The sequence below is a fragment of the Bacteroides sp. UBA939 genome, from assembly GCF_002293435.1.
In the GTDB taxonomy this organism is placed as follows: domain Bacteria; phylum Bacteroidota; class Bacteroidia; order Bacteroidales; family Bacteroidaceae; genus Bacteroides.
Genome location: NZ_DBDF01000161.1, coordinates 19,465 through 61,113, shown reverse-complemented (window position 1 = coordinate 61,113; position 41,649 = coordinate 19,465). Strand labels below are relative to the sequence as shown.

The window sequence follows — 41,649 nt, the reverse complement described above, 5'->3', positions numbered from 1 at the left end:
ATTATTTACCGAAGTATTGATATTTAATATCTATAGTTTTTTAATGTTATGTGTTACACACATTTTTAATTAATAGGTGGTAGGTACCCCCTACCTATTAATTAAAATGTGTGTGTAACAAGGCCTCAAGAAAAAATAGAGAATTACGCGCCTGATCGAGCGCGCACGTGCGTACATTATTATGGGAAATATTGAAAAAGACGGAGAAATATCAGGTAGAACCTTTTGCACTTCAAGAAAATACTTCTATCTTTGCGCCCGATTTATGAGCTAATATAATGTCTCACTCAATTAATTAAAAAAACAACTTATTTGATGGAAGATTTGAAAAATGTAGCTCCTGTTGAAGACTTCAATTGGGATGCCTATGAAAATGGTGAAAGCTTCGCCGGCGCCAGCCAAGAAGAGATGGAAAAAGCATACGACAGTACGCTTAACAAGGTTAACGACCGTGAGGTAGTTGACGGAACTGTAATCGCAATGAACAAACGCGAAGTCGTTGTGAACATTGGTTACAAATCAGACGGTATCATTCCTTTGAATGAATTCCGCTACAACCCTGATTTAAAAGTAGGTGATACCGTAGAAGTGTACATCGAAAATCAGGAAGACAAAAAAGGACAGTTGGTTCTGTCTCACAGAAAAGCACGTGCTACCCGCTCTTGGGATCGCGTTAACGCTGCTCTGGAAAATGAAGAAATTATCAAGGGTTACATCAAGTGCCGCACGAAGGGTGGTATGATTGTCGACGTATTCGGTATCGAAGCATTCTTGCCGGGTTCTCAGATCGACGTGAAACCTATCCGCGACTACGATGTATTCGTTGGCAAAACGATGGAATTCAAGGTTGTTAAAATCAATCAGGAATTCAAAAACGTTGTTGTTTCCCACAAAGCTCTTATCGAAGCCGAACTGGAACAACAGAAGAAAGAAATCATCGGTAAACTCGAAAAAGGACAAGTTCTTGAGGGTACCGTTAAGAATATCACCTCTTACGGTGTATTTATCGACCTGGGTGGCGTAGATGGTTTGATCCATATTACCGACCTGTCCTGGGGACGTGTTAGCGATCCGAAAGAAGTGGTTGAACTCGACCAGAAACTCAACGTTGTTATCCTTGATTTCGACGATGAAAAGAAACGCATCGCTCTTGGTCTGAAACAACTCACTCCGCATCCTTGGGATGCTCTTGATGCAGAGTTGAAAGTAGGTGACAAGGTGAAAGGTAAAGTAGTGGTTATGGCTGACTACGGTGCATTCATCGAAATCGCTCCGGGTGTTGAAGGTTTGATTCACGTGTCTGAAATGTCTTGGTCACAACACTTGCGTTCTGCACAGGACTTCATGAAGGTGGGTGACGAAGTAGAAGCCGTAATTCTGACTTTGGATCGCGAAGAACGTAAGATGTCTTTGGGTATCAAACAGTTGAAACAAGATCCGTGGGAAACTATCGAAGACAAGTATCCTATCGGTTCCAAGCATACTGCAAAAGTTCGTAACTTCACTAACTTCGGTGTATTTGTTGAAATCGAAGAAGGTGTTGACGGCTTGATCCATATCTCTGACCTGTCTTGGACTAAGAAAGTTAAACATCCGTCTGAGTTCACTCATATTGGTGCCGACATTGAAGTTCAGGTTCTGGAAATTGATAAGGAAAACCGTCGCTTGAGCCTTGGCCACAAGCAACTCGAAGAAAACCCCTGGGATGTATTCGAAACTGTATTCACCGTAGGTTCCGTACACGAAGGTACTATTATCGAAATGTTGGATAAGGGCGCCGTTGTTTCTTTGCCTTATGGCGTAGAAGGTTTCGCTACTCCGAAACATCTTGTTAAAGAAGATGGTTCTCAGGCTCAGATGGACGAAAAACTTTCATTCAAAGTTATTGAGTTCAACAAAGACGCTAAGCGCATCATCCTTTCTCACAGCCGTATCTTCGAAGATGCTGCTAAGGCAGAAGAAAGAGCTGAAAAGAAAGCGGCTGCTAAGAAAACAAACAATACCAAAAGAGAAGAGGCCCCGGCTATTCAAAACCAGACTGCCTCTACTACTCTGGGCGACATTGATGCTTTGGCTGCTTTGAAAGAGCAAATGGAAGCTGGAAAGAAGTAATAACTTCTATATATAATAAGGTAAGGGTGCTTGTTTTTCACAGGCACCCTTTCTTTTTCGTGATTTTTATGTAAGTTTGCAGGCGTTATGGAGAAATTTGAATTACATATTCTTGGCTGCGGTTCCGCGCTGCCTACTACCCGTCACTTTGCTTCTTCGCAGGTGGTGAATGTACGCGATAAACTCTATATGATAGATTGCGGGGAAGGGGCGCAGTTGCAGTTTCGTAAATCCAGGCTAAAGTTCTCACGGCTGAATCATATTTTTATTTCTCATTTGCATGGAGACCACTGTTTTGGTTTGTTAGGATTGATATCTACGCTTAATTTGTTAGGAAGAACAGCACAGTTGCATATTCATTCACCCAAGGGGTTGGAAGATTTGCTGGCTCCGATGCTGGACTTTTTTTGCCGGCAAATGACCTATAAGGTTCTTTTTCATGAGTTCGAAACGAATACTCCCGTAATCGTATATGAAGACCGTTCTTTGACGGTGACTACCATACCGTTGCGCCACCGTATTCCGTGCTGTGGCTTTTTGTTCGCAGAGAAACAATGCCCCAACCATATAATCCGGGAAATGGTTGATTTCTACAAAGTGCCGGTGTACGAACTGAATAAGATTAAGAACGGACTGGATTATACCACACCCGAAGGGGAAGTGATTCCTAATTCTTTGCTCACACGGCCGTCTGCATTACCTCGTCGTTATGCCTATTGTTCGGATACTATCTGTACGCCCGGGATAATAGAACAGATCAGGGGGGTCGATTTATTGTTTCATGAGGCCACCTTTGCAGATGCGAATTTGCCTCGCGCCAGGGAAACATATCATACCACAGCCACTCAAGCCGGAGAAATAGCTAAGGCGGCCGAAGTGAAGAAGTTGCTTATCGGGCATTTCTCAGCCCGGTATGAAGATGAGAATATTTTGCTTGAAGAAGCCTCAATTGTTTTCCCGGAGACTGTTCTGGCGAGCGAAACGCTATGTTTGAATGTTTAGTCTACTCTAACCTACATTATTCATGAGGCAAATAATCATCATTTAACTGTCAGATTTTTGTTTAATCGAATTGAATGCCGTATATTTGTACGGAATAATCTGAAAACAGAGGCTTATAGATGAGAAAGTTACTCCATTGTTTCTTTTTTATGTTGACTTTTTCGGCACAGTCCATGTTATGGGCGCAAGACGGCCGGAAGCAAGAAACGGTGCAAAAAGAGCAGCCGCAATCTACAATTGTGCTGACTGTTTCGGCAGATAATCTGGTACGTGTACAAAATGCCGAGCCTGGTTCTCAGATGGAAGTCTACAATATTGTAGGTGTAAAACTCACTACTATACGCATTAATTCTACAGACGAAACGGTGCAGGTCAATCTGTCCAAAGGTTATTATATCTTCAAAATAGGAAATGTAGTGCGGAAAGTAGTTATCAAATAAACGAGCGGAATAGATGAATCCTTCCTATAATGAACTCGAAGTGCTGCGACTTCTACAAGATGAAAGTACACAAAAGAGGGGGTTTGAGATGATTGTGGCGCAATATAGCGAACAATTATACTGGCAAATCCGCCGCATGGTGCTTTCGCATGAAGATACCAATGATTTGCTTCAGAATACTTTCATTAAGGCATGGATGAATATTGACTATTTCCGGGGAGACGCAAAACTTTCTACATGGCTCTATCGCATTGCACTGAACGAATGTCTGACTTTCCTTAATAAACAACGCGCCGTAACTACTGTTTCTATTGATGATGAAGATGCCTCCGCACTTCAACAGTTGGAAAGCGATCCGTACTTCTCGGGTCATCAGGCACAGATGGCTTTGCAAAAGGCATTACATACTTTACCGGAAAAACAGCGTATGGTATTCAACTTAAAGTACTATCAAGAAATGAAGTATGAAGACATGTCCGAGGTGTTCGGGACCTCTGTCGGCGCTTTGAAAGCCTCTTATCATCATGCCGTAAAGAAGATCGAGAAGTTTTTAGAAAGAGAGATTTAAACCTTTATAAAAGAATATAGTCTAAACTGACAGAGAAGAATAAAGCTTATGAAAGAAGAAGATAACATCTTGAAGAAGATAGGGAAAGAAAATGTTTTCCATGTTCCTGAAGGATACTTTGAAAATCTTACTTCAGAGGTGATGAGCCGGCTTCCGGAAAAAGAGAAACCTGCATTTAAGAGAGAACCTACGAAGTGGGAGAGGATTAAGCCCTGGTTGTATATGACTGCTATGTTTGTCGGAGCGGCATTGATAATTCGTGTTGCTTCTACCGACCGGACACCTGCCACCGCTACCGATCAAATAGTAATGGACGAAAGTGAAACGGAAGTTGTCTCTGATGAATATATTAGTACTGTGCTGGATAATTCTATGCTGGCTGATTATTCGTTGTATGTCTATCTCACGGATAGCGATATGGAATAATGTAGGAACAACGTAACTTGTATTGAGAAGAAAAATGAAAAAGCTGATTGTTTTATTTGTTACAATGTGTAATTTTGTGCCCTTATTGTGGGCGACGGAAGGACCTAACCAGCATTTATCCCCAGATGAATTCCGTACGAAACAGAAAGCGTATATCACAGAGAAAGCGGGGCTGAACAAGGAAGAAGCTGCCAAGTTCTTTCCTGTTTATTTTGAACTGCAAGACCGTAAAAAGGAATTGAATGATGAGGTATGGAATTTGCTTCGCAAAGGAAAGGATGAAAAAACCACCGAAGCGCAGTACGATGAAATAATGGGAAGCGTATTTGATATTCGTATTTCCATCAATCGTCTGGAAAAAACTTATTATGAGAAGTTTAAAAAGATACTTTCCGTTAAGAAAATCTATATGATACAGCGGGTGGAGATGCGTTTTAATCGCGAACTGTTGAAGGGTATGCAAAGGAAAAACGAACCTCCCCGAAATCACGAAGGAAAAAAGAAATAGGAATTGTAAATTGGATATATAGTTGAACCTTATGAATAATCGCAGGAAGAAGTTATCGCTTCCTCCGGAAATTATTCATAAGGTTTTTTGTTTTTCCTATTTCCCTTTGTTTTTGGCTTCATTCCAGATAACATCCATTTCTTCCAAAGTCATCTCGTGTAAATTCTTCCCTTCTTTAATGGTATGCGCTTCCAGGTAATTGAAACGCCGGATAAACTTTTGGTTGGTACGTTCCAATGCATTGTCGGGATTAATTTTGTAGAGCCGGGCGGCATTGATGAGGCTGAACAGGACATCGCCGAATTCGGCTTCCGCTTTATCCTTATTCATATTGGCGATTTCTGTCTGGAATTCCCGGATTTCCTCTTTCACTTTGTCCCAAACTTGTTCGCGTTCTTCCCAGTCAAAACCAACATTACGGGCTTTATCCTGAATGCGGTATGCCTTAATCAGTGAAGGTAAAGCAGCTGGTACGCCACTTAGAACGCTTTTGTTGCCATCTTTTTCCTTTAGTTTCAGTTGTTCCCAGTTTTCGGAAACCTGTCCGGCGGTATCAGCCTTTACATCACCAAATACATGCGGATGGCGGAAAATTAATTTTTCACAAAGATGGTCGCACACATCCTTCATGTCGAAATCACCTTTCTCGGAACCTATTTTGGCGTAGAAAGCCACATGGAGCAATACATCACCCAATTCTTTACAGATATCGTTTTTGTCATCGCGTACCAAAGCATCACAAAGTTCATAAGTCTCTTCAATAGTATTGGGGCGCAAGCTTTCATTTGTCTGTTTGCGATCCCAGGGACATTTCTCGCGGAGTTCGTCGAGTATGTCAAGGAAGCGTCCAAAGGCTTCCATCTGTTCTTTTCTTGTATGTGACATTTCTTTATTTTATTATTGATTATTGGTGAGTTATTTCTTCTTTCCGGTGCAATATGTGTGATAAGAAATAAGTAATCCTACTACTTCAGAATAGTTCTTACGGCCACTTTGTATCTTGTTTCCTTTCAAGTACAAGTCATATATCCAATCTTGTATATTTCCGGCAAGAGGGCTATATTTCTTCATCCAGTATTCACGGTTCTTTTGAGCAAGTTCTATGATTTCAGGACGTATCCTGTTGAAAAGTTCCTTGTATTCTTCTTCCCCCATCAGTTGGCGGGCATTGCCCAGTACATGACCTAATACGGAGAAATATCCGCAGAAACGGATGTCTTGTGATTGTGAGCGGGTACAAACCTGGTAGGCGTAGAAGTTAGCTTCAGCTTCGCCGGAGATACCCAGCAGGTGTGCCAGTTCGTGGGCGTATGTAGCAGGATATTGTGAAGGAAGTAAATCTCCGTTCAAGGTAAATTCGCAGAAGAAAGGTCCCATACTTCCGGTGACTCCGACTGCGGAGATTAGCGGCGTGAAGAGCATTGTTTTCACCCGAGGGGATTTGTGGAAAGGATGATGTACGCCCAATGTATCACTGATTTGGTGGTATCCGCTAACGATTTCCCGGCAAATGAGGTCTTTGTTGACGGAAGTGACATCCATATATGAGGCATTCAGCTTTTCAACATAATCATCTACGAACTCTTGGAAGTTTTCCGGAGTGTATGCGGTATAGGGAATATTTGTGCGTTGGTAGAAGTTGGGCTGAGAGTAATTCAGTCCCCATGCAAGGTAGAACCAGGCGTATATCCATAGCAGATATTCTACATCATTCAGCAAAATGCGTTTCCATTTCTTCTTTTGAAAACAACGGGCATAAACAGGGTAGAGAAGTACGCCTGCAATACTGAGGGCTATGAATAAATCTCCGATAGCGAAGGGTATTAACCGCGAGAAAAAGGACAGGCAGTAGGCAATGACCGGATATATATGGTCGGCATATACTTTTCCCATAACCGGAATGAGTTGTGTGGTCCAAATAGTCAATAACAGCACGCACAGTGTTATGTAGCGCATCCTTTGCTTGTATTCCATTCTTAAATCATAATTTGAAAGGCAAAAATATGCATTTATTAAATGTTACGTAGGAAAATAGCTCTATATTTGCAAAAAAACTACTAATTAACATTTTAGAAACAATATTAAACATCGTGGTTATGATTGAACAGAATGACATTGAACGCTATTGTCGTAATTGTATTTCACGCGACTTTGTGAACGGAAGAGGATTAGTTTGTAAACGTACTGGATCTGCCCCTGCTTTTCAGGGTGAATGCGAGAGTTATCAGAAAGATGAAGAATTAGAAAAAATGGCTCCTACTCCGAATCCGGAGGATTATTCAGGATACGTGGACAGAGAACAACTTTTGGCTAAAGAAAACTTACCGAAAGCAGTATTGTTGGGAGCATTGGCGTGTATTGTGGGAGCGGTAGCCTGGGCTTTGATATCTATTTCTACCGGATATCAGATAGGCTATATGGCCATTGGTGTTGGTTTCCTGGTAGGAATAGCGATGCGCCAGGGAAAAGGAATACGTCCTATATTCGGTATCATTGGCGCTGCTTTGGCTCTACTGAGCTGTATTATGGGTGATTTCTTCTCAATCATAGGCTGGGCAGCGGATGAAAATGAAATATCTTTTATGGAAGCTCTTCTACATGCCGATTATGGTGTAATAAAGTCCTTGATGGTGGAGAATATGGCTTCTATGACAATCGTATTCTATGGAATAGCTCTTTATGAGGGTTATAAATTGTCGTTCTCAGCACAGAAAGCACCGGAGGGTGGCAACATTTGATTTTAATTTAGTAATTTTGCGCCCATTATTCGCAATACACTAATATATACAGATTTAAAGATATGGAATTAGCAACTAAGTACAACCCTGCTGATGTAGAGGGAAAGTGGTATCAATACTGGTTGAACCACAAATTATTCAGTTCAAAACCCGATGGTCGTGAGCCTTATACCGTCGTCATCCCTCCCCCTAACGTCACTGGTGTGTTGCACATGGGACACATGCTTAATAATACCATTCAAGATATTCTGGTACGCCGTGCCCGCATGGAAGGTAAGAATGCCTGCTGGGTACCGGGTACTGACCATGCCTCTATTGCAACTGAAGCTAAAGTAGTAAATAAACTTGCCGCACAAGGTATTAAGAAGACGGATCTTACCCGTGATGAGTTCCTGAAGCATGCTTGGGAATGGACAGACGAACATGGTGGTATAATCCTGAAACAACTCCGAAAACTTGGCGCTTCTTGTGATTGGAGCCGTACAGCTTTTACTATGGATGAAAAACGTAGTGAAAGCGTGCTCAAGGTCTTTGTAGATTTATACAACAAAGGATTGATTTACCGTGGTGTACGTATGGTAAACTGGGATCCGAAAGCCTTGACTGCACTTTCTGATGAAGAAGTAATCTATAAAGAAGAGCATGGCAAGCTGTATTACCTGCGTTATAAAGTAGAAGGTGACCCGGAAGGGCGCTATGCAGTAGTGGCTACTACCCGTCCGGAAACGATTATGGGTGATACGGCCATGTGTATCAATCCCAATGACCCTAAGAATGAATGGCTGAAAGGCAAGAAAGTAATTATTCCATTGGTGAATCGCGCTGTTCCGGTTATTGAAGACGACTATGTGGACATTGAATTTGGTACAGGTTGCCTGAAAGTAACTCCTGCCCATGATGCAAACGACTATATGTTGGGTGAGAAATATAACTTGCCAAGCATTGATATCTTTAATGATAACGGTACGTTGAGTGAAGCTGCCTGCCTTTACATCGGCATGGATCGTTTTGATGTGCGCAAGCAGATTGAGAAAGACCTTGAGGCAGCAGGTCTGTTGGAGAAGGTGGAAGCCTATACTAATAAGGTGGGTTACTCGGAACGTACCAATGTGGTTATCGAACCGAAACTTTCCATGCAGTGGTTCCTGAAGATGCAGCATTTTGCAGACATGGCATTGCCGCCCGTAATGAATGATGATTTGAAATTCTATCCTCCCAAGTATAAGAATACATATCGCCATTGGATGGAGAACATCAAAGACTGGTGTATCAGCCGTCAGTTGTGGTGGGGACACCGCATTCCGGCATATTTCCTTCCGGAAGGAGGCTACGTGGTAGCTGCAACGGAAGAAGAAGCCCTAAGTCTGGCGAAAGAAAAAACGGGTAATCCTGCTTTGGCGGTGGCAGACCTTCGCCAAGATGAAGATTGTCTGGATACTTGGTTCTCTTCCTGGCTATGGCCTATCTCTTTATTTGATGGAATCAATAATCCGGGTAATGAGGACATCAAATACTACTATCCGACAAGTGATTTGGTGACAGGTCCGGATATTATTTTCTTCTGGGTAGCCCGCATGATTATGGCAGGATATGAGTATGAAGGAGAGATGCCTTTTAAGAATGTGTACTTTACGGGTATTGTTCGTGATAAGCTGGGACGTAAGATGTCCAAGTCACTCGGCAACTCTCCCGATCCGTTGGAACTGATAGAAAAATATGGCGCCGACGGTGTACGCATGGGTATGATGTTGGCGGCTCCCGCCGGAAATGATATCTTGTTCGATGATGCTCTTTGCGAACAGGGACGCAACTTCTGCAACAAGATATGGAATGCTTTCCGCCTGGTAAACGGCTGGACGATTGATGATAGCCAACCTGTTTCCGAAGCGGCAAATTGGGCAATTTCCTGGTTTGAATCCAAACAGAATGAAGTTGCTGCCGAAGTAGCCGACCTGTTCAGTAAGTATCGTTTGAGCGAAGCTCTTATGGCTGTTTATAAACTGTTCTGGGACGAATTTTCTTCATGGTATCTTGAAATTATAAAGCCGGTTTACGGACAAGGCATAAATCGTACGGTTCATAATGCTACAATTTGTTATTTCGATAATTTGCTTCGCCTGCTTCATCCGTTCATGCCGTTCATTACTGAAGAACTTTGGCAACAGATGTACGAGCGCGAGGAAGGTGAAAGTATTATGGTGTGTCCATTATCTATGGATACTTATGTAGATGGTGATACGGTTCAGCGGTTTGAGGTCGTGAAAGAGGTTATCAGTAACGTTCGTTCTATTCGTCTGCAGAAGAACATAGCTCAAAAAGAGGCGTTGGAATTACAAGTTGTAGGTGACAATCCGGTTGCTGCAATTAATTCGGTTATTGAGAAGATGTGTAATCTCACGGCAATTGAGGTCGTGGATGTAAAAGCGGAAGGTGCCGCTTCATTTATGGTAGGAACAACTGAATATGCAATACCTTTGGGTAATATGATTGATGTGGAAGCCGAAATCGCCCGTATGGAAGCCGATCTGAAGCATAAGGAAGGTTTCCTGCAAGGTGTAATGAAGAAACTGGGCAACGAAAAGTTTGTAAATAATGCGCCTGCCGCTGTTCTTGAATTGGAGCGTAAAAAACAGGCGGATGCGGAAAGCATTATCAATTCTTTGAAAGAAAGTATTGCTGTGTTGAAAAAGGCGTAGCTTGAGACTTAGAAGTTTTAAGCCTACTATCTTTCATCCGCAGATAACACAGGATTACGCGGATTTATTTAAAACCTAATCTGTGTTATCTGTGTCGTCTGCGGATGAAAATATCTTTTTGATAGTGACTTTACTTTTGACACGGCCTCTTGAACTCCCGTGTATGTTTGACATACCCTCTTTTTATATAACACAAAAAAAGTAATACTATGAAGACGTTACGAATTACCTTATTTATGTTACTGGGATTGGTGTCTACGCAGCTCTATGCCGTTGAACTAAATTCCATTTACTCCCAAAAGCCTGATGATCAGGAGGCTTTTTACTTCACGGCTGAGAATTATCCGATAAAGGCTGATGGGAAAGTAGATGTATCTGATGCATTGCAAGCAGCCATTAACCAAGTTAAGAAAGAAAGAAATTTCGGTATCCTTTTCATTCCGGAAGGGAAATACAAAATCAGCAAAACAATTTATATTCCTGCCGCAATTCGTTTGATAGGTTATGGGAAGAATCGTCCTGAATTTATTCTGGCTAAGAACTCTCCGGGCTTTCAGGAAGAAGTTGTTGCAGACAAAGGCAAAGCCAAATACATGTTTTGGTTCACCGGCGCTTTGGTTGAAGAAGGACAATCTCCCCGTGATGCCAGCGCAAGTACTTTCTACAGTGCAATGTCCAATATCAATCTTCGCATAGAAGATGGTAACCCCCATGCAGTGGCGCTTCGTACCCATTATGCGCAACATTCTTTCATTAGTTATGTGGCAATACATATCGGAAAAGGCAAAGCCGGTATGTTTGATATCGGAAATGAAATGGAGAATGTGGCTTTTTATGGAGGAGACTATGGTATTTACACAACAAAATCTTCTCCGGGATGGCCTGTTATGATGGTTGATTCCTACTTTGAAGGTCAGCGTATTGCTGCCCTCCGCTGTCAAGAGTCAGGTTTGGCTATGGTGAATCTGCATGCCAGGAATGTTCCGGTGGTGTTTGATATAGATCCTAATTATTGCGATAAACTTTTCCTGGAGAATAGCTACTTTGAGAACATCAGTGGTCCGGCTGTAGTCATTACTAATGAGAATAATAGTAATAATCAAATCACTTTCCGCAATGTATATTGTAAGAATGTCCCAACGTTGGCTAAATATACCCGGAGCAATACCGAAACAAAGGTCGCGCATAAAATATATAATGTAAAGTCATACGATCACGGGCTTCAGATGGACAACCTTCTGGATACGCCGCAATATCAGACTTTGTTGGACGTTGAACCGGTACAGAAAATGCCGGTAGCCCAATTTATGGATATTCCCGCATTACCGGCAATGGCTACATGGGTAAACCTTCGCGAACTGGGAGCAAAAGGAGATGGCGAGACAGATGATACGAAAGCCATTCAGGAAGCTATGGATAAATATGATAATATCTATGTTCCCCAAGGCTGGTATCTGATATCGGAAACATTGAAGATGAAGCCGAATACAAAGTTGATAGGCTTACATCCGTTTGGCACCCAATTCCGTTTGGCGGAGAGTACTCCGGCTTTCAGTGGTTTCGGAGGCCCGAAAGCTATGCTGGAGTCATCAGTCGGAGGTGCAAATATGTTGGTGGGTATCGGTGTTAATACCGGTGGCATCAATTACCGTGCGGTAGGAGTGAAGTGGATGGCAAGCGCTGAATCTTATATCAACGATGTGAAGTTTGTAGGCGGACATGGTGGCTTGAGGAAACCAAAACCAGGTGATAATGAGAGTGGCGGAGGATCCTGGAACCGGTCTCCCCGTATTAGTTCTCCCGATAATCCTGTCTATGATTTAGGAATGGACCAGGCATGGGATAACCAGTATTGGAGTCTATGGGTAACGAATAATGGCGGTGGAACCTTCAAAGACATCTGGACTGCGAGTACGTATGCGACCAATGGCTTTTATGCAAACAACACAAATACCCCCAGTCGTGTTTATGCCATGTCTATCGAACATCATGTGCGGAATGAAGTCCGTTTCAGTAAAGTGTCCAACTGGAAAGTCTATTGTATGCAGACAGAGGAAGAGAGTCGTGAAAGCTCTGACTGCCAGCCGATAGAGATGGATGATTGCAAGGATATGACGTTTGCCAACCTGTATATGTTCCGCGTGATTCGTGTCAATACACCCTACCACAGTTCTGTCCGTATCCGTAATTGCGAGAATGTGGCCTTCTTGAATTTGCATAACTACTCTCAGATAAAGTACACGAATAACATTGCAGTCTTTGACGTTAATAAGGATATCAACATACGCCCTTGGGAACTTTCGCGTTTGATTGTAACAGGAAAAGAGCCTCATCAGCAACCACTGACCAATGATATGAATAAGGTCAACCAATTGGCATCCGATTTTGAATTTATAGAAGGTATCACCCGTGACAGTAAGGGTAATATCTATTTCTGCGAACATAGGATGCGCCGCATCTACAAATGGTCGGTCGAAACGAATAGTTTGTCGCTGGTTGCCGATTTCCCGTGGAAGCCTTCCAATCTGGCTTTTGATTCGCAAGATAACTTGCTGGTGTTGTTTCGTTACGATGTACAAGCCGGCTATCTGGTTGACGGTAAACCGGAACGGATGCCTGTGATGCCTGACACAAGAGGAACCTCATTCAGTGGTTATGGGAATTCGGCTTATACCATGAGGGTATATTCTATGGATCCGGATAATCCCGAAGAAACGATTCGCCTGTTACCGCGTGTCCCTATGGGAGAGGTAAAGAATGTTTATAAGGCTTTGTACCCTTCCAATCGTTGGAGAGATTTCCATGATTTCAATGAAGTATCGGTTTATGTTCCCGAAATGTGTTTCCTGGCGCCGGATGGGAAGACTATTATTCCTCATTACTTTGATTTATCCCGTAGTTCTTCTTTATTGGAAGCATACCCCGGAAAACTGTTCTATACATCTGATGAGTATGATCGCAGGATGGTGAAGATGGATGTAGCTGCCGATGGCACTCTCTCTAATTTGCAATATTTTGTAGAACAAGGGGAGTTTGGTTCTGCTGTAGATCGGGATGGAAATTTGTATATAACCGACGGAGAGATTTATATCTTTGATAAGGACGGAAATAAGAAAGGAATGATAACAGTTCCTGAGCGGCCTTCTACTTTGCAGTTTGGAGGTAAAGATAGAAACACCCTCTTCATAACAGGACGTTCTAAATTCTTTGGTGTGCGTATCAAGTAGTAAAGGAGATAAATTTAATCATGATAACGCTGATTGGAAACATAATAGGTCGGCGTTATCATGTATCTGCAAAATGAAAAGAAAAGTGGGATATCTTATTTTTCCAATAGTTCTTTCAGGAAAGTATCCAGTTCTTCATCCAACCCTTTCAATAATTCATCGTTTACGAGCAGGGTGTCGTCGTCCATCAGCATGAGTTCGGTGACTGTCTCTTTTTCATCGTCTACCAATACAAATGAATAAGGTTTCAGGATAGTCAGTTTGTCAAAAGTACCACGACTTTTCATTGTGTTAAGCAGGGAAGAGAGGATACGTTCCACACTGTCATAGAAATCATCCCCTTCATAAGTCATCCACTCTTCGATGGTGATATTCGCTAACTCTTCATCTTCATCATCAAAAACAAACAGCTCACCGGAATTTTGGTTGGCTTGCAGATGAATGTCGGTTACAACAGTTTGTTCACAACCGCAAGTGAACTTACCGATTGCCTGTTTTATGGTTGTTTCTAATAGTGATAATGATGCTTGACTCAATTTCATGATAAATATCCTTTCTTAATCAATGTTCAAAGGTATAAAAAAAATAATAACCTTCGCATTATTAGACTAAAAATCATTCTTAAATCGCTGCATTTGTACGTCCAATCGTATCAATCCGGCTTTTCGTTCCTGTAATTCGTTCAAATACCGGGTAACAACAAGGTAGTTGGGCACCTCGCTGATGTCTACAGTATTCTGTTTCTTCTTATTGTCTACTTTATCTATATCGTATGCTATCTCTTGCGCTTTTAATGCCCATTCTTCCGCAGTATTGATGCTGTCTTTCATTTCGTATCCTAATGCCACGTTATAGGCGGCATGCATCTTTATCTTTCCTTTCTTCTTTTTCTCATACGTTTGCTTCCAGAGTTCGATTGCCCTATCCCAATTCTCTTCATGAACAAAAACGGCGGCGTCGCGCATATTTACTGAACCGCCTGTGAACAGGTATCTGTCAACAGTCTTCCATTGGGGTAAGAGATGCTTGACAGGGATAGTACCTGCAAATTCGGATGCCTCTTCCAGCATCTTTTTGTCATCAATAAGCTGTGAACTTGTATAGGACATGCTTTGGCCGAACCTTTCCCAAAATATACTGTCATTAGCGTTGATGGTTACCATCGGTCCATTTCGTTTGGGCAGATATATTTTAAAAGTAGGGTAAATTTTCGCATCTAAGGTTGCTTCGTAAACGCCCCATTGAGGCTGATATTCTATTTTGCGGAGAGAACGTATCTGTATGTTTTCCAGGGCGATCAGAAAGTCTACATCCAAACTTTCGGTAAGTTCTTCTACTTCTTCTTTACTAAGTGTGCTTTCGCGTAGGATAATATCATTAGCCCGTAGGGCGGAGTCGCAAATGGCAACTAAATCAAAATAGTTTTCCTGAGCAATTGCCTCTGCCAATGATTCAACGACAATTTGAGGATTACCATTATAATATTTTGTCTGGCGGGTTATTTCCGCCTTGTCTTTTTCCTTAGGCTCATCGACAATCAGTTGATTGTCCGGAATAGAAGGCATATTATTTACTACAGCTACCCGTTTGAGGGTAGAAGGAAAACTGATTTCTGCCGGAACCATATAGTCAATGGATAGTTGCTCTACGCTTTGGCAACCGCCAAACAACAAGATGCAACAGAATAACAGGAAATTCCAGTGTTTAGTCATAAGCTTTCTCCTTATTTAAAGGTCACATGAATCTTTTTGTATAGGTTTGGTTATTATGCGGAAGTTATATTCAATACTCTTTGGCGGAATATATTAAATTCCGCCAAAGAGTCTATTATCAAATGTTCTTTCCGTGACAGTTCTTGTACTTCTTACCACTTCCGCAAGGGCATGGGTCATTACGTCCTACTGTTTTTTCAGAACGAATCGGCTCACGTTTTACTGCTTCGCGTGTGTCTTGCTGGGCAGCAGCCTGCTGATTCGGGTCATTCAGTTCATTCAGATCTTGCTTCTGTTCACGATATTTGCTCATATCCTGCTTCTTTTCAGGAGCAGCCCGACGTATATCTTGAGGTTCTTGCACAGGAATTTGTCCGCGCATCAGGATAGATATTGTCTGATTATTGATTTTATCCACCATACTGTCGAATAGATTTACCGACTCCAGTTTATAAATCAACAACGGATCTTTCTGTTCGTAACTTGCATTCTGTACCGAATGTTTCAGTTCGTCCAGTTCACGGAGGTTCTCTTTCCACGATTCGTCGATGACGTGCAATAGGATAGACTTCTCGAAAGCCTTCACTACTTCTTTACACTCACTTTCGTAGGCGGCTTTCAGGCTGCAAGAGATATTGTACATACGCTTGCCGTCCGTGATAGGAATAAGAATGTTTTCGTACATGTGTCCTTGCGTTTCGTACACCTGTTTGATAACCGGATATGCAACTTGCGCCAAGCGCTCTGTCTTGCGTTTGAATTGTTCCATAGCTACACTGAAGGCTTCTTCCGCAAGTTTCTCTTTCTTTTCATTACGGAATTGTTCTTCCGAGAAAGGAATCTCCATGGCAAGGGTTTGTAAGAAACTCATTTTGCAATCTTCGTAGTCAGGAGCTTCGATAGCGACTGCACAACGATCCCAAATCATATTAACAATGTCCATTCCGATACGTTCGCCCATCAAGGCATGACGGCGCTTGGTATAGACAACTGTGCGTTGTTTGTTCATCACATCGTCATATTCCAGCAAGCGCTTACGAATACCGAAGTTATTCTCTTCCACCTTCTTCTGTGCACGTTCAATAGAGTTTGAAATCATTTTATGCTCAATCATTTCACCTTCCTTGAAACCGAGGCGGTCCATTACGCTCACTATACGGTCGGAGGAGAACAGGCGCATCAAGTCGTCTTCCAGAGATACGAAGAATACGGAAGAACCCGGGTCGCCTTGACGGCCGGAACGTCCGCGTAACTGGCGGTCTACACGTCGTGACTCATGGCGTTCGGTACCGATGATTGCCAAACCGCCTGCGGCTTTTACTTCCGGGCTTAGTTTGATGTCCGTACCACGGCCTGCCATGTTGGTAGCAATGGTTACCGTACCGCTCATACCTGCTGTGGCTACGATATCAGCTTCTTTCTGGTGTAGTTTGGCATTCAATACATTGTGTGCGATTTTACGCATGGCAAGCATTTTGCTCAGCATCTCGGAAATTTCTACAGATGTAGTACCTACCAGTACAGGACGTCCGGCTTTTACTAATTGTTCGATTTCCTCGATAACAGCTTTATACTTTTCGCGTTTGGTCTTGTAAACGCGGTCGTTCATATCCTTGCGTGCAATGGGGCGGTTGGTTGGAATAACTACAACGTCCAATTTGTAAATGTCCCATAATTCACCTGCTTCCGTTTCCGCCGTACCGGTCATACCGGAGAGTTTGTGATACATACGGAAGTAATTCTGCAAAGTGATAGTTGCGAATGTCTGTGTGGCTGCTTCCACTTTCACACGTTCCTTGGCTTCAATGGCTTGGTGCAAACCATCGGAATAGCGGCGGCCTTCCATGATACGTCCGGTCTGTTCGTCCACAATCTTCACCTGTCCTTCGATAACAACGTATTCATCATCTTTCTCGAACATGGTATATGCTTTCAGCAATTGGTTAATGGTGTGTACGCGTTCGGACTTGATGGCATAATTGGTCATTAACTCATCTTTCTTTTCCAGACGCTGTTCGTCGGTCAGGTCAGTCTCATTTTCCAATTCGGAAAGTTGGGCGGCAATATCAGGTAGTACGAATAGAGTGGAATCTTCCGAGTTGCCGGTAATCAAATCCACACCTTTATCTGTCAGGTCTACACTGTTCAGTTTTTCATCAATTACGAAGTACAGCGGATCGGTTGCTTCGTGCATGCGCTTGTTGTTCTGCTCCATGTAGATTTCCTCTGTCTTCAGCATACCGGCTTTGATGCCCTGTTCGCTGAGATATTTAATCAGAGGCTTATTTTTCGGTAGTGCTTTGTGGCTACGGAATAAGGCAAGGAAACCTTCTTCCTGGTCTTTCTTATCGTCAGAGGCAATGAGCCGTTTGGCATCGGCAAGATATTGGGTAGCCAGTTTTTTCTGTACTTCCACGAGGCGTTCCACCAACGGACGGAGTTGCTCAAACAATTGATCTTCACCTTTAGGTACCGGACCGGAGATGATTAATGGTGTACGGGCATCGTCAATCAATACGGAGTCAACCTCATCGACAATTGCGTAATTATGCCGGCGTTGTACAAGGTCTTTCGGACTGATCGCCATATTGTCACGCAGGTAGTCGAAACCGAATTCATTGTTGGTGCCGAACGTGATGTCTGCCAGATATGCCTTGCGGCGTGCATCGGAGTTGGGTTGGTGTTTGTCTATGCAATCCACGCTTAGGCCGTGGAACATATAAAGCGGTCCCATCCATTCGGAGTCACGTTTTGACAGGTAGTCGTTCACGGTAACCACATGTACACCGTTTCCGGTTAAAGCGTTAAGGAATACCGGCAAGGTGGCTACCAATGTTTTACCTTCACCGGTTGCCATTTCGGCAATCTTACCTTTATGCAATACTACACCGCCAAACAACTGTACATCATAGTGTATCATGTTCCAGGTTATTTCGTTGCCGCCCGCTACCCAGTGGTTCTGATAGATTGCCTTGTCGTCTTCAATGCGTACAAAGTCTTTTGTAGCAGCCAGGTGGCGGTCAAAGTCAGTTGCCGTTACTACGATTTCTTCATTTTCGGAGAAACGTTTGGCAGTTTCCTTCACAATGGAGAATGCTACAGGCAGAATTTCATTGAGGACTTTTTCGTAGATTTCCAGTATATCCTTTTCTATTTTGTCTATCTGTACGAAAACCTCTTCGCGATGTTCCAGTTCGATGCTTTCAATACCCGCTTTCAATTCTTCCACTTTTATGCGTTCTTCTGTGGTGGAATTGCAGATATATGCTTTCAGCTCTTCAGTCTTGGCGCGTAGGGCGTCATTGTCAAGTTCGGCAATTTCCGGATAAACAGCTTTTATTTTATTTACCCACGGCTGAATCTCTTTCATATCCCGTGTCGATTTATTGCCGAAAATCGAGCTTATAAGTTCATTAAATCCCATTTTATATTTATTTTTATTATTATTTACTGGTTTGATTCAAGTAGACTTTGTGTCCCGGATACAAAGTTACATTAAAAAAATATAGAAGTAGCCGTGCAGGCATTGGGGGCGCGGATGCGCATCACGCTTGTTAGCGTAGGCGCTATACGGGTAATATTGACAGGAGTCCGAATGACTTCGGGCTTTACTTCTCCACCTAAAAGAATAAGCGGGGCGGGGATGTTTGCATGACGCACTACACGGTGGTCGGTAGTATTTTCATTAACAATAGTCCATCCGGGAAGTATGTCAATCAGTAAGTCGCCGGAATGTTTTCGGTGGAAAGCGTTGCGAACCAATTCAATTTGGGGCGACCAAGGACCTTGCAACAAGCGATGAGCGGAATATGCCTCATTTACACCGCTGAATTGTATCAGGAAATCGGCGGATTTGTCTTGTATCTCTGCCAAGTCCAATTGTTTGTTCTCTATCAGCTTATGATTCAGATAGATTTGCCGGTTATAATATGCTTCTACATATTGTCCTTCGCCATAAGTAGCCATAAGGTACATATTGAGCAAGGTAGAGCAACGGTTCGGGTGGAACTCACCGCCCGGAATGCGGTACAGTCCGAGGTCGGGAGCTTCGGAATCTGCGTAACCGGTAGAAGTAATGCAGAAAAGTACATTATGCAGGCCGATTTTATGGTCGATAAGGTCGAGCAGGGAAGCAATGCTGCGGTCAAGGCGCACGTATGTATCCTGCATCTCCATAGCACATTCCTGCGTACTCTTGTGGTTGTAGTTTCCGGCATAATAGGTTAATGCCAGTATGTCGGGTACATTATCTTTGCCGATGGTGCTTTTGCCTAAAAGTTCCTCTGTCAGCAGGTTTACCTCATCATTGATAAATGGGCTGGCTATCAGGCGGCGGAACTTGTTGAGGCGTTCACTGTCAAACTTGTATTTAAAAGGCTGATCTCGCCATTCCGGCAGAAAAGTATAACTCGTAATGGGGTGTATCGGCTCCCACACCATATCGCGAATGCGATAATCGGGAGACCGGCTGTCGTTATATTGGTTTACCCACCACGGAAATTCGCTGTAATAAGTAGTGCTACACCATTTTCCGGTACTTTCGTTTAACCAGAAAGCGCCGTTTCCCGAATGTCCGGCGGCGAGGATGGCGGCATCGCGTGTAGGGGCGATGGCATATACTAATCCTTTGTTCCGGGTGGTGATTTTAAGTTCGTCGGTTATGGTTGAGGTGAGCAGTTGGGAGGGAGAAGAACTTTCATCGGTGTAATTGCCCATGAAAGCGGAATCGTCTACGCAATTCACCGACCGTAAGGTGCTTACATCCATCCAATGCCGGGCGATGATGCCGTTCATGGAGGGTGTTGTACCGGTGTAAATAGCGGCGATGGCAGAGGCACGATCTATGTCGTTGAAAGGAAATTCCGTTTGGCAGAATACCTTTCCTTCGCGCATCAGTCTTTTGAATCCTTTTTCTCCATAAAGGGAAGAAAATGCTTCCATATAGTCCGTACGCAGTTGGTCAATCGTGAGCGTTACCACCAGTTTAGGGGTGGCAGGCAGTGATTGCGCTTGCAGACCGGTAAAAGTCAGTGCGAGTATGGAAGTTATCAGTCCCTTTTTCATTTATCTCTTTTTGGGGTCAACCCTCTTTTTGTATGTCAGAATGAGGTTGCTTGCTGAACGTATCAACAAACAGAGTGCCAAAGGTAATACAGCTAAGTCGAATCTTTGTGGTATTATCGCCCAAAGCAGTATAAAAAGTGTTAAAACAATGCAGTTTAATATCATGTATTTGCTTTTTCGCTGTTTCCTTACCTTGTTTATCATCCACGGAAGGCAAAATAAGTGTAAAGGATGGAATACGAAAAGTAAATAGTTGGAACTTACAGCCGGATGTTGGGAGAAAACGGCAAGAAAGGCAAGAATACACCCGGCTACTCCTGCGGCAAAAAACAGGAACAAATCTATTCCCCATAAACTTTTCCGGTGTTTGATGCCATAAATCGTTGCGGCAACTACTACCATAAAAAGAAGCAAGGCGGCTTGCATGGGGGTAATGCCTTCTGAAGTTGCGTTTTCTGCACGGAATTCTACGTTTACTATTTTTTCCTCGTCCCGTACAAGAGGCCTTCTATTTCCCTCATTGTCTATTATTTCTGCTTTATCAAAGAAATCCTTTACATAGAAAGGAGCAAACATCATCTGTCTGCGGTTTATGGGGCGGTCTGCCTCGCTACCTATGCAGAGGTCAATACCAAAGCGCGACCAAGGATGACCTTTCGTGTATTGATGGATGATGTCCCTGAAACTTATTCCCATATTGGAGTCTGTCATATTGTCCGCATATTGCAAAGTGCCGTTTATAGCGTTCTCTATCTGGTCGCGCGGACGGGTTGCGCAGTTGTCATAAAAGAAATTGTAACGGTATATACGATTTTCCGGCTGATAATTTTCCTCCAGCAGACTGACAAGCCGTTCCTTTTCCCCGGGATTGAGATTGAGGTTTTGTTGCCATACGTCACGTCCGTAGTAGGCATATTCGGAAGAGAAGCGTTCGTAGCTGTTAACTCCCAGTTGGTAATCCGTTTCACCCAAAGCAAAACGCAGGATAAAGTTGGGAGTATTAAAACTGAATATTCCATAATTGAATACTGCATCAATGCCTCTTTCCGGATTTTCATAGCGGATGGCAGTGTGTCCGAAGAGGGAATATATTTCTTCTCCGGAATCACACGTCAGCAGGCTGATGCGGATGGAGTCATTGGGTTGCGCCTTCAGAGCAGAGGCGCAAAATACACCTATTATTAATAAAAGGATGATTCGTTTCATTTCGGTGCAAAGATAATGTTTACTAATCAGAATTACCCCAATTCTGTTGAATAAATTAGGCTGCATTGTTGATGCTGTAGTAGTAAGTAGTAAGTAGCAAGTAGCAAGTAGTTAAAGCTACTTAAGATATAAGCAAGACTACTAACTACTAACTACTAACTACTAACTACTAACTACTAACTACTAACTACTTACTACTTACTACTTATTCTTTGCTCCCCGACATAATCCCCGCATCAGAATCATCATTGTTAAGGCGTTTATTTCCTGCTTTAAACTGTCGGCCAAAGTTTATATTGGCTGAGAATGTAAGAATGAAAGCCCCTCTCATATTGTCGGTATAAACATGTGATGTACTTGGTAGTAATTGGGATTTATTAATAATAACCTTCTGATCGTAATATTTTGAAAAAGGAGTGAATGTTCTTAGGCCTACACTCCATTTTGGAGTGGTGTATTTCGCACCCAAAGTATGAAATTTCTCTCCCAAGATTTGTGTTTCAGCTTGAAAATCATTCCATCTGGTATATCCATCAAGCCCAACCGACCATCTCTTGTATATTCCATATATTAGTGATGCGTTAACTTCGCATCATTAGTTATTAACTTGTTTATATATAGCATTTTACAATAGATCTTTGTTTTTTTGATTTGATTTGAGTGCTTAATTTTGCTGCTTAATAATGCTGCAAGATTATGAATAAAGGTAAGTTTGTCTTTGCTCAGGTTATAGGTTATCTTCCCAAGTATGAGTTTAGTAAGATTATCGAGAAGTATAAGGGCGATTATCGCTACCGTCACTTAACGAGTTATAACCATCTGCTTCATCTTGTCTTCGGGCAGTTAACAGCCTGCAATTCTCTTCGGGATATATGCCTTTGCCTTAGTGCTCATGAGAAAAGCCTCTACCATCTTGGCTTCGGTCAAACCGTAAATGAGTCTTCACTTTCAAGAGCAGGAGAAAGACGGGATTATCGTATCTTTGAAGAATTGGGGCATCTTCTGATTAGTATTGTCAGATCTAAATACGCCAGAGAGCATATTCCCGGTGTCTGGCTACCCGATTGGGATATATTTGCATTGGACTCTACAACGATATCTTGTAGCATCAAACTGATGTCCTGGGCATATGGCAAATATGAACGGGGAGCTGTGAAGATGCACACTCTTCTTGATTTGCGAGGTAGCATTCCGGCCTTCATTCACGTAACTCACGGCAAGTGGCATGACAGCAATGTCTTGGATATTATAGAAATCATTCCTTGGGCTATATATGCAATGGATAAAGCATATGTGGATTTTGAAGCTCTCTATCGTATTCATAAGAACAATGCTTACTTCATTACGAGAGCCAAAAGGAACATGAAGTACGAGGTTGTCGATACCAACTACAACATTGATGAGATGACCGGACTCCGAAGTGACCATACCATCAAGCTAATGGGATATCACCCCAAGAAGTATTACCCGGAAGCTTTCAGGTTGGTGAAGTTCTATGACTCCGAAAAAGAGGAAGAACTTGAGTTCATCACAAACCATTTCGAGATAAGCGCCCTGGAAGTTGCCAATATCTACAGGAATAGATGGCAAATAGAGACCTTTTTCAAATGGATAAAGGGGAATCTGACCATCAAAACCTTGTGGGGACATTCAGAGAATGCGGTTAAGACACACTTGTGGGCGGCTATCTGTACTTATCTTCTCGTAGCAAGAATTAAGGTGTCATGCAACACTTCATATTCAATATCGGAAGTAGCAATATTGTTAGGTGTTTCCGCTCTTGAGAAGATTAATATCCGAGAGTTATTAGAAAAGCCTACCAGAGAATCACTCAATCAAAACCAAAATTTCAAAGAACTAAATTTATTTGATATTTAACGCATCAGTAATAAATAGTATTCTATAAGTAAGTGAAATGATGATTGCACCAAAGATAATCTTTATTTTTAATATTATAAGTACTAATTTTGTTATTTTGGGTATTATATCTAATAATTTGCATTTGTCTGAAGTGGTGTTTTTAGCATAAATCGTTATTAATCAACTCATTCCGAATCTATTTAGCAATTCAGGAATAAGTAGATTTAATAATTAAATAATAAAAATTATACTATTAAATATTAAATATACCGAAGCTTTGCAGGGGTTTAAAGAAAATAAATACATATTTGTACAGCACTATATCAGGGTCAGAAAGAATTCCCACATCTCTTTTGCTTTATATGCTGATTGTGGCTAAAAGCATTGAAACATATTGTATTAATTATATAAATATCCAAATTACCATGAAAAAGAATGCATTTATTTTATTTGTAATAATTGGAATGTTAGGTTCCGGTTGTAAAGGAAAGCAAGCAGTATCCGAGTCTGAAAAGATACTTACGGGTGCAGAACAACTTGATGTCTACCTGCCTATGTTGAAAGGCAAAAAAGTAGGATTGATGGCTAATCAGACAACTATTGCCGGCGATAAACATTTGGTTGATATTCTATTGGAAAATGGTGTTGATTTAAAGTTTGCGTTTATACCTGAACATGGCTTTCGAGGAACCATTGAACGGGGAGAAGATGTGAATAATGATGTTGATGCGCAAACCGGTTTACCTTTATATTCCCTTTATGGAGAGAATCACCAGGCAGACTCTTTGGTTAGTTCGGTTGATATTATGATTTTTGATATACAGGATGTTGGAGCTCGTTTCTATACTTATGTTGTCGGAATGCATAATGTAATGCAATTATGCGCCGACAATAATCGTCCGGTAATGGTACTTGACCGTCCAAATCCTAATGGAGAACAAGTCGATGGTCCTGTACGCAAAGATGATAAGTTCAAATCAAACATCAGTTACCACAAAGTGGCCATGATACACGGACTAACCATAGGTGAACTGGCTCAGATGATCAATGGAGAAGGTTGGCTCAAAGATGGGAAAAAGAGTGAACTGACTGTCATTCCATTGAAAAACTATACTCATAAGTCAAGATACGAGCTGCCCGTAATACCATCGCCGAGTTTACCTAATCATTTGTCGGTACGTTTATTCCCATTACTTTGTCTTTTCGAAGGTACGGATTGCAGTATAGGTAGAGGTACGGATTTCCCTTTCCAGGTGATTGGTTATTCTGACCCATCATTTGGTGATTTTACATTTACTCCGGGATCAAAGGAAGGTATGGCGCTTCATGTAGAACAACAAGGTAAGTTGTGCTATGGTGTAGACTTGCGTAGCCTCGATGCCGATAGCATAAAATTCACATTAAAATACGTATTGGATTTCTATAAGAAAAGCCCGGATAAGTTCTTCGCCCGTCCCGAATTCTTTGATAAGCTGGCAGGAACCGATAAGCTGAGAAAACAAATGTTGGAAGGCTGGACTGAAGAACAAATACGTGACAGCTGGAAGGAGGAATTGGCGGAATACAAAGCTATGCGTAAAAAGTATTTGCTATACGAAGATTTCGAATAAAATCAATCTTCAAACGGATAACAGTTCGCTAAACTTTTAATTGTGACCTGTTGCCGATTCTGTTTTCGCAATTTATAGAAAATATATTCGATTATAAAGGACGCGAAGAAAGACATGTCTCAAAGAGAATGCTTTCGACCGCGTCCTTTTTGTATCAACAAGCCACATTCAACTTTCTTTATGCTAATGACGAGTTTTGATGGAAAAAAGTTGTATCTTTGTGCCCGAAAATGAATCTACATTCAGTGAATCTGGTTATTGATATAGGAAATACAGTGGCAAAAATAGCTGTCTTTGATGGTGTATCACTGTTAGAAGTGGCGTATGACTCTAATGAAAACTTGGACCATTTGCCCGGTATTTATCATAAATATCATTTTGAGAAAGCAATCGTTGCTACTGTAATCGACTTGAAAGAGCAAGTGGTGGAGCAGTTGGCTTCACTTTCCATACCTGTACTTTGGCTGAATGAGACAACCCCCCTGCCGGTAGCGAACCTCTATGAAACTCCCGAAACATTGGGATACGACCGCATGGCGGCTGTAGTGGGCGCTAACGAGCAATTTCCCGGGAAAGACATTCTGGTGATAGATGCCGGCACTTGCATCACGTATGAATTTGTGGACGCTGACGGGCGTTATCATGGCGGGAATATATCTCCCGGCATGCAAATGCGTTTTCGGGCGCTTCACCAATTTACCAGTCGCTTGCCTATGGTGCAGCGTGAAGGTCGTGAACTTCCGATGGGAAAAGATACTGAAACTGCTATTCGTGCAGGAGTTTTGAATGGTCTGGAATATGAAATTTTGGGCTACATAACGGCTTTGAAACATAAATATCCTGAACTTTTGGTTTTTTTAACGGGCGGGGATGATTTTTCTTTTGCTACAAACTTAAAAAGTATCATCTTTGCAGATAGATTTTTAGTATTGAAAGGATTAAACCGAATTTTAAACTATAATAATGACAAGATATAGACAAACACTTTTAGTGCTCTTGCTCACGATAATATCTGGAGTGACAGTTGCTCAGAATAATACTAATTCCCCTTATACAAGATACGGGTATGGACAGTTGGCAGACCAGGGATCGGGTAATAGTAAGGCGATGGGCGGTATTGCTTATGGTTTGCGTGACAGATCTCATACTAATTTTGCAAATCCTGCTGCTTATACTGCCGTTGATTCGTTAACCTTTATGTTTGACGGCGGTATTTCCTTGCAAAACACGAACTTTAGTGATGGTATTGTAAAACGGAATGCCAAGAATTCCAGTTTTGACTATATCACGATGTTGTTCCGCCTGTCCAAACGAGGTGCTATGAGTATCGGAATGTTGCCCTATTCCAATGTGGGATACAGTATGGAAAGTTACAATGAAAATGAAGAATTTTCCGGAAGTTCATATTCTACAAAATATTCGGGTGAGGGTGGATTACATCAACTTTATGTAGGTGCAGGTTTTAAAATATTAGAAAATCTTTCTGTTGGTGCGAATATTTCGTATCTTTGGGGAGATATATCACATTCCAGAAATATAAGTTTTCCCCTTGATGGAACTAAATATGGTTCAATAAAACAGGAAAGTATGTCTGTACAGAGTTACAAGCTTGATTTTGGTGCGCAATATACGCAGCAATTCGGAAAGAAGCATTCCGCCACATTAGGTGTTGTTTTCTCACCGGGGCATAACTTGAGTAATGAATCTACTGTGACGAATATGATGGGAAATCCATCTAATGGATATACGACAAACTCAAAAGATACGACGTTAACTTTAGGAACTCCTATAACGCTGGGGGCGGGCGTGACTTATACATATAATAACCGTCTGACTGTGGGTATGGATGTTATGTTCCAAAAGTGGGGTGATGTAACGTTTATGAATGACCCGGATGCTTTCTGTAACCGTACTAAGATTTCTGTCGGTGCAGAATATATTCCGAATGAAATGGGAAGAAGTTATTTCTCACATATTAAATATCGTTTGGGAGCTTATTATTCCAAACCTTACTATAAGGTAAGGGGCATGAGCGCAGCAAATGAATACGGGCTTACGGCTGGTTTTGCTTTACCTCTTCCGCGGAATCGTTCTGTGATAAGTCTGTCTGCGCAGTATGTGGGAATGCAAGGTGCGGAAAGTGGCTTTGTGAACGAGAATACCTTGCGTGTTTGTATTGGTGTGACGTTCAATGAACGCTGGTTCTGGAAGCGTAAAGTAGAGTAAATGAAAAAACAAATGTAATATAACAACTAAAAATTGATATACAATGAAAATTAAAAAGCTTGTAGCTGTCTTACTCCTTTCGGGTGGAGTGGCCGGTGCTTTTGCACAGAACGAAGATTGTAACAAGAACAGTAGCCTTTCCAACTCAAGTGTGAAGGCCGGAGATTTTAAAAGTGCGTATGAACCTTGGAAACAAGTGATGGCGGACTGCCCTACCCTAAGATATTATACATTTTCTGATGGTATCAAGATTTTGCGCTCATTCTTGGGGGAAATAAAAGACCGTAACTCTGCGGACTATAAAAAGTACTTTGATGAATTGATGGAAGTGTATGATCTGAGAGGCAAATATATTCCGGAATTTGCAGCCAAAGGCATGAAAGTTCCGTCTGTTGCTTCTTCATTGGGTACTAAAGTCATTGACTACATTACTTATGCTCCCAAGCTGGATGTTAATCAGGCATACACATGGTTTAAAGAATCTGTTGATGCTGAAAAGGCTAGTTCGGACGGTGCGGTTTTGCATTATTTTCTGGATATGTCTTTGAATAAATTGAAGATTGATGCTAATCACAAAGAACAATTCATTCAGGATTATCTGACTGTTTCCGAATATGCGGACGAAGCAGTTGCAGCAGAGGAAAATGCTGCCAAGAAAGCCAATTTGCAGCAAATAAAAGCCAATCTTGAGGCTATGTTTATTAATAGTGGTACTGCTGACTGTGAGTCTTTGCAGAATATTTATGGCCCTAAGATTGAAGCGAGCCAATCGGATTCTACTTATTTGAAGAAAGCTATTTCCGTTCTGAAAATGATGAGGTGTACAGAAAGCGAAGCATATTTCCAAGCTTCTTACTACATGTACAAGATAAATCCTACTGCTGATGCAGCTACCGGATGCGGATATATGTCATATAAGAAAGGTGATTATGAGGCAGCTATCAAATACTTTGACGAAGGTTTGAATCTGGAAACGGATGCAGAGAAAAAAGCGCCGTTGGCTTATACTGTGGCTGCTATTTTGTTAGATGCAAAGAAATTATCACAAGCCAGAAGTTATGTGCAGAAAGCAATCAGTTATAAAGAAGATTATGGTAATGCATATATTCTGCTTGCACAGATTTATGCTTCCAGCCCGAACTGGAGTGATGAATCCGCTTTGAATAAGTGTACATATTTTGTCGTAATTGATAAGTTGCAGCGTGCTAAGGCTATTGACTCGTCTGTTACTGATAAGGCAAACGAATTGATTTCAACTTATGCCCGTTATACCCCGAAAGCTGAAGATCTTTTTATGTTAGGCTATAAAGCTGGTGACCGTATCACTGTCGGTGGTTGGATTGGCGAAAGCACAACGATTCGATAATAACAGTATGTTGTTACAACAACGAAGTAACATTCTCTGTCATAGGATTATGAGCATAACCATTGTCTTCGGGGCAATGGTTATGCTTCTTTTATTTTCCGCCTGCTCCGGACGAGGCAAGGAGATGGGAGCAGCTATAACTGAACGCGACTCCCTGCCTGTGATGGATACAGAAGGGGTGAGGACTCTTATTTCCGATTCCGGCATTACCCGGTATCGTATCAATACGGAAGAATGGTTGGTTTTTGACCGTAAGTCACCTTCCTATTGGGCGTTTGAAAAAGGTATTTATCTGGAAAAGTTTGATTCGGTCTTTAATGTTGAGGCCAGTATCAAGTCGGATACAGCCTATTATTATGATAAAGAGCGCTTGTGGAAGTTGATAGGTAATGTAGATATTGAGAACCTGAAAGGAGAGAAGTTCAATACCGAGTTGTTGTATTGGGATCAAAATAAGCATAGGGTTTACTCCGATCAACGGGTTCGCATAGAACAGCCTGATCAGGTTATTTACGCCCGTGGTTTTGAGTCTGATGAGCAACTGAATAAATATCGTTTTTTTAAGACAGAAGGAGTATTTTATGTGGAAGATGGAGAAGCGCCTGGCGATAGCTTAAGAACCGATAGCGTTAAAACCGATACTATTAAACCAGAATGATGGATACCTATATTTATTTATTGATAACTATAGCTTTTTCCGCCTTTTTTTCAGGCATGGAGATTGCTTTTGTTTCCGTGGATAAATTGCGTTTTGAGATGGAACGCAAAGTGGGATTCAGTTCACGGATCCTCTCTTATTTCTTCCGCAACTCCAATAATTTTATCTCTACCATGTTGGTAGGTAATAATATTGCGCTGGTGATTTATGGTATCCTGATGGCGCAGGTTATTAATACTCATTTATTGGGAGGGTTGATTTCCAATGATTTTGTGGAACTTTTGTTGCAGACGATAATCTCCACTCTTATCATTCTGCTTACGGGTGAATTCCTTCCTAAAACCTTATTCAAAATTAATCCTAATCTTGTATTGAAGGTTTGCGCTTTTCCGCTTTTAATATGCTATATCGTGCTTTTTCCAATATCATGGCTGGCGTCTGGGTTATCTTATCTTTTCCTGCGCGTGTTTGGTATGAAGATAACTAAAGAAGCGTCAGAGAAGGCTTTCGGGAAAGTCGATTTGGATTATTTCGTTCAATCCGGTATTGATAGTGCGAGAGATGAAGAAGAGTTGGATACGGAAGTGAAGATATTCCAGAATGCACTTGACTTTTCGAGCATAAAAATACGTGATTGCATTGTTCCCCGGACAGAAGTGGTAGCGGTTGATTTGGATACGTCTTTGGAAGAATTGAAAAGTCTTTTTGTAGAATCGGGTATTTCCAAGATTATTGTCTATGACGGAAATATAGATAATGTAGTTGGCTATATTCATTCATCTGAGATGTTTCGTAATCCTGCCGATTGGCGTAACAACGTGAAAGAAGTACCTATTGTGCCCGAAACAATGGCGGCGCATAAATTGATGAAGCTATTTATGCAGCAAAAGAAAACGATTGCCGTGGTGGTAGATGAATTTGGCGGTACGTCGGGCATTGTTTCCCTGGAGGACTTGGTTGAAGAAATATTTGGGGATATTGAAGATGAACATGATAATACTTCGTATGTCTGCAAGCAAATAAACGAGCATGAGTATGTGCTGTCTGCTCGCCTGGAAATAGAGAAAGTAAACGAAACATTTAATCTTGATTTGCCGGAATCGGATGAATATCTGACGGTAGGAGGATTGATCCTGAATCGTTATCAGAGCTTTCCCAAGTTGCATGAGGTAGTGGCTATTGATAACTTTAAGTTCAAAATTATTAAGGTTACGGCTACAAAAATAGAGTTGGTACGCCTTAAAGTCATTGAATAATGGAGTGATGGCGTAAATTTTTAAAGAATAAATAGATGCGTATTAGCATTTTTTGTATCTTCGTGCGCTAAAATAAAAGTTTATAGTAAAATAATAATAAACAAATAAATCATATTAACTAAAATGGCAACATTACAAAGCATTCGGTCTAAAGGACCTTTATTGGTGATTGTTATTGGTTTGGCGCTGTTTGCTTTCATTGCAGGAGATGCGTGGAAAGTAATTCAGCCACATCAGTCACAAGATGTAGGAGAAGTGGATGGAGAGGCGCTTTCTGCTCCGGAATATCAAAGTTTGGTAGAAGAGTACACGGAAGTTGTGAAATTATCCGGCAATACAAATGCGCTCTCCGATGAACAAGCCAACCAGATCAAAGATGAGGTATGGAGAAATTACGTTAACAATAAACTGATTGAAAATGAAGCGAAAAAGCTGGGCTTAACAGTGACAAAGGCGGAACTCCAATCGATTATTGATGCAGGTGTACATCCTATGCTGCAACAAACACCGTTCTATAACCCTCAGACCGGCGCTTTCGACAAAGATATGTTGAAGAAGTTTTTGGTAGACTATTCTAAAATGGATCAGTCACAAATGCCGGCACAGTACGTAGAACAGTCGCGAGCTATGTATAAATTCTGGTCTTTCATTGAAAAGCAACTTGTACAGACCCGTTTGGCTGAAAAGTACCAGGCTTTGGTAACTAAATCCCTGTTCTCTAATCCGGTAGAAGCCCAGGACGCTTTTAATGCCAGAGTTGACCAATTCGACTTGCTGTTGGCTGCTATTCCTTTTTCTTCTGTTGCGGACTCTACCGTAACAATTACAGAGGGCGACTTGAAAGATGCTTATAATAAGAAGAAAGAGCAATTCAGACAATATGCAGAAACCCGTAACATTAAGTTCATTGATGTGCAGGTAACCGCAAGCCCTGAAGACAGAGAGGCTATCCAGAAAGAAGTAGATGAATATACGGAACAACTTGCAAGTACTCCGGGTGATTACACTACTTTTATTCGTGCTACAGGTTCTGAGGTGCCTTATGTAGATTTGTATTATACTTCTACATCGTTGCCTACAGATGTTACTGCGCGTTTGGACTCTGTTTCGGTAGGTGGTGTTTATGGCCCATACTATAATGCATCCGACAATACTATTAACTCATTCAAAAAACTGGCTGCTGCTTCGATGGCGGATTCTATCGAATACCGTCAGATACAAGTGATGGCAGAAGATGCTGCTAAGACAAAAACATTGGCGGACAGTATTTATAATGCAATCAAGGGTGGCGCAAATTTTGCGGATGTTGCTAAGAAATATGGTCAGACAGGTGAATCTACATGGATTTCTTCTGCTAATTATGAAGGCGCACAGTTGGATGGCGATAATCTGAAGTATGTGAATACCATTGCAACTCTTGGTCAGAACGAATTGGCTAATCTGAATTTGGTACAGGCAAATGTGATTCTGCAGGTAACAAACAAGAAAGCGGTTAAAGACAAATATAAAGTAGCTATTATCAAACGTCCGGTAGACTTCAGTAAAGAAACATACAGCAAAGCATATAATGACTTCAGTCAGTTTATTGCTGCTAACCCCACTTTGGATAAGTTGATGGCTAATGCGGAAGATGCAGGTTACAAATTGTTGGATAGAAATGATTTGTATAGTTCTGAACATGCTATTGGCGGTATCAGAGGTTCTAAAGAAGCTCTGAGATGGGCTTTCTCTGCAAAAGTTGGTGAAGTTTCCGGCTTGTATGAATGTGGTGAAAGTGACCGTATGCTGGTTGTTAGTGTTTCCGGCATTATTCCGGAAGGGTATCGTCCGTTGGCTTTGGTAAGAGACCAATTGAGAATTGAATTGCTCCGTGATAAGAAAGCAGAGAAGATTATGGCTGACGTAAAGGCTGCCGGCATATCTTCGTTCGAACAATATAAAGGTTTGGCGGATGCTGTCAGCGATTCTGTAAAACATGTTACTTTTGCTGCTCCTGCTTATGTTCCGGTGTTGCGTACCAGTGAACCGTTGGTAGGCGCTTATGCATCTATTGCCGAGTTGAATCAATTGAGCGCCCCTATTAAAGGAAATGGCGGGGTGTTTGTGCTTCAACCGTATGCAAAGGAGAAGCTGAACGAAACTTATAATCAGGAAGGAGAGGAAGCAACGGCGCAGAACATGCATGCTCGTGTAGCAAGTCAGTTCCTTAATGATTTGTATTTGAAGGCTGATGTAAAAGATAGCCGTTACTTATTCTTCTAAAAAAGATAGTTTATTTTTAGATATAAAGCCGTCTGATGTCTTGTCAGGCGGCTTTTCTTTATATGTATATTTCTTTTCTGTGTCAGTGATTGCTTTATGCAACTTTATTCCTACCTTTGCAAAGATAAACCGGAAGATTAATAGATAATTATGCCGAAACAAACCCTATTAGGATTAACGCTCGTTGAACTGCAGGAGGTGGTGAAGAGACTGGGAATGCCCGGTTTTACTGCCAAACAGATTGCTTCATGGTTGTACGACAAGAAAGTAAACTCTATTGATGACATGACGAACTTGTCATTGAAACACCGGGATATATTGAAAGATATCTACGAAGTGGGCATTGCTGCACCTGTGGATGTGATGCGATCAGTAGATGGTACTGTGAAGTATTTATATAAGGTAGGTGAGGGGCGCTTTATAGAAGCGGTTTATATTCCGGAAGAAGACCGTGCTACACTTTGCGTATCTTCGCAAGTGGGCTGCAAAATGAACTGCAAGTTTTGTATGACCGGTAAACAAGGATTTGCCTCCAATCTTACTGCCAACCAAATTATCAATCAAATAAGTTCTCTTCCGGAGCGGGATAAGCTGACGAACATTGTAATGATGGGTATGGGAGAACCCTTAGATAATCTTGATGAAGTACTGAAAGCCTTAGATATCATGACTTCTTCCTACGGATATGGCTGGAGTCCTAAACGAATAACCCTCTCTACCGTAGGGTTACGCAAGGGATTGCAGTATTTTATTGAGGAATCCGAATGTCATTTGGCAATAAGCCTGCATTCACCGGTACCTTTGCAACGTCGTGAATTGATGCCTGCGGAAAAAGCTTTCTCCATAACAGAAATGGTAGATATACTTAAAAAATATGATTTTAGTAAACAGCGTAGGTTATCTTTTGAATATATTGTCTTTAAGGGGGTAAATGATTCGTTGTTGTATGCTAAAGAATTGTTGAAACTTCTACGGGGGTTGGATTGCCGTATCAATCTGATTCGTTTTCATACTATACCGGGAGTAGACTTGGCAGGCGCCGATATGGATACGATGGTGGCATTTCGTGATTATCTGACTTCTCACGGTCTGTTTACTACCATACGTTCTTCCCGTGGCGAAGATATATTCGCAGCTTGTGGTATGCTTTCCACTGCCAAGCAAGAAGAAAATAAACTCAAAGAAAGCTGATTAAGACTTTAAAAAAGGAAATTTAAACAGGCTCTTAATATAAATTATTATAATTGACGCGGATGATATATGCATTCTTTGTAGTTTTGTAAAAACATTAATTGATAAGTATATGAAAAAGCACCTGTTTTATTTGAGCTTAGCTCTTGTTACAATGGCCTTCTCCGCATGTAGTGGCGGTAAAAAAGGCGTGTTCGGTGCGACCTCCAGCGGTCGTGCTTATGAAATTCTGGTAGTGGTTGAGCCTGCTATGTGGGAACGTCCGTCCGGCAGAGCCCTTTTTGATGTACTTGATTCGGACGTACCGGGGCTTCCCCAGTCTGAGCGTTCGTTTCGTATGATGTACACTTCTCCTTCCAATTATGATTCTACATTGAAGTTAATACGTAATATCATTATTGCTGATGTGCAGAATATTTATACCCAGCCTAAGTTTAAGTATGCAAGGGATGTATATGCTTCTCCGCAAACCATTCTGACTATCCAGGCTCCAGACGAGGCTTCTTTTGAGAAATTTGTGACGGAAAATAGCCAGGTCATTATAGATTTCTTCACTCGTGCGGAGATGAACCGGCAGATTGCATTACTGGAGAACAAGCATAATGACTATGTTGCAACGACAGTGAAAAGCATGTTTGACTGTGATGTGTGGGTGTCGGCCGAACTGTCTGCTTCCAAGCAAGGTAAAGATTTCTTCTGGGCAGGGACAAATGCTGCTACCGGTGACCAGAACTTTGTTATTTATTCCTTTCCTTATAGAGACAAGAATACGTTTACCAAAGAATACTTTGTGCAGAAGCGCGACTCTTTCATGAAAGCTAACATCCCCGGAGCCAGGGAAGGCATGTATATGGCAACTGATTCGCTGTTGACAGATGTACGTCCGCTCAATATACAAGGCGAGTATGCTTTGGAAGCACGTGGCTTGTGGCGTATGAAAGGTGACTTCATGGGTGGTCCTTATGTTTCGCTCATGCGTTTGGACGAAGTAAACCAGCGTGTAGTAGTCGTGGAGGTATTTATTTATTCGCCTGATAAACTGAAACGTAACTTGGTGCGTCAGATGGAAGCCTCTCTTTATACATTGAGAGTACCAAGCGACAAGCAGAGCGGGGCGGAAATTCCGTTGGGAGTGACAAGGGAATAAAATACCGGTAAAGAATAATAATGTTGTTTTGAAGATAGAGGCATAGATGCACAAAACATCTCATGCTTTTGTGCTCAATTTACTTGATATAATTAAAAAATGGAAAATAGTAAGGTTAGAGTCGGCATTACGCAAGGAGACATTAATGGAGTGGGGTATGAGGTTATTCTGAAAACATTCGCTGATCCCGTTATGTTGGAACTGTGTACACCTATTATATATGGTTCACCTAAGGTGGCTGCCTATCATCGTAAGGTACTTGATTTGCCGACGAACTTCAGTATAGTGAATTCTGCTTCGGATGCTTCCCATAACCGTTTGAGTGTAGTGAATTGTACGGATGATGAAATAAAAGTGGAATTTTCGAAAGCTGATTCCGAAGCGGGAAAGGCAGCATTGGATGCATTAGAAAGGGCTGTTGAAGAATATAAGAAAGGACTTATTGATGTGATTGTCACTGCTCCTATCAATAAGCATACTGTTCAGTCTGAGACTTTCTCATTTCCCGGTCATACGGAATACATGGAAGAAAGACTGGGAGACGGCGCCAAATCATTGATGATTTTGATGAAAGATGATTTCCGGGTAGCATTGGTTACAGGACATATTCCTGTAAGCCAGATTGCTTCCACAATAACGAAAGAGCTGATACAGGAGAAACTGAGAACCTTTCATAATTCATTGAAGCAGGATTTTGGTATTGGCGCTCCGCGGATTGCCGTACTTTCTTTGAATCCACATGCCGGAGACGAAGGTTTATTGGGAAAGGAAGAAGAAGAAATCATTATTCCTGCATTGAAAGAGATGGCGGCGAAAGGTATCTTATGTTACGGGCCTTATCCTGCCGACGGTTTTATGGGTTCGGGCAATTTTACTCATTTTGATGGCGTGCTTGCCATGTACCATGACCAGGGACTAGCTCCTTTTAAAGCTTTGGTGATGGATGAAGGTGTGAATTATACTGCCGGATTATCCGTTGTACGTACCTCGCCGGCTCATGGTACTGCGTACGACATTGCCGGAAAAGGATTGGCAAGTGAAGATTCTTTCCGACAGGCTGTTTATGTGTCTATTGATGTGTTCCGTAACCGTTTGCGTGAGAAGACTGCACATGCCAATCCCTTGCGAAAACAATATTACGAAAAACGCGATGATAGCGATAAACTGAAACTTGATAGTGTGGAAGAGGATTTATAGGCATGACAAGATCGGAAATACAACAAGTTAAATTACGTTTTGGCATCATTGGTAACAATGAATCATTGGCGCGTGCGATAGATGTTGCTATTCAGGTAGCACCTACCGATTTGTCTGTACTGATAACTGGGGAGAGCGGCGTAGGTAAAGAGAGCTTTCCTCAGATTATACACCAGTACAGCCGGCGTAAGCACGGTCAGTACATTGCGGTGAATTGTGGCGCTATTCCGGAAGGTACTATTGATTCTGAACTGTTCGGTCATGAAAAAGGGGCTTTCACCGGTGCTATCGGCGAACGGAAAGGTTACTTTGGGGAAGCAGACGGAGGGACTATTTTTCTGGATGAGGTAGGGGAATTACCTTTACCTACGCAAGCCCGTTTGCTTCGTGTTCTTGAGAGTGGCGAATTTATCAAAGTAGGTTCATCCAAAGTACAGAAAACGAATGTGCGTATTGTGGCGGCTACCAATGTAAACCTGGCGTTGGCTATTTCCGAAGGACGCTTTCGGGAAGACTTGTATTACCGCCTTAATACAGTCCCCATCCAGGTACCTTCCTTACGTGAACGCGGAGAAGATGTTTTGCTGTTGTTCCGTAAATTTGCTTCGGACTTTGCGGAAAAATACCGCATGCCCGCTATCCAGTTGACAGAGGATGCCAAGCAAGTGCTTCTTGCTTTTTCATGGCCCGGTAATGTGCGTCAATTAAAGAATATCACCGAGCAAATATCTATTATAGAAACGAACCGTGAAATCAACGCTTCCATTCTGCAAGGATATTTACCTGTTCAGGATAACATGCAACGTCTTCCGGCTTTGTTCGGCGTCAAATCCAAAAGCTTTGAAAGTGAGCGGGAGATTTTATATCAGGTTCTTTTCGATATGCGCCAGGATGTTACGGAACTGAAGAAACTGGTACATGAAATTATGGCAGAACGCGGCAAGGCTGCTGCTCCGGCTGTATCTGCCACTTATTACTCTCAGCCTCCGGCCGTGGTTACTCCTGCATCTGCAAGCAGCGTACCCACAATTATTCATCCGTCCGTGAAGCCGTCTCGTGATATGGACGAAGATATACAGGATACGGAAGAATACGTAGAAGAGTCTCTCTCCTTGGATGAAGTAGAGAAAGAAATGATACGAAAAGCTTTGGAAAAGCATCATGGCAAACGTAAAAGTGCAGCCAAAGACTTGAATATTTCCGAGCGTACCTTATACAGAAAGATTAAAGAATATGGATTGGATTAAAAAGATAGCTTCAACAAGTATGTTGTTGGCTATATTGTTAGTGGTAAACTCATGTAGTGTGACGATAGGGCTTGCCCCGATAAGTTCCATTGATTATAATAAAGTAAAAACCATCTCTATAGCTGATTTTTCTAACCGGGCGGAATATGTGTATGCTCCTCTGGCTATACAGTTTAATCAGGATTTGAAAGATATGTTTATCCGCCAGACAAGGTTATCAATAGTGAATGCCAATGCCGACCTTGAAATAGATGGTGAAATTACCGGTTACAATCAGTACAATGAGTCGGTAGATGCCAGTGGCTATTCTTCAAAAGTGAAACTAACGTTGACTGTTAATGTTCGTTATGTTAATAATACAAAGCATGAAGACGATTTTACCGATAAACAATTCTCGGCTTTCCAAACTTATGATTCCAGCGAGAGATTGGAGAGTGTGCAAGATCAGTTGATAAGCCTAATGGTGAAAGACATCACAGAACAAATCTTTAACGCAACCGTAGCTAACTGGTAAGATAGAGAATGACTCCTGCGCATTTACAACAATGGATACAGCAACCCGAAACGTTGAACCGGGAGACTTTGTACGAACTTCGTACGCTGGTTGCCCGTTATCCCTATTTTCAGTCCTTACGTTTGCTCTATCTCAAGAATCTCTATCTGCTGCACGACATTAACTTTGGCGCCGAACTGCGCAAAGCTGTATTGTATGTATCAGATCGGCGTGTTCTGTTTTACCTTATCGAAGGAGACCGCTATATGCTCCGGTCTCGTGCTGCTGCGCAAGTTACAGAAAAGGAGAAGGATGAAGAACCTTCTATGGATCGTACCCTTTCATTGATTGACGCTTTTCTTGCAACTATTCCCGAAGAACATTCTCAGGCAACAGAACTGGATTATGCAATGGATTATACTGCCTATCTGTTGGAAGACCGTGAAGGAGGAGACGAACAAAGAGAATCCTTGCCTGCTTCAACAGAAGTACAGAGATTGCGTGGGCAAGATTTAATAGATGGTTTCATCCGTCAAAGTGAAGTAGTAGTGAGCCGGGAGGTGGAAGTAGACCGGGAAACTGAAACCGAAGATACAGGTGAGAGTATTCCTCAGGAATTACCGTCTGATGACTTGGATGACACCTGTTTTACCGAAACTTTGGCGAAAATTTATATCAAACAGCGCCGATATGACAAGGCGCTTGAAATTATTAAAAAATTAAGTTTGAATTATCCAAAAAAAAATGCTTACTTTGCAGACCAAATTAGATTTTTGGAGAAATTGATTATTAATGCTAAATCAAAATAACAAAATGTACTTATTATTAGTTATCTTAATGGTAGTTGCATCCTTGCTGATGTGTTTCATTGTATTGATTCAAAATTCCAAAGGAGGCGGTCTGGCATCCGGATTCTCTTCTTCCAATCAGATTATGGGTGTACGCAAGACTACTGACTTTCTGGAAAAAGCCACATGGAGTTTGGCTGCATTCATGGTTGTGATGAGTATTGCTACTGCTTATGTTCTTCCTTCTTCTTCCGGTAAAAGTGGAGATGTGATTCTGGAACAAGCACAGCAGGAAGAAAGAACCAATCCGTATAATATGCCTGTTGGTACAACTGTTCCGCAAACAGAAATTCCTGCAACAACCACAGCTCCTGCTGCAACAGACTCTGCGGCTAATTAAAGCTATGTAAATGGACCGTAAAGAGAAATAAGAAAGAGGTTGATGCCGCAAGGTATCAGCCTCTTTTCTTATGCTAATCTTTTCTTTTAAAGGCGGATTTTGCTATCTTTACCGCCCATAATAGACTTTTTGTCTTGTAGATTTGTTATTGTATATGCGTGTATGCGCACGTGGTTGATTAAGGCAACTCTCGTATACGCTAATGTAATGGGAACTGATGTAATCAGAGCTAATGTAATCAGAGCTAATGTAATCGGAACTATAAATTGAAATTCAAAATAATCTAAATAGTACAATGTCAGAACAATTAAAACTTAGATTGAACGACTCCAAAGCCATCCGTTGGGGAGCGTTGGTGATTGTTGCCTTCACAATGATGGCGGCCTATTATGTAAACGACGTGGTTGCACCGTTGAAAACAATGTTGGAAACCAACTTAGGGTGGGACAGTACCGACTTCGGCTTCTATACGGGTGGTTACAGTTTCCTGAATGTTTTCTTCATGATGTTGATTTGGGGAGGATTAATCCTTGACCGCTTTGGTATCCGTTTCACCGGAAAGTTGGCAACCATCTTGATGGTTGGAGGTACGGCACTCGAATATTATGCTATGACAGGGCTTGCCGGTCCGGATGCTACGATTTTCGGAATGAATGAAATCTTCGGTTATAAGGCAGGAGTATTTGTAGCTTTTGCCGGTTACTCCATTTTCGGTGTGGGTGCCGAAGTTGCCGGTATTACAGTCACTAAAATCATAGCCAAATGGTTTAAAGGCAAAGAATTGGCTACGGCTATGGGAGTACAGGTGGCATTGGCGCGTATTGGTTCTCAAGCCGGTTATGCGATAGCCATTCCTATGGCAAATGCTATGGGACTTTCAGCTCCGGTGTTGTTGGGATTGATATTGTTGTTAGGCGGTATGGTTGCTTTCTTTGTGTTTGCGGTGATGGATAAGAAGTTGGATATGCAGAAAGCTACTGCCACAGAAGAAGCCGGAGCCGAAGAGGAAGAAGAGAAATTCTCTTTCAAGGATGTGAAGAATATCCTTGTTAATCCGGGATTCTGGTTGATAGCCTTGCTGTGCGTATTGTTCTATTCGTGTGTATTCCCTTTCCAAAAGTTTGCTTCCGAACTGATGATCATTAAATATGGTATTGCCGAGGAATTTGCCGGAACTCTTGCCGGACTTCCGGCATTGGGTGCACTGTTTCTGACCCCAATCTTTGGCGGGTTCATTGATAAACGGGGCAAATCGGCTTCTATCATGATACTGGGTTCGGCGATGTTGATAGGGGTACACTTTGTTTATGCTCTTCCAGCTGTTAACTTCTGGCTGGTAGCTATCGTATTGATGATTATTCTGGGTATTGCTTTCTCACTGGTTCCGTCTGCCATGTGGCCTGCGGTTGCTAAAATATTCCCGGTAAGCCAGTTGGGTACGGCATACGCTTTGATTTTCTTTATTCAGAATATAGGTTTGTGGGGCATTCCTACTTTGATTGGTAAAGTACTTGATGTGTATTGCATAGTTGGGCAAAAACCGAACGGTGCAAATATATACGATTATACAATACCTATGTGTATCTTTACCGGTATCGCCTGCTTGTCTCTTGTAGTAGCCTTTTTCTTAAAGAAGGCGGATAAAGAAAACGGGTATAGATTGGAAGAACCCAATATCCGGAAGGCATAAAAACTGAATAAGTACAGAACCCGGTAACAAAGTATGGGAGTCTCTAAAGAGAAAGTAAATCTGTTGGATGCTATTCCGGTGTGTTGCAATCATGTCACTACTGAGTGGGAAGACGATTGTGCTGTGATCGTCTATCCCCGCTTTAAGCACGGGTGGATGCGTCGTTTTTTGTTGCCGAAAGGTATGTCGCCTGATATCCACGTTCGTCTTGAAGAGCACGGTACTGCCGTTTGGCGTCTGATTGACGGGAAGCGCACGGTGCAGGAAATCATTTCCCTGCTTGACGAACATTTCCAATCCGATGAGAACTACAGTTCACGTATCACTGCTTATGTGATGCAATTGCAAAAGGATGGTTTTATTCGATTAAGAATAGGAGTTAGAGTTAGCTAAAGAAGCTATATCATACAATGTGACTCTGTTGACTAAAGTTCGTGAGACAAAAGAATCCGTCCCATGAGACAAAAAAATCCGTCTCGTGGGACGGATTTTTTCATCTCACGAGACGGATTTTTTTGTCTCATGGGACGAAATTTTTCGTCTCACGAGACGAATTCTC

33 protein-coding genes are annotated in these 41,649 nt (G+C 41.9%); 26 read left to right on the top strand and 7 right to left on the bottom strand.

The features are described 5' to 3' along the window. Positions 1-315: 315 nt before the first annotated feature. From rpsA to B2Z67_RS10215, 6 genes are all read left to right on the top strand, one after another. Entirely contained in the window at positions 316-2,112 is a 1,797-nt protein-coding gene (rpsA, locus tag B2Z67_RS10240) for a 30S ribosomal protein S1 (protein ID WP_291529729.1), read from the top strand. Positions 2,113-2,199: 87 nt separating this feature from the next. Continuing rightward, the gene (locus B2Z67_RS10235) at positions 2,200-3,114 is read left to right on the top strand and encodes a ribonuclease Z (RefSeq protein ID WP_291529728.1); all 915 of its coding nucleotides are present in this window, start codon (positions 2,200-2,202) and stop codon (positions 3,112-3,114) included. Positions 3,115-3,233: 119 nt separating this feature from the next. After that, positions 3,234-3,554 carry a T9SS type A sorting domain-containing protein gene (locus B2Z67_RS10230; RefSeq protein WP_291529727.1) on the top strand — a complete coding sequence of 107 codons (321 nt, stop codon included), beginning with the start codon at positions 3,234-3,236 and terminating at the stop codon, positions 3,552-3,554. A gap of 13 nt (positions 3,555-3,567) precedes the next feature. Beyond that, positions 3,568-4,122 (top strand): RNA polymerase sigma factor, encoded by a 555-nt coding sequence (locus B2Z67_RS10225; RefSeq protein WP_291529726.1) that lies wholly within the window; start codon positions 3,568-3,570, stop codon positions 4,120-4,122. A 48-nt stretch (positions 4,123-4,170) separates the two neighbouring features. Continuing rightward, entirely contained in the window at positions 4,171-4,548 is a 378-nt protein-coding gene (locus B2Z67_RS10220) for a hypothetical protein (protein WP_291529725.1), read from the top strand. 34 nt (positions 4,549-4,582) lie between these two features. Next, positions 4,583-5,056 (top strand): hypothetical protein, encoded by a 474-nt coding sequence (locus B2Z67_RS10215; RefSeq protein ID WP_291529724.1) that lies wholly within the window; start codon positions 4,583-4,585, stop codon positions 5,054-5,056. A 96-nt stretch (positions 5,057-5,152) separates the two neighbouring features. On the opposite strand, the gene mazG is transcribed toward B2Z67_RS10215, so the two are convergent. Together mazG and B2Z67_RS10205 are read right to left on the bottom strand one after the other, a co-directional pair. Further along, the gene (gene mazG, locus B2Z67_RS10210) at positions 5,153-5,941 is read right to left on the bottom strand and encodes a nucleoside triphosphate pyrophosphohydrolase (RefSeq protein ID WP_291529723.1); all 789 of its coding nucleotides are present in this window, start codon (positions 5,939-5,941) and stop codon (positions 5,153-5,155) included. A 30-nt stretch (positions 5,942-5,971) separates the two neighbouring features. Beyond that, on the bottom strand, positions 5,972-7,030 hold the full coding sequence (locus B2Z67_RS10205; RefSeq protein ID WP_291529722.1) for a DUF3810 domain-containing protein: 1,059 nt from the start codon (positions 7,028-7,030) through the stop codon (positions 5,972-5,974). A 122-nt stretch (positions 7,031-7,152) separates the two neighbouring features. On the opposite strand from B2Z67_RS10205, the gene B2Z67_RS10200 reads away from it, so the two are divergent. The 3 genes from B2Z67_RS10200 (at position 7,153) to B2Z67_RS10190 (ending at position 13,717) form a co-directional block, all read left to right on the top strand. Beyond that, positions 7,153-7,794: a hypothetical protein gene (locus tag B2Z67_RS10200; RefSeq protein WP_291529721.1), complete on the top strand. Its 642-nt coding sequence runs from the start codon at positions 7,153-7,155 to the stop codon at positions 7,792-7,794. 62 nt (positions 7,795-7,856) lie between these two features. Beyond that, the gene (locus tag B2Z67_RS10195) at positions 7,857-10,490 is read left to right on the top strand and encodes a valine--tRNA ligase (RefSeq protein ID WP_291529720.1); all 2,634 of its coding nucleotides are present in this window, start codon (positions 7,857-7,859) and stop codon (positions 10,488-10,490) included. A gap of 209 nt (positions 10,491-10,699) precedes the next feature. After that, positions 10,700-13,717, top strand: a complete 3,018-nt coding sequence (locus B2Z67_RS10190) for a glycosyl hydrolase family 28-related protein (RefSeq protein WP_291529719.1) — start codon at positions 10,700-10,702, stop codon at positions 13,715-13,717. 95 nt (positions 13,718-13,812) lie between these two features. On the opposite strand, the gene B2Z67_RS10185 is transcribed toward B2Z67_RS10190, so the two are convergent. The 5 genes from B2Z67_RS10185 to B2Z67_RS10165 all read right to left on the bottom strand — a co-directional run bounded on the left by B2Z67_RS10185 (position 13,813) and on the right by B2Z67_RS10165 (position 21,699). Continuing rightward, positions 13,813-14,259 (bottom strand): hypothetical protein, encoded by a 447-nt coding sequence (locus B2Z67_RS10185; RefSeq protein WP_291529718.1) that lies wholly within the window; start codon positions 14,257-14,259, stop codon positions 13,813-13,815. A gap of 66 nt (positions 14,260-14,325) precedes the next feature. Then, positions 14,326-15,429, bottom strand: a complete 1,104-nt coding sequence (locus B2Z67_RS10180) for a DUF6340 family protein (RefSeq protein WP_291529717.1) — start codon at positions 15,427-15,429, stop codon at positions 14,326-14,328. 118 nt (positions 15,430-15,547) lie between these two features. Then, on the bottom strand, positions 15,548-18,853 hold the full coding sequence (gene secA, locus B2Z67_RS10175) for a preprotein translocase subunit SecA (protein ID WP_291529716.1): 3,306 nt from the start codon (positions 18,851-18,853) through the stop codon (positions 15,548-15,550). Positions 18,854-18,924: 71 nt separating this feature from the next. After that, positions 18,925-20,493, bottom strand: coding sequence for an alkaline phosphatase family protein (locus B2Z67_RS10170; protein ID WP_291529715.1), 1,569 nt, complete (start codon positions 20,491-20,493; stop codon positions 18,925-18,927). Beyond that, positions 20,494-21,699, bottom strand: coding sequence for a DUF4105 domain-containing protein (locus B2Z67_RS10165; protein ID WP_291529714.1), 1,206 nt, complete (start codon positions 21,697-21,699; stop codon positions 20,494-20,496). It lies immediately after the preceding gene. A 696-nt stretch (positions 21,700-22,395) separates the two neighbouring features. Between B2Z67_RS10165 and B2Z67_RS10160 the strand changes: the two genes are divergently transcribed. From B2Z67_RS10160 to B2Z67_RS10080, 17 genes are all read left to right on the top strand, one after another. Then, positions 22,396-23,577 (top strand): IS4 family transposase, encoded by a 1,182-nt coding sequence (locus B2Z67_RS10160; protein WP_291529713.1) that lies wholly within the window; start codon positions 22,396-22,398, stop codon positions 23,575-23,577. Positions 23,578-23,984: 407 nt separating this feature from the next. After that, the gene (locus tag B2Z67_RS10155; protein ID WP_291529712.1) at positions 23,985-25,169 is read left to right on the top strand and encodes an exo-beta-N-acetylmuramidase NamZ family protein; all 1,185 of its coding nucleotides are present in this window, start codon (positions 23,985-23,987) and stop codon (positions 25,167-25,169) included. A gap of 245 nt (positions 25,170-25,414) precedes the next feature. After that, positions 25,415-26,146 (top strand): type III pantothenate kinase, encoded by a 732-nt coding sequence (locus B2Z67_RS10150; RefSeq protein ID WP_291529732.1) that lies wholly within the window; start codon positions 25,415-25,417, stop codon positions 26,144-26,146. Beyond that, positions 26,133-27,395 (top strand): hypothetical protein, encoded by a 1,263-nt coding sequence (locus B2Z67_RS10145; RefSeq protein WP_291529711.1) that lies wholly within the window; start codon positions 26,133-26,135, stop codon positions 27,393-27,395. The genes B2Z67_RS10150 and B2Z67_RS10145 overlap by 14 nt, the downstream gene beginning before the upstream one ends. 43 nt (positions 27,396-27,438) lie before the next feature. Continuing rightward, positions 27,439-28,761: a tetratricopeptide repeat protein gene (locus tag B2Z67_RS10140; protein WP_291529710.1), complete on the top strand. Its 1,323-nt coding sequence runs from the start codon at positions 27,439-27,441 to the stop codon at positions 28,759-28,761. 10 nt (positions 28,762-28,771) lie between these two features. Further along, positions 28,772-29,419 carry an LPS export ABC transporter periplasmic protein LptC gene (lptC, locus tag B2Z67_RS10135; RefSeq protein ID WP_291529731.1) on the top strand — a complete coding sequence of 216 codons (648 nt, stop codon included), beginning with the start codon at positions 28,772-28,774 and terminating at the stop codon, positions 29,417-29,419. Further along, positions 29,419-30,675, top strand: coding sequence for a hemolysin family protein (locus B2Z67_RS10130; protein ID WP_291529730.1), 1,257 nt, complete (start codon positions 29,419-29,421; stop codon positions 30,673-30,675). The genes lptC and B2Z67_RS10130 overlap by 1 nt, the downstream gene beginning before the upstream one ends. 123 nt (positions 30,676-30,798) lie before the next feature. Further along, positions 30,799-32,937 carry a SurA N-terminal domain-containing protein gene (locus B2Z67_RS10125; RefSeq protein ID WP_291529709.1) on the top strand — a complete coding sequence of 713 codons (2,139 nt, stop codon included), beginning with the start codon at positions 30,799-30,801 and terminating at the stop codon, positions 32,935-32,937. 150 nt (positions 32,938-33,087) lie between these two features. Then, on the top strand, positions 33,088-34,128 hold the full coding sequence (gene rlmN, locus B2Z67_RS10120; protein WP_291529708.1) for a 23S rRNA (adenine(2503)-C(2))-methyltransferase RlmN: 1,041 nt from the start codon (positions 33,088-33,090) through the stop codon (positions 34,126-34,128). Between the two features lie 112 nt (positions 34,129-34,240). After that, positions 34,241-35,275, top strand: a complete 1,035-nt coding sequence (locus B2Z67_RS10115) for a DUF4837 family protein (protein WP_291529707.1) — start codon at positions 34,241-34,243, stop codon at positions 35,273-35,275. A gap of 99 nt (positions 35,276-35,374) precedes the next feature. Next, positions 35,375-36,472: a 4-hydroxythreonine-4-phosphate dehydrogenase PdxA gene (gene pdxA / locus B2Z67_RS10110; RefSeq protein WP_291529706.1), complete on the top strand. Its 1,098-nt coding sequence runs from the start codon at positions 35,375-35,377 to the stop codon at positions 36,470-36,472. 2 nt (positions 36,473-36,474) lie between these two features. Beyond that, positions 36,475-37,719, top strand: coding sequence for a sigma-54 interaction domain-containing protein (locus B2Z67_RS10105; RefSeq protein ID WP_291529705.1), 1,245 nt, complete (start codon positions 36,475-36,477; stop codon positions 37,717-37,719). After that, entirely contained in the window at positions 37,706-38,233 is a 528-nt protein-coding gene (locus B2Z67_RS10100) for an LptE family protein (protein WP_291529704.1), read from the top strand. Before B2Z67_RS10105 ends, B2Z67_RS10100 begins: the two co-directional genes overlap by 14 nt. An 8-nt stretch (positions 38,234-38,241) precedes the next feature. After that, a complete protein-coding gene (locus B2Z67_RS10095) occupies positions 38,242-39,021 on the top strand; it encodes a tetratricopeptide repeat protein (RefSeq protein ID WP_291529703.1) in 780 nt (259 codons plus the stop codon). 4 nt (positions 39,022-39,025) lie between these two features. Further along, positions 39,026-39,400: a preprotein translocase subunit SecG gene (secG, locus tag B2Z67_RS10090; protein WP_291529702.1), complete on the top strand. Its 375-nt coding sequence runs from the start codon at positions 39,026-39,028 to the stop codon at positions 39,398-39,400. A 295-nt stretch (positions 39,401-39,695) separates the two neighbouring features. Continuing rightward, entirely contained in the window at positions 39,696-41,090 is a 1,395-nt protein-coding gene (locus B2Z67_RS10085; protein WP_291529701.1) for an MFS transporter, read from the top strand. Between the two features lie 33 nt (positions 41,091-41,123). Beyond that, positions 41,124-41,483 (top strand): PqqD family protein, encoded by a 360-nt coding sequence (locus B2Z67_RS10080; RefSeq protein ID WP_291529700.1) that lies wholly within the window; start codon positions 41,124-41,126, stop codon positions 41,481-41,483. Positions 41,484-41,649 lie beyond the last annotated feature (166 nt).

What these genes read in the sequence shown, in the direction of transcription:
- B2Z67_RS10095 (WP_291529703.1), top strand. Translation starts at nt 38,242, where the DNA reads ATGACTCCTGCGCATTTACAACAATGGATACAGCAACCCGAAACGTTG.
- B2Z67_RS10200 (WP_291529721.1), top strand. Translation starts at nt 7,153, where the DNA reads ATGATTGAACAGAATGACATTGAACGCTATTGTCGTAATTGTATTTCA.
- rlmN (WP_291529708.1), top strand. Translation starts at nt 33,088, where the DNA reads ATGCCGAAACAAACCCTATTAGGATTAACGCTCGTTGAACTGCAGGAG.
- mazG (WP_291529723.1), bottom strand. Translation starts at nt 5,941, where the DNA reads ATGTCACATACAAGAAAAGAACAGATGGAAGCCTTTGGACGCTTCCTT.
- B2Z67_RS10130 (WP_291529730.1), top strand. Translation starts at nt 29,419, where the DNA reads ATGGATACCTATATTTATTTATTGATAACTATAGCTTTTTCCGCCTTT.
- secA (WP_291529716.1), bottom strand. Translation starts at nt 18,853, where the DNA reads ATGGGATTTAATGAACTTATAAGCTCGATTTTCGGCAATAAATCGACA.
- pdxA (WP_291529706.1), top strand. Translation starts at nt 35,375, where the DNA reads ATGGAAAATAGTAAGGTTAGAGTCGGCATTACGCAAGGAGACATTAAT.
- B2Z67_RS10125 (WP_291529709.1), top strand. Translation starts at nt 30,799, where the DNA reads ATGGCAACATTACAAAGCATTCGGTCTAAAGGACCTTTATTGGTGATT.
- B2Z67_RS10215 (WP_291529724.1), top strand. Translation starts at nt 4,583, where the DNA reads ATGAAAAAGCTGATTGTTTTATTTGTTACAATGTGTAATTTTGTGCCC.
- B2Z67_RS10105 (WP_291529705.1), top strand. Translation starts at nt 36,475, where the DNA reads ATGACAAGATCGGAAATACAACAAGTTAAATTACGTTTTGGCATCATT.
- B2Z67_RS10220 (WP_291529725.1), top strand. Translation starts at nt 4,171, where the DNA reads ATGAAAGAAGAAGATAACATCTTGAAGAAGATAGGGAAAGAAAATGTT.
- B2Z67_RS10195 (WP_291529720.1), top strand. Translation starts at nt 7,857, where the DNA reads ATGGAATTAGCAACTAAGTACAACCCTGCTGATGTAGAGGGAAAGTGG.
- B2Z67_RS10160 (WP_291529713.1), top strand. Translation starts at nt 22,396, where the DNA reads ATGAATAAAGGTAAGTTTGTCTTTGCTCAGGTTATAGGTTATCTTCCC.
- B2Z67_RS10100 (WP_291529704.1), top strand. Translation starts at nt 37,706, where the DNA reads ATGGATTGGATTAAAAAGATAGCTTCAACAAGTATGTTGTTGGCTATA.
- secG (WP_291529702.1), top strand. Translation starts at nt 39,026, where the DNA reads ATGTACTTATTATTAGTTATCTTAATGGTAGTTGCATCCTTGCTGATG.
- B2Z67_RS10145 (WP_291529711.1), top strand. Translation starts at nt 26,133, where the DNA reads ATGACAAGATATAGACAAACACTTTTAGTGCTCTTGCTCACGATAATA.
- B2Z67_RS10230 (WP_291529727.1), top strand. Translation starts at nt 3,234, where the DNA reads ATGAGAAAGTTACTCCATTGTTTCTTTTTTATGTTGACTTTTTCGGCA.
- B2Z67_RS10155 (WP_291529712.1), top strand. Translation starts at nt 23,985, where the DNA reads ATGAAAAAGAATGCATTTATTTTATTTGTAATAATTGGAATGTTAGGT.
- B2Z67_RS10180 (WP_291529717.1), bottom strand. Translation starts at nt 15,429, where the DNA reads ATGACTAAACACTGGAATTTCCTGTTATTCTGTTGCATCTTGTTGTTT.
- B2Z67_RS10205 (WP_291529722.1), bottom strand. Translation starts at nt 7,030, where the DNA reads ATGGAATACAAGCAAAGGATGCGCTACATAACACTGTGCGTGCTGTTA.
- B2Z67_RS10140 (WP_291529710.1), top strand. Translation starts at nt 27,439, where the DNA reads ATGAAAATTAAAAAGCTTGTAGCTGTCTTACTCCTTTCGGGTGGAGTG.
- B2Z67_RS10235 (WP_291529728.1), top strand. Translation starts at nt 2,200, where the DNA reads ATGGAGAAATTTGAATTACATATTCTTGGCTGCGGTTCCGCGCTGCCT.
- B2Z67_RS10170 (WP_291529715.1), bottom strand. Translation starts at nt 20,493, where the DNA reads ATGAAAAAGGGACTGATAACTTCCATACTCGCACTGACTTTTACCGGT.
- B2Z67_RS10165 (WP_291529714.1), bottom strand. Translation starts at nt 21,699, where the DNA reads ATGAAACGAATCATCCTTTTATTAATAATAGGTGTATTTTGCGCCTCT.
- B2Z67_RS10080 (WP_291529700.1), top strand. Translation starts at nt 41,124, where the DNA reads ATGGGAGTCTCTAAAGAGAAAGTAAATCTGTTGGATGCTATTCCGGTG.
- B2Z67_RS10115 (WP_291529707.1), top strand. Translation starts at nt 34,241, where the DNA reads ATGAAAAAGCACCTGTTTTATTTGAGCTTAGCTCTTGTTACAATGGCC.
- B2Z67_RS10185 (WP_291529718.1), bottom strand. Translation starts at nt 14,259, where the DNA reads ATGAAATTGAGTCAAGCATCATTATCACTATTAGAAACAACCATAAAA.
- B2Z67_RS10085 (WP_291529701.1), top strand. Translation starts at nt 39,696, where the DNA reads ATGTCAGAACAATTAAAACTTAGATTGAACGACTCCAAAGCCATCCGT.
- rpsA (WP_291529729.1), top strand. Translation starts at nt 316, where the DNA reads ATGGAAGATTTGAAAAATGTAGCTCCTGTTGAAGACTTCAATTGGGAT.
- B2Z67_RS10225 (WP_291529726.1), top strand. Translation starts at nt 3,568, where the DNA reads ATGAATCCTTCCTATAATGAACTCGAAGTGCTGCGACTTCTACAAGAT.
- B2Z67_RS10190 (WP_291529719.1), top strand. Translation starts at nt 10,700, where the DNA reads ATGAAGACGTTACGAATTACCTTATTTATGTTACTGGGATTGGTGTCT.